We start from the raw sequence: 56,005 nt of genomic DNA on the forward strand, positions 1-56,005 counted from the left end.
CGTTCAACACCGCCTGAAAGATGCGCAGCAGGTCCCGGGCGGTGGTCACCTGGCCTTGCCGGAGCGAAGCCAGACCGTGGGGGTCGACGAAGTGGGTGTGCAGGCATCCCATCTCCCACGCCCTCCGGTTCATCTGGTGGACGAAAGCCGGAACCGATCCGCAGGTCGACCGGGCGAGGGCGAGGGCGGCATCGTTGCAGGAGCCGACGAGCAGATCCTGGACGAGCTCGGAGACGGAGATCCGCTGTCCGATCCGTAACGGGACGTGCGAGGGTTCGACCGCGGTATCCGGGGGCAGAACGGTCACGAAGCCTTGCAGCCCGGTCAGTTCGTAAACCAGGAGAGCGGTCATGAGCTTGGTCGTGCTGGCGGGGGCCAGCGGCATGTCGAGGTTGCGCGCAAAGAGGATGCGGTTGGCGACCGGATCGAAGAGGAGCGCGGCGGTGGCCTCCACCAACCGGTCGGCCTCCCATGCGGTGGGCACGGCCGTGTACAGGGAAGCTGCTCTCGGGTGGCGATGATGGCGGGCCGCCTGGAGGTCGTGCCCGCCGAGGAGCCAAGGCACCATTGCGCAACAAGCAAGGAGCCCCAGCGCGCGCCGGATGCGCGCTGCGGCGTTCGGACGATCGCCTCTAGGTCGGGAAAATAACCCGCGCATTCCGGCCTCGCTGCGTCCCACGGCTCTCCGGAGAGCTGGGTTCGGACGTCCCACATGCTGCTGGGTCGATTCGGGTCTGTCGAGGAAATTCTCCAATAGGCCTGTCATCCTCCGGGCTATGCGATCCTCCTGCGGACGCTCGTCGCCGGGCTTCGCTTCCCGCTCAGCCGACCTTGTAACGCAGCCTCTTCTTGTGGCGATGCTGGCGCCTGCGCTTGCGGCGCTTGTGCTTGTTCATCTTCGCCTTGCGGCGTTTTTTGAGGGAACCCATTCCGGCAATCCTTCTTCGCGCTTCCCGCTGGTCAATAAATGACCTTGTTGAGCGGGTATTCGATAATCCCCTCCGCGCCCAGCTCCTTCAATCTCGGGATCAGGTCGCGGACCTGGCTTTCGTCGAGGATGGTTTCCACGGCGAGCCACTCCCCATCGGCCAGAGGAGAGACCGTCGGCCTCCGGAGGGCGGGCAAGACCTTCAGCACCGGCTCGATGCGGTCCTTGGCTACGTTCATCTTGAGGCCAACCTTTTCTTCGGCGCGCAGGGCGGCTAAGAGGAGCAAGGCCAGAGACTCGATCTGTTTCCGCCGTTCCGCGTCCGCCCAGACGGAGTGGGAGCAGAGAAACTGCGGATAGCTCTGCAGGACGGTGTCGATGACCCGCAAATTGTTGGCTTGGAGAGAGGAGCCCGTCTCCGTAATGTCGACGATGGCGTCGACCAGCTCGGGGACCTTGACTTCCGTAGCTCCCCAGGAGAACTCCACCTCCGCCTTGACACCGTGCCGCTCCAGGTAATGGCTTACCAAGCGAACCGCCTCGGTGGCGATTCGTTTGCCTTCCAGGTCTTTCACATTCCGGATGGGCGAGCTCTCGTGGACGGCGAGCACCCAGCGCACGGGAAGCCGGGTGGAGCGATTATACGGCAGCTCGCATACGAGCTGGACGGAGGCCTCGTTTTCCAGGATCCAATCCATTCCGGTGATTCCGCAATCGAGGAATCCCTGCGAGACGTAGCGGGCCAGTTCTTGAGGCCGGACGAGGCGGACTTCCATTCCCGGATGATCGATATAGGGCCGGTAGCCGCGGGAGGAGCGGCTGATGACGTAGCCGGCGCGACGGAAAAGCTCGACGGTCGCTTCCTCCAAGCTGCCCTTGGGGAGTCCAATGCGGAGCTTTTTGTCACTCATCGGAAAAGAGGGGCGATGCTACGAAGGATAGTGCAGCTCTGTAAAGAGATTTTCTTCACGGCGGTGACCCGGAAGAACGGGAGGATTCCGGCGCGGGAAATGCGGGGTCTTCCGGATGGAGAGCTTCATAAAGCAACCGGTAGACGGTCTCCAGATCCGACGGATGGACCCGGGTCCCGGCGGTGGTCGTCATGAAGTTCGCATCGTGGCTCCAACGGGGAACCAGGTGCCAGTGGAGGTGTCCTTCGATGCCCGCTCCGGCGGCCGCTCCTTGATTGAGCCCGACGTTGAAGCCGTGCGGGGCCAATACCCGCTCGATGGCGACCAGGAGCTTCCGGAGCATCGCCATCGCTTCGAGCAGCTCGGTTTCCGTCAGCGCATCGAGGCGGGCGACGGAGCGGTAGGGAACCACCATCGAATGGCCGACGTTGTAGGGGAAGCGGTTGAGCAGGCCGAAGGTCGTGCGGCCGCGCAAAAGGACGAGGTTCTCACGATCTCTGGATTCCCTGGCGATCTCCTCGAAGAGGGTCCCCCTCGGCGGCGTCGGCTCATCGAGATAAGCCTTGCGCCACGGTGCCCACAAGTGTTCCATTGCCTCGAATGATCTTATTGCAATGACGCCTCTTGCCGGCAAGAGTAAAGCGATTCATTTCTTCGGCGGGGAAGACGAATACGAAGCCAAGCGCCTGGCCCGGCTCTTCCTGGAAGAGGAAGGGTTGCTCGAGGATCCTTCCTTTGAAAGCGTCCCGGGGGACGGGCAGACCGCAGCCGAGGCGTGCGCGCAGATCGGCCGTCTGCAGGAGAGCCTGCAATCCGGGTCTCTTTTCGGGGGGCGGAAGGTGGTGTTTTGGAAGGATGTCCATTGCCTCGGCTCGACGGGAGCCGGCCGGGACCAGAAGGTGTCCGCTTCGCTGGCGAGCCTGCTCGCGGTGCTGCGCAACCTGGTTCCCGAAGAAGTGATCCTGGTGATTCAAGCGGGTGCGGTCGATGAGCGGAGGCAATTCCTGCGGGCGCTGCGCGAAATCGCTTCGGTTCATCTCTTCGCCCCTCTGGGGGCGGATCGGAACGAAGACAAGGCCTTGGGCGAGATCGCCGAGCGGTTGCGGAGCCGCGGCCTGACCCCCACGGGCGAGCTTTGCGAGCGGCTGCTCGCCGCGTGCGGAGGGGATCGCCAACGGCTCGATTCCCAAATCGAGAAGCTGGCCCTCTATCTGGCCGATGGAGGACCCATCGCCCCGGAGGATCTCCGGTTGCTTTTGGGCGGCGGGGACGCCGGAGGGGTCTGGGACTTCTGCGATGCCGTCGTGGCGGGAAGAGCCGCCGAGGCGTTGCAGGATCTGCGCGCGCTTCTGCGCCAGGGAGAGAGCGAAATGGGCCTCCTCTTGGCGCTGGCGCAGAAGATTCGCTTGGCGGCTTTGGGCCTCCTCTTGTGGGAAAAGGGCCGGGTGCGCTTGGGCGGCTCCGGGCGCTTCGCCAAGGCGGAGGTCGCTCCGGAGGCCCTGGATTACTTTCCGAAAAAGAAGAGCGGTGGCTCCGTAAGCGCCTGGCAACTGGGCATGACGGTCTGCGCCGCGAAAAAGCGGAGCGTGCGGTTCTGGGTAAAGGCTCTCCTCCTCCTTTCGGAGGCCAACCGGCGGATGCTGCGCGTAGGCGGAAAGCAGATCGGCCTCGAGCTGGCCCTCCTCCATCTTTTCGGAGAGCAGCCCTCCTTGCCATGAAAGACGACCCGGGGAACGCCGGGGCGCCCGAATTTTCCGTGGTGGTCCCCTTTTACAACGAATCGGAAAATCTGCCGCAGCTCCTTTCGGAGATCGATCGCGCGCTGGAGAAGCTTGGCTGGAGGGCCGAGATCCTCCTCGTCAACGATGGCAGCACCGATCGCTTCGACCGCCCGTCGGCCAGCCCGCACTTCTCGGTGCGCTGGCTCGATCTGACGGTCCGATCCGGCCAGAGCGCGGCGATCTACTACGGGATGCAGGAAGCCGCGGGACGATGGATCATCCTCATGGACGCCGATCTCCAAAACGATCCGGCCGACATCCCGGCGCTTTGGGCGCATCTGGAGAGAGAAAAGCTCGACCTGGTAACCGGTTTTCGCGTGAGAAGGCAGGACAGCTGGCAGCGGCGGTGGATGAGCTGGGTCGGCAATCAAGTGCGCGCGCGGCTCCTCGCCGACTGCACGCGGGACTCGGGCTGCTCGCTCAAGATCCTCCGCAGGGAGCTGGCGCGGCGGTTGCCGGGATGGAATGGAATGCACCGGTTCATCCCCGCCCTGGCGCAGGCCATGGGATATCGGACCGGGGAAGCACCCGTGCACCATCGGCCTCGGCATGCCGGCGTCAGCAAGGTTCGTCCCTGGCGGCGGGCTGTCGCGGCGACGATCGACCTTCTTGGTATGATCTGGCTCGTCCGGCGCCAATTCCGCGGGCGGCTCCGGGGACCGGATTCCGGGTGATCCCGCGGCGGTCCGAAGCCGCCGGACCGGCTACGGCAAATGGATGAGAATCTGCCGGAGCACCTGGTAGGGCAGCTGGTCGGCATTGATGTCATGGATCCGGTCCGGGGGGATCTTCTCCAGCAGCGGCCTCGTCTCCGTCTCGTAGACGGCGATCCTCTCCAAGATCACCTTGGGATCGAGGTCGTCGGCCCGGTTCGCCTGCCGGGCTCGTCCCGCGACGCGCTGCACCAGGATTTCCCGATTCGGACAGCTGAGATGGAAGACGTGGATGATGTCGATCAGGGAGGAAAGCCTCGCGAGCTGGTTCACGTTGCGGGGGATGCCGTCGAGGACGAGGAAATCCGCCGAGGGACGGAAACGGCCGGAGGCGACCAGCCATTCGACATGGTCCTGCCAGATGCGGATCGTCAAGTCGTCGGGAACGAGCTGCCCGCGATCGGAATACGCGCGAAAGAGCCTGCCGGGCTCCGAATGCGGATCGAGGGATCGGAAGAGATCGCCGGAGGATACGTGAACGAAGCCGGGGATTCTCGCGAGGATCTGACCTTGTGTCCCTTTGCCGGAACCGGGAGCTCCCAGGAGGAGCAGAGAACGAAATTTCATGGGCTAGCCGATACGTATCGAATTCCTGCGGATTTGTCCCGCATAAGCCGCGGCTTTGCGGCAAGACTTCGCCGGGACCGGAAGGCCCGGCACGGGAGAAGCCGTTCCTCCGCCTCCCGGGATCGCAAGACGACTTGGCAAGGGTGGCGCAAGTTCAGTAAGTTTGGGGTGTTTCATTTTTTCCATACACCGTTTCTTTCTTTATGAACCACCTCCTATTCGCCATGCACACGGTCCTTCTCTTCTCCGCGGCGGCCTCTCCTGCGCAGCCGCCCGCGTTGACGGTCTGGGGGCTGCTCCAGTCTGGCGGATGGGTGATGCTCCCGCTGCTGCTCGCTTCGGTCATCGCCCTCTGGCTCATCTTCTACTGCCTGGCTTCGATCCGGCAGGGCGTCGTCTGGAGCCGGGATCTGGAACGCAGGCTCGAGGCCGTCTTCCGCCGCGGGGACCTCGTCCTTCTCGGCGAGCTGGTCCGGAAGAGAAATGAAGGGGTCGCCCGCGTCCTGCGGGAGGCGATCGGAATCTATCAGCGCCATCCCGCCGCGGACGCAGAGGCCGTACGTTCCGTGGCCCAAGTGGTCGGCAGCGGGATCGCCGCCGGGCTCAACCAGAGGATCCTCTATCTATTGGACGTCGGGGTCATCGCGCCGATGCTCGGGCTTTTCGGCACGGTGGTGGGAATTCTGCGTTCCTTCGGCTCGATTGCGGCCGATCCCTCCCCGATGCGGACGATGTTGCTGGCCGGGGGGGTCTCGCAAGCTCTGATCGCCACGGCGGTCGGCCTCATCGTCGGCATCTGCTCGATGATGTTCTATTCGTTCTTCCGCGGGCGGCTGCAAGGGTTGCTGACGGTATTCGAGGAGCGATCGGCGATCTGGATCCAGGAGTTGATCCTCCTTCAGAGCTCCCGGGGCGTCGAGGGCGGGGCGAAGGAGCCCGAAAGCGGAGTCGTCGAATCGGCATGAACTTCCGGAGGCGCGTATCCAACGAGCAGATCGGGCTCCAATTGGCGCCAATGATCGACGTGATCCTCTTTCTGCTCTCTTTTTTCCTGCTTACTTGGAACTTGGCGCGGTACGAGGCGGATCTCGACGTGCGGGTCCCCAAGGCCAAGCATGGGGAGGTCCCCAAACGGCTTCCCGGCGAGGTGGTGTTGAACATCACCAAGGACGGCAGGATCACCTTGAATCGGAGAACGGTTTCGGCTTCGGAGCTGGAGGAAATCCTTCACGGCGTGATCCAGCAGTATCCGGATCAGGCGGTCGTGATCCGAGCCGACGAGAAGACCAGCTATGAGCACGTCGTCCGTGCCCTGGATGTTTGCCGTGCCGCCAATGTCTGGAATATCGCCTTCGCGACGGTCGGGCCTGACCTTGCGGCTCCGCCGGCCCCGTGACGAGGCAGGGCCCGGGAAGGGTGCAGCCGAGCTCGTGCGGGCCGTCGATCCGCCATGGCGGGGGCTTGCAGGAAAGCCGAGCTTGAACGAAAGAGAAGAGAAGCGATTCGGTCGGCGGGCGGCGGAGGAAAGGCGCAGAGGGATGGCTTCGAGTGGTCGGCACCCTGTGAGAACATCCTTCGGATTGCTTGGGATGGGCCGTTTGCTCGCTGTTTGGGGCTTATGCCTCTGCCTGTTCGGGCCAAGCCAGACGGCCCGGCCGGCGGCTGCGGCGCGGAACCCGGGAGAGGGGCTCGAGCTGCTCCCGCAAGCGGAGGCGCAGTTCGAGCAGGCAGTGGACCTCTATCGCGAGCATCAATACCGGGCGGCTTTGCGCCTCCTTTCCGAAGTGTTGCCTTCCCTCCCTCCGCTGAAAAAAGAAGAAGCCCTCTTCGACATCGGCGAGTGCTATCGACTCCTGGGCCGCCCGAAAGACGCCCTCTCCGTCTACCGGACGCTCACGGAGAACAACCCGAAGAGCCTCTATGCTCCGGCCGCCTGGTTCTGGCAGGGCAAGATCCTGATGGAGCAGGAGCACTATGGCGAGGCGCTCCCCGTTCTGCAGCTGGCGATCGACCAGGGGACCGGGGAGACGTCCGAGGCCGCTCGCTACCTTGCCGCCCTCTGCGAGTTTCACGTGGGGAATGAAACATCCGGGGCGGAACGGCTCCGGTTGCTCGCCTCCGGTTCCTCGCCGTATCGCGGGGAGGCGACCCGGCTGCTTGCGATCTACATGGAGAAGAAGCGGGATTGGGCCGGCGCGCTCCGCTACTGGCGGGCCCTGGCGGATCAGGCGAAGGATCCCTCCCAGAAATGGCAGGCGACTGCCCGGGCGGGTTGGGCGGCGCTCCGGGGCGGGGATGCGAAGACCGCGGAAGACCTCTTTCGCCGCTGCCTGGCTCCCGATGTCCCCGCCCAATGGCGAAATCTGGCCTCCGAAGGTCAATTCCAAGAGGCGCTTTCCCAGAAGCGGTTCGAAGACGCCTTGACGCTCCTCCAGGCCCGTTCGGCGAGCTTCCCTGTGGAACGCAAGATCGCGCTGCTTTTGCAGCTAGGCGATCTCTCCCTCCAAGGGGAGCAGCCGGGGATCGCCTTCGAGGCGTTCGAACAGTGCCTCTCGCTCAACCCGCCCGCAGCCGCGGCCGCCGAAGCGGCGTACGGTAGGCTGGTCGCCCAGGCGGCGCTCAACCAGAAGGGAGTTCTCGAGGAGGCAAACGCCTATTTGGATCAGTTCGGCCCGTCCAGCCCGTACGCGGCCCGCGTCCGCTTCATTCAGGCCCAGGCGCTTTCGGCGCGGGGCCGCTTCGCCGACGCGCTCCCGATCTGGGAAGGGCTCGTATCGCAAAAGCCCTCCGGGGTCTCCCGCTCCACAGCGTTGCTGGGCCTGGGACGCGCGTATTTGGAGTGCGGGAGGTGGAAGGATGCGGCCGAAACCTTGGAGCGCCTCGGAGCGGAATGCCCGGATGCCCCCGACCTGTTGACCGCGCGGATGACGGAAGGAGCGGCTTGGGACAAAGCAGGAAACGTCTCCAAGGCGCTCGAAGCCTGGAAGCAGGCGCTTGCCCTTGCGCCCCGCGGCAGCCCCGAGCGGGAAGCTGCGTTGGGCCAGGTGGCGCTGCTCGCCCGGCAGATGAAGCAGCCCAAGGAGATGGAGCAGGCCTTGCGGGCCATGGTCGAGGAGTATCCGAAGGCGAAGCTCCGTCCGCTCGGCTGCCTGCTGCTCGGCAAGGCGGAGCTTGAGGAGAAGAAATACGCCGAGGCGGAAAAGCATCTTTTGGAGGCGAGGGAAGGCGAGCCGGCGCAGTTCTTCGGCCCGGCGACCACGATGCTGGTCTGGGTCGCCTACAGCGAAAAAAATCTGGAAAAAACGAGCCGGTATTTGGGAGAGCTCGAAGAGAAGGCTCCGGATGCCGCCGCTCAGATCCCGGCTGCGCTCTACTACTGGGTCGGGGTCTCCTGGGCCAAGGAGAACCGGTTGCTTCTGGCGAAGAACGCGCTCCAGAAGGTTTGCTCGCGAAAGGACGCGGGCCGCTATCTGGCGTCGGCGTATTGGGAATTGGCCGAAGTCGAACGGAAGCTCCACGAATGGTCCGATGCCGTGGCCTGCTACCGGGAATTCCGAAAGCTCGATCCCGGGGCTGCGGATAACAGCCCGGTTCTTCTGGGAATTGCGGAGGCCGAGACCGGAGTGGGTGACTATGCGGAGGCGCAAAAACACCTGGAGCAGGTGCTCCTGCAAGAACCCGAGGGGCGCAGGAACGCCGAAGCGCGGATGCTGCTCGGAAACCTCTATTGGGCCCAGAAAAACTACGCGGAAGCCGCCAAGACCTACAGCACGCTAAGCCTCATCTACCAGGACAACGAGATCACGCCGCGCGCCATGGACAAAGCCGCGTCGAGCTTCGCCCGCTGCGGAAACGAGGAGCAAGCGGCCGATTGGCGGAGGCGGCTGAAGGAAAAATACCCGGACTTTAAGCCCGATGCCTGAATCCACTCTCGACTCCCGGGAGCGGCGGGGGAAGATCGCCCTCGCCGCGCTTCTCCTTTCCCTGTTCGTTCATGCCGCCGTCCTGGGTGTCGTGGGTCCGCTTCCGGTGAGGGGGCGGATGGTGCTCGCCTCCCAAGTCAAAGAGATGTCGCGCACCTTCCATCTGCGCCGGGCGGAGTTGCCGAGCTCCCTTTTCCAGGCGCGTGCCCAATCGAGCACGCCCACGACGGCTCCGGTCCCCGACTTGGAGGTTCCCAAGGAGGTCAAGGGGGAGGAAGCTATCGTGCAAAAGCTGGCCCAGCAAAATCCGGTCCGGGTGCCGCTCTCCGACACGATTCCCGGAGGGGCTCCCGAGGTGGCGGTACTGGCTCCGACCCCGCCGAGCGAGACGAGCCCTTATGCGCCGGACCTGCAGGCGGAGGTGGAAAATGCGACCTCGCGGACCAACGTCGGTCCTGCGGTCCTGGGCACGCCGAGCGACGCCATTGTGCTCCCTTCGGGGATCGGGCCGGATCCGCGATCCGGCGCAAGTGCGGCGGGGCAGGCGGGCACCCATCCGGAAGAAGCCGCCGGCGGGGAGGGCCTGCCGGGAGCCGATGAGATCCAGAGCCAATTTCGCGCGGCCGGCAACTTCGATCCGCGCATTCCCCAGCCGATCATGGTGCGGCTTCCCAGCGATATCCTCTTCGATTTCGACTCCTACCAGCTCCGTCCGGACGCGGAGCCGCTTCTGGTGCAGGTAGCCGACATTTTGAAGCGCTTCGGTCGCGCCGATGTCGAAATCGGAGGCCACACCGACACGTTCGGCGATGATCAGTACAACCAGAGATTGAGCCAGCTTCGGGCCGAAGCCGTCCAGCGCTGGTTCGAGCAGCGCCTACCGGGAGACCATCTCTCCTTCCATGCTACCGGCTACGGACGCAGCAAGCCGATCGTCAATCCGCGCGGATCGATCGAGGAGCAGGCAAAGAACCGGCGGGTCGAAATCGTGATCCGCGCCCTCTCTCAGTAAACGGCGGTCCCCCTCCTCCGCCCCGGCAACGGGAGCGGCGCATATCCGGCGAAGGTCAACGAAGTCAACGGCCATTTCTCACAAATTTCGTAGCCGAGGCGCCGCAAACGGGCTTGGGTGCGAGGCGGGCGCAGGTTTTCCACCGGAGCTGTATGAAGACATACTGCGAGGATGGAAAACCAAGCGGGAGCGAAGCAGACGAGCCCGTTTTGCAAGCCGTAGGAGAAAGCTTGTGAGAAATGGCCGTCAAGCTCGCGAAGCCGCCTCCAGCTGCGCGTGGATGGCTTTCGTCAGCGGAGCGTTCACGCGCCACCCCCCCGGCACATGGATGATGGCGCCGTCGTAGCTCTGCTGAAAGATCCGGCCGTTTTGAAACCGGACCGTCACCGTGACGTGGACCCCCGCTTCCTCTTGATTGGTCCAAGGATTGATCGTGGGCATCTCCACCTCGTTGACGGTGACCTGGTCCTGGACGATCCGATATTTCCTCTTGGCTTCCGGCGAGAAGACGTCCTGTTCGAAGGCCTTCAGGGCGTTTTTCTTTCCCGGTCCGGTCAACGAGCCGTACTGCCAGAGGTAGACCGCCTGGTCGCATCCCGCGAAGAAGGGGACGAGCAAGAGAAGAAAGAGGTTGCGTCGCATACAACCTTCTATTCTGCCGGAAATTCGGAAAAAAGGCGAGCCTCTTGGGCCGCTAGGAGCGGGAACGGCGCGGGCTGCCGATTCGGCCCGAACGCGCAGGCTTAGCCGCTCGACCGGCCGGGCAGGCGCCCGCTGGCAGCCAACAGGGAGCGGATCGAGGAGAGCAGCTCGGCGAACGGAGATCGGCTCCGACAATCCGCCAGGGAGAGCGGAAGGCGGGCGATCCAGTTGCGATCGGCGCCGGGCTGGTTGAAGCGGGTTTCGATGCCGAGGAGATCGCTGACCAAGATCGATGCCATCCAGCTCGGCGCCTCCAGCAGGACCTGGAGCATGCGCAGGTGGAGATCCCGGGAAAACTCCCGCGGAGGGGTTTCCGGATTCCAAGAGAGGAAGCGCATGAGCCGTTGCAGCTCGAGCCAGGCGTCATGGCCGTCCGGGCCCTGCCAGCGCTCGAGCAGGTCTCGATAAAGGCAGGCGATCGGCGGGTGGTCGTGGGTCGCGTAGGTCGCGACGCTCAGGTGGGGATAGGAGGAAGCGGGCAAGTAGGACTGGTCGGCGGCCCGTTCGAACATGGGAATCTTGAAGCCGGGAAGGCCAAGCTTGCTCAAGGCCGGGCGCACGTACGGAGGAACGAACCCGAGGTCCTCCGCCACCACCGCGGCATCCCCGGTCTCGCTGAGGAGCCGGCTCAGCAGCCAGACCCCGCGCGCCTCGTTGCGGGCGGCATCCTCGGGGTTCTCGTCGGATGCCGGGATGAAATGCGGCAACCGCCCGCCGGTCCGCGTCCGGGCCTCTTCCGGGGTGAGCGGGAGAAAGTCCGCGTTTTCCTCCGGTTTCCACGGAAAGGCGTAGATCCGGAAAAATCCGAGCACATGGTCGATGCGGAAGCCGTGAAAGATCTCCAGCGTCCGCGCAATCCGATGCCTCCACCAAGCGAAGTTCTCCGCTTCGTGCCTCTCCCAGACGTAGAGAGGAATTCCCCAGTTCTGGCCCCACTTTTGGATGAACGGATCGGACTGAAAGAACTTTTCCGGAGGCGCCCCTCCGCACCAGCTCGTGTCGAAGAGCGGCGGGTTGGTCCAGACGTCCGAGCCGTAGCGGCTGATCCCGAAGGGGATGTCTCCCATCAGCCGCACCCCGCGGCTGTCCGCGTAGGACCGGACCGCCTTCCATTGCCGGTGGCCGACCCACTGGACGAAGGAATAAAAGGCGCGTCTCCGTAAAAGCTGGCGCGGCCGTGTCTTGCGCAGCCAGGCGAGGCTGCTCCGATAGTGGACGAGTTCCGCCGGCCACCGATCCCAGCGCGGATCTCCTCCCTGCTGCTCCAACAGGGCCCGGAAGAGAGAATACCCCTTGAGCCAAGGGGCGTGTCGCCGGCAAAAGACCTGAAACTCCTTCCAAGCGGGGGACCGCCGATCGGAGAAGCGCGCATAGGCTTGTTCCAGGAGCATCCGCTTCCGCTCCTTGACTCGCGGATAGTCGATGAGCTCCTGGCTCGATCCCTCTTCCGACCACTCCTTCGGGATATCTTCGCGTTCCAAGCCGGGCACCTCTTCGGGCTCCAAGGTGAGGAGGGACGGCTCGAGGGCGATCGAGCTGATCGCGTTGTAGGGGCTGTTATCGCCGCTCGTCTCGTTGATGGGAAGGAGCTGGAGCCAGCGGATGCCGAGCTCCGCGCAAAAGTCGATCGCATCCCGCACCGCCCGAGTGTCCCCGATGCCGAGATCCCCCGGTCGCCGCAGAGCGGAGACGGGGGTCAGCAGGCCGGCGACTCGTTCCGAAGGGTTGATGCGCACGCCCTATTGGTAGCCGCCGATCGGGCCGGAGCACAAGAACCAAGCGCGGCCGACCCGATCCCGGCAAAGCGCAGGCAGGAGAGAGCGGAAGCGTCCTCGATTCCCTTGCTCTGGACGAGCACGCGATGGGTCCTTCCGAGAAACTCCGGATGGGCGAGGGTCTGAAATCCTCCGGCGCTCAACCCTTCGGGCATCCCGCCTCCGGATTGTTCGGCCAGGGCGGAAAGAATCCCGACGAAGAAATGGTGCTGATCGATCAGCGCCCAATTGCGCAATCCGACTTCGCAGCCGCACTGCGCCAGCATTCCGAAGTCGACGTGGGCGGTGAGATCCTGCTCGCCGGGACGGGCGAGGAGTGCTTCCTCGCGTCGGTGGCGCCGGTAAGCGCGCAGCGTGCCGCCGGCCCTCTCGGGAGAAAAGCGCTCCTCGGGAGTCAAGCCATAGTCGAAGGTGAAGACCATGCCGCGGTCGAGCAGGTCGGCCACTCGCCGCAGCCAAGGTCCGACAGCGGGGCTCCACTCGAAGACCCAGCCTTCCGGAAGATCGAGCATCGGCCGCGCGAGCGGGTCGGCCGGCCGGTTTCCGTCGCTCAAGGGCCGCTCCACAAGGCGGAAGCGCCCCTCCGCATCCAGGCATACATAGCTTTCCGTCCAGCCGGCCCCCCGGCGCACGAGCCGGCGGACGGGGAAGCTGTCGACTAGCTCATTGGAAAAGAAGATGCCGGTGATTCTTTCGGTTTCCCCCCAGGATTGGAGCCAGCGGAACCGATCCGCGAATCCGGCCCGGCGCACGCGCTCCTGCTGCTCTTGGCGCGAACGAACCTGCGGCTCGACGATCGTATAGCGGATCCGGCGGGCCAGCTCCGGGTTTTGGTGCCGCAGCCAATCGAAGAGATCGCAGGCGAGCCAACCCGAGCCCGCCCCCTGCTCCCAGATCTCCATCGCTTCCGGCCTTCCCAGCAAGGACCAAACCTCCGCGACCGTCTGGGCAAAGAGCCGGCCGAAGGCGGGCCCGGAGCTTGGACCGGTGTAGTAGTCTCCGCCTTTCCCGATCCGCCGGGAAGGGGCCTGCGCATAATAGCCGTGCTGCGGGTGATAGAGGGCGATTTCCATGAAGCGGTCAAACGGCATGGGGCCCTCGCGCGCCAGGAGCTCGCGGAGCAGCAGGGCAAGCGGAGTCCCGCCTTCGGGAGTCGGCCGGTCCTTCATGCTTCCGGCGGGCGCAAGGCCCGGGAGAGAAGCCGGAGAGCTCTCAGGGAGAGGCCGTAATCCCTTCGGAGCTGCTCGAGCCGCTTGAGCAGGTAGAGCGCGTCATCATCGAACCGGGGGCCCTCCGCTTCTTCCTCCAGCGCGCGAAGCAGACCGAGCCTCCAGTAGCAGAGAACCATCTCCGGATGCACCTTGGCCAGCTCCGCCATCGAGAAGGCGGAATATGTCGGGCGGGAGCTGGTGTAGAGAACGAGTTCGAACGACCGTGCGGGATCCCTTTCGGACGACACCATGGCCCATTCTCCCTATTGCGCGGTTTTTAGCGGCCCTTGTTCGCCTCCGGGCGAGAGGCCCGAGCCAGCCTTTCCCAAAGTTCCTTCTCTTCGGCCGTGGACGCTTTCGGCATGCGGATCGTCAGCGTCACGTAGAGATCTCCCCGGCCACCCTGCTCTCGCGGCATGCCGAGCCCGGCCAATCGGAACTTTTGCCCCGAGCTCGATCCAGGGGGGATCCGCAGCCGAACCTTGCCCGTCAGCGTCGGAATTTCGACCTGCGTGCCGAGGGCGGCCGACCAGGGAGGTAGCTCGAGATCGTAGAAAAGGTCGCTCCCCTCGACGCGGAAATAGGGATGGCGGGCGTACCGGATCCGGAGGAAAAGGTCGCCCGGGCGCCCGCCGGGAGGACCCGGTTGCCCCTGGCCGGCCAGCCGAATCCGCTGTCCCTCGCGGACTCCGGCCGGAATCGATACCTGGTAGGTCTGCGTCCGGTAGCCCGGCAGGCCCGGCTCCTGCCGCCGGACAGTGATCTCCTTGGTTGTGCCTTGCAACGCCTCCTCGAGCGTGATGGCCAAATCGGCTTCGACGTCGGCGCCCGTGCGCGGGGCGCCCATGCCCGAGGTGCGGCGGCGTCCGAAGAGAGAGCCCAGGCCGCCTCCGTCCGAAAAGAAGGCTTCGAAGAAGTCGCTGAAGCCCGTCCCTCCGACGTGGAACGCGAACTCTTCGGGGGTTTCGGCCCAGCGATCGGTCCTCCATTGCGGCGGCGGTCGGAATTCCTGACCCTCCTGCCATGCGGTGCCGAGCTGGTCGTAGCGTTTCCTCTTCTCGGGGTCGCCCAGAACCTCGTAGGCTTCGTTGATCTCCCGGAATTTGGCCTCGGCTTGCTTCTTATCCTTGGCCACATCCGGGTGGTATTGACGGGCCAGCTTGCGAAACGCGGAACGGATTTCGTCGGCCGAAGCGCTCCGCGGCACGCCCAGGATCTTGTAATAATCGCGAAACTCCATCATTTCCCCTTACGTTCGGATCGATAACAATAAGCCTAAAAACCGGCTTGCGCCCAATCGAGAAAACATCGGCGGCTCCCGGCTGGAGGGACCTCGGGACGATCTCCCGCTCCGAGATCGATTGCGAGCGCTCCCTGTCCTGCGGGCAGACGTTTTCCTGGGGCCGGTTGCGCGACGGCTCGTGGATCGGGGTGGTCGGCTCCGCCGCCTATCGCATCACTCCCGTAGGCGGGGGCTACGCGATCGCAGGCCTCCGCGGCAGCCGGCGGGCCCTCCTCGACTATCTCTCGCTCTCCCTCGACTGGGGCGCGGTCGTCCGCAGCCTTCCCGCCGACCCGGCGATGGCCGCCGCCCGGGACGCGGGCGAGGGGATCCGCATCTTCGCCCAGGATCCCTGGGAAACGCTGGCGAGCTTTCTCTGCTCGCCGGTCAAGCCGATCCCGGAGATCCGCCGGATCGCCTGGGCGCTCCGGGCGGAGTGGGGGAGCCCTATAGCCGGTAGCCCGCTTCGGACCTTCCCGTCGCCCGAAGCGCTCGCTTCCGCCCCGCGGGAAAAGCTTCTGGCCTGCCGCCTGGGCTTCCGCGCCGGACCGCTCCAGGCGACCGCCCGGCTTCTCGCCAAAGACCCGGGCTTCTTCGCTCGCCTCCGGACCCGGCCGACCTCCGAAGCCCGCGCCCGTCTCTGCGAGCTTCCCGGCGTGGGGCGGAAGATCGCCGACTGCGTTCTCCTCTTCGGCCTCGGCAGGCACGAGTCGTTTCCGATCGACGTCTGGATGGAGAGGCTTCTCCGGAAGCTCTACTTCGGCGGCCGGAGGCGGGTTCCGGCCCGCGAGATCGCCGAATTCGCCTCCGCGCATTTCGGCCCGTGGGCGGGCTACGCGCAGCAGCTTCTCTATTTCTGGTATCGGCGGGCGTCGGGCCGAAACCCCGCGCGCGAGCTCGATCTGCGTCCCGAAGAAGAGGCGCGGCTCGGCCTTTAGCCGGCCTCCCGTTCCGGGATTTCGGGCCCGAGGCGGAGCGTTCAAACGGAGAGCGGCTGTTCCGCGCCGTTGCGCATCGCCTTGACGAAGTTGGTCCCCAAGTCCCACAGCGGACCCGGGAATTTGCGCAGGTCCGCTAGCACCGAGTCGAGGGAGCTCAGGAAGTAGTCGACCTCCTTGGGGCCGACGATCAAGGGCGGGAGGGCCTTGATCACGTCCGCGTTGTTGGCGGCGACCTGCGTGAGGATGCGGTGCTTGGCCATGAGCTGCGAGACCACAAGCTGCGGAAAGAGCCCGGGGTCGAGCGCATGGACGGTTTTCCAAGCCATCTTAAGCCGCAAGGATCGCGGCTCGCCGAATTCCACGGCCACCATGAGCCCCTTGACCCGGACCTCCTTGATGATCTCATGCTGCTTCTGCAGCTCGAGCAGCCCCTCTTCGAGCCGTTCTCCCATCCGGGCCGCGTTCTCCACGAGCTTTTCCTCTTCCAGCACGGAAAGGGCGGCCAGCCCGCAGGCGCAAGCCAGGTTGTTGCGCCCGAAGGTCGACGAGTGGACGACGCACCGGTCGAGCCGGTTGAAGACCTTCTGGTAGATCGACCGCCGGGTAAGGATGGCCCCGCACGGCACATATCCCGCGGAGAGCGCTTTGGCCAGCGTGACGATGTCCGGCTCCAGGCCCCAATGCTCGAAGGCGAACCATTTTCCGGTTCTTCCGAGCCCTGTCTGCACCTCGTCGCAAACCAGAAGCGTCCCGTGCCGGCGGCAGAGCGCTTGCGCCTGCACGAAGAAGTCGTCCCGGGGAAACTGCACTCCTTTCCCTTGCACCGGCTCGATGACCAGCGCGGCCACGTCCCCTTTCTGCAGCTCGCGCTCGAGCGCGGCCAAGTCGCCGAGCCGGACGGTCGAGCAGCCCGGGAGGAAAGGCGCAAAGCCGTCGTGAAAGAACGGGTTCCCGGTCAAGGAGAGCGAGCCCATCGAGAGCCCGTGAAAGGAGTTCTCCAGCGAGAGGATCCGCGGCCTGCCCGTGCCCGCCCGGGCGAACTTGATCGCGCCCTCGACCGCCTCGGTGCCGCTGTTGCAAAGGAAGACCGAGTCGAGATGGGAAGCCCCTTGGGCGGCGAACCGCTTGACCAGCGCTTCGGCCAAAAGTCCGCTCAGCAGCGCGGAATCCATCTGGACCATGTTCGGCAGGTCCATCGCAAGAACGTCCCGGATGGCCTTCTGGGGCACCGGATGGTTGCGGCCGATGGCGAAGACGCCGAAGCCCCCCAGAAAATCAAGGTATTCGTTGTCTTCCCGGTCGTAGAGATAGGCGCCCTTCGCCCGGACGTAGACCTTGTCGAACCCGATGATCTGCTGCACCCGAACCAGCGTGCGGTTGAGGTATTTCTGGTGGAGGGAGTAGTTTTCCCCCATGCGGGAACGGAGGATTCCCGGAAGATCGAAAGGCATAAGAAACCAGGCTCCTTAATACGAGGCTCAGAAACGTTTCACCGGCTCCGTCCGCGGTTTGCGGGACAGGATGTTTGTGATTACTCCTCCGGATCATTCCCGACAAGGGAAAACGTCTTGTGCGGCCGGCCTTCCTTCCGCTCGCCCCGACAACAACGCCTCGATCGGGAGGCCGGGGGTTTGGCCATGGCCGCGATGCGGTGTAGATTGCCGCATTGGGAGGATATGACATGCCGATCAACGAAGGGAAGATAGAGCGTATTGTGCGCGTATGCGCAGGCCTGGTACTCCTTGTCGGGCTGCCGGCCGTGCTCTCCGGTCCCGCCAAGTGGTGGGGGCTAGTGGGCCTGCTTCCGCTGCTCACCGGCTTGGCCGGCTACTGTCCGGTCTGGTCCCTCTTGGGGATCAACACCTGCTCGGTGAAGAAGGATCGTCCGGCGCCGCATCACGGGTAAGGATCGCGGCGGGTCGACCCGCACGTCTTTGGCGAATCCTTCGTCGGAAGGCCACGGAGCCGAGGCCCGTGGCCGTTCGTGGCGTCTCGTCGAGGGGGAACGCGACGTCCGCCGACGTCTCTTGCTTGGCAATGGTGGCAAAACTAACTAAGAATGCGGGCCATGAACTTCTGGCAGCGGAAGCTCCTGGCCTCCCTCCACGACCCGCCGAGCAAGCCCTTCAACCTCCGCGAGCATGAGGAGATCGCCCGATCGCTGCTCAACAGCGCGGGCTTCGATCCGGAACGGGACCGCTGGTTCTTCGACCGGATCTGTGACCATGTAGCGGCCGCCGCCGACCGGGTCCTCTTTCCCAAGCCCGCTCTCCTCCGCAGCCAGTTCCGGGGAGATCTCGACTCCCCCTTCCGCCACCCGCTGGGCGGGGGGGAGATGGTCTTCGAGAACCCGATCTCCCCCGATGCGGCCGAAGCGAAGATCGCGGAATGCCAGCCGGCCCACTACGACCTTTCGCGCGTTGCGGACCGCTCCTTTCCCGGTTTCCCGGACCGGGTCGGTAGGCACAAAGGCGGCGATGTCCTTCCTGCCGAGCGGCCTGACCGCTCCTTTCCCGGTTTCCCGGACCGGGTCGGTAGGGACTGGGCCAACTTCTTCCTCCACTGGCGCCTCTGGCCGCTGCTTGCGGCCCGCCGGGATCCCCGCCTGGCCTTCCTTCCCGCGGACACCCGGATTCCCGACCACACCGTCTGGACCCACTGCGCGGTCACCAGCAGCCTGCAGGGCTGCGTGGAAGTCACCGCCGAGGACCCCGGCGCCGAGATCCCCTCCTTTGCGCCGGCTTTCCTCTTGGTGCAGGTCGGCCCGGTCCAGGAGTTTATCGCCCAGGCGCGCTCCACGCGGGACTTGTGGAGCGGGAGCTACCTCCTCTCCTTTCTGGTGGCCCACGGGATCAAAGCGGTCACCGACCGCATCGGGCCCGATGCGGTCCTCTATCCGGCCCTCCGCGGCCAGCCGCTTTTCGACCGACTCCACAAAGAAGAGCTCTACGACCCGGTGGGCGCGGGGCTCTGGAAAGAGCTGGCGATCGACCTGGACGAAATCCTGGTCCCCAACCTCCCCAACCGCTTTCTGGCGGTCGTTCCGGCCTGCTTGGTCCCCCCCCTGGCCCAGGCGGCGGTCGAGGCGATCCAAGATTGCCTGACCGAGATTTCCCGAGCCTGCCTCGAATGGTTCCGGCAAAAGCATGGCCTGAAGCCCGAGGCCGAAGCGCGGTGGCAGGAGCAGGTCGCGCAGTTTCTCTCCCTCCACTGGCAGGTCTGGCCCTGGACCGAGCCGCTGGAGATGGCCATTGCGGCCTACGAGGCCCTTCCCGCGGCCGGCGAGGGAGCCGCCGCCCTGCGCGCGGCCTTGGACGCCGCGCGCAGGGGGATTCCTTCGGCGCATCGGGATCCGCGGAACTATCGCCGCCGGAGCCCCTCGGGAGGAGAGATTGTTTGCGACGCGGAAGGCTTGCCGATCCTGGATAACCAGGGATTCGGCTGGTCGGCCCACTATGCGATGGTCGACTTCCTCCTGGCCGCCCGCCGGAGGACCCGTGACTTCGCTTTCTGGGGAAACCCCAAGGACCTCCAATTCCGCCGGGGAGCGACCCGCGATGTCCTCTCCGGCAAGGAGGAGTCGATCGGGGACGAAGAGTGGGTCGAAGGGCTGTCGAAGCTGCCCGGGCGCCTCTTTCGAAAGGGGGAGCGCCTCGGCGCCATGAACCTCATCAAGCGGGTCTGGCACCGGGCCTATCTTCCCGGGAAGTTGGCTGTGGCCGAGGAGGAGCTTCTGCGCACGCTCCGCTACGAGTCGGTGCCCGAGGTGGCGGCCGCCGACTGGGTGCGCGATCGGGGCCGGGAGCTCGACTCCCCGGGAAAGGGGGCGGAGGAGCTCGACGCGGGCCTCAAGGACTTTCGGGCGGCGCTCGAGCGGGCGGCGGAGGCCCGGGAGGTCGAGCTGCCCGGCTCCTGCCGCGCAGTGGGCGACGACTCGAAGTGGCTCCGGAGCGTCCCGGGCTGGGTCTTTCAGGAGCCGGAGCTGCGGCGGGAGATCCGGGAGAATTCGGAGGCGGGCCGACCGTCGGCGTCCCTCCAAAGCTCTTGCCGATACCTGAAAAGGCTGGTGAAGGCCGCGGGCGGAGCCCCGTGCCGCTACGCGGCGGTCCTCGCGCTCGACGGCGATGAGATGGGCCGGTGGCTGAGCGGCGGGAACGGGCCCGAGCTTTCGGAGCAGCTTTCGGCGGAAGCCCGCGCCTACTTCGGTCAGCGCCATCCGGAAGGCGAGGATCCCGAGGTCCTTTGCCGGCTTCTCCACAGCAAAAGATTGCTTACCCCGAGCTTCCATCTCGAGCTGAGCACAGCACTGGCCGGCTTCTCCCTCTATCTGGCCCGCGGGATCGTCAGCTTCTGCGCGGGCCAGCTGATCTACGCCGGAGGAGACGACCTTCTGGCGATGCTGCCTGCGCGCGAGGCCCTCCGGTGCGCGGAGCTCCTGCGGATGGGCTTTCGGGGCGACCCCAACCTCGCCGGGAGGTTCGAAGGGGTTCTCCCCGCCCCCGAAGGGGGCAAGTCTTGGGGCTTTGTCGCGCTCAACGGGGAGTGGGAGGGGTGGAAGGGGAAACGGCATGCGATTCCCCGCGGCTACCACATCCTGGTTCCCGGAAAACGTGCCGACCTCTCTGCCGGGATCGCGATCGGCCACATCCACAGCCCGCTGCAAAGCCTGGTCGAAGGGGCCCGCGCGGCCCTCCGGAAGGCCAAGGCCCAGGGCCCGTCGGGCTACGGCAAGTCGGCCTTTGCGGTTCAGCTCCTCAAGCGGTCGGGCGAGATCCTCGAGTGGGGAGCAAAGTGGGATTCCTCGGCGATCCCGCTCTACCACCGCTACGTGCAGCTGGTGAGGGTGAGGGACAAGGACAAGAAGCTCTCGGGCCGCTTCCCCTACGTGCTCGCCGGCCTCTTGCGGCGCTATGCGCCGGCGGGGGATATTCTGGATGCGGCGACCGCCCGACTTTGCCGCGAGGACCTCAAGTATGTGGCGATCCGCCAGTCGGCGCCCGGGTGGAGCGCGGAGGAGCGGGAGGAGTTCCTTAAGCTGGCCTGCCAGTTTCTCGGGGAGATCCAGGACAAGCACCGTCCGGACGACTTCCTGGGGCCGTTTCTGACGGCAGCCTTCCTGGAGGAGAGAGAGGGCTAAGGAGGAAAAATGGAGAGCTTCGAGCTGATCCCGATCGACACGCTCTTCGTCCGGGACGGACGTCCCCTGGCGGCCGGCGGCTTCTACGGCCGCGGGGCCCGCTGGCCTTCCCCTCCGACCCTCTTCGGGGCCCTGCGGACCGCACTGCTGGAGCGCGCGGGGACGCTCCCGGCGGGACGCTCCCTGCCGGGGGCCCGGCGGGGCGGGGTGCCGCGCGGGAGGATCGGGACGGCGGCCTTCCAGTGGCTGCGCATCCAAGGCCCGTTTCCGGTCCTCGGGGAAAAGGTCTACTTCCCCCGGCCGGCGGACCTAGTGGCCGACCTCGACGCGGGCTTCCTCGAGCCCCTGCGGCCCTTCCCGGTCCCGGTAATTTGGCGCCAAAGCAACCTGCCGAGCCCGCTCAGCAACCTGCCGAGCCCGCTCACCTACGCCGTGGGTGTCGGCGGGAGGCCCGGTAAGGAGGAGCAGCCGGTCCGCTGGGTGGAACGGGCCTTCTTGGAAAAATATCTGGCCGGGGCCGAGAAGCTCCGGCGGCCGGAGCACGTCGAGATTTGGGATGCCGAGCCGAGGATCGGGGTCGCCATCGAGGCGTTGACCCAGGCGGCCAAGGAGGGCCAGCTCTACCTTGCCGAGCATCTGCGGCTGCGCGAAGGGGTCCGGCTCCGGTTTGCCGCCGGAGACCGGCCGACCCACAAGGCGCCCGATCCGCAGGAAGCCGGGCTGGGGGTCGGCAGCCTCCTAGGGGGAGACGATCCGGCTGGGGAGAGGGGCGCTTCGTCCGGATGACCGCCGCTTCCTCCCCCTCCGCCTCCCCGCCCCATGCTGCCGGGGGTGTGGGTGAAGTGGGTGCTCTTGACCCCGGCTGTCTTTTTCCACGGCTGGCGGCCGGGCTGGATCGACCCCGACGGGCAGGTCCGGCTGCGGGTGATCGAGAAGGAAGAGCACCGGGAGCGGCGCCGCCGGCGCCGCGAGGAGGCCCGCTGCCCGGAGGCGGTGGATGCGGCTTCGATCAGGGCCTGGCTCCGGGCCGCCTGCTTGGAGAAGCCCGAGCCGCTGACCGGCTGGTCGGTCTTGTCCGGCGCGGGAGGGGAAGGAGCCGGGCGCAACGGCTCGGGCGGCTCGAAGCCCACCCTGCTGGCGGTTCCCGCAGGCTCGGTCTACTACTTCGAGGCCGAGAGCGAGCCGGAGGCGCAGAAGCTCCTCAGGGCCCTGCACGGCCGCTGGCGATCGGATTTCCAGGGGGAAAAGGGCTTGGGCCTCGGGGTGTGCGGCATCTGGCAGCCCGGCCGGCACCCCGGGATGCCGCACGACGTCGGGGGACGTCCGGGAGGGGGTCCCGGCGGCGCGGAGCCGGTACGCTAACACCAACAGAGGATACGATGCGATGAGCCAAGCAAGCCAGACGGAGCAGAACGGAGTGAGCGGGACGGCGGGCGAGAGCAGCCTCTGCTTCCCGCTCTACATCTTTACGCGGACGCCCCTGCACGTGGGAGCGGGGGCCTCGGTGGGCGCGATCGACCTGCCGATCCAGCGGGAGCGCCACACCGGCTTTCCGGTCATCCCGGGGAGCACCCTCAAAGGGGTCTTCGCCGACGGCTGGAACCAGGAGAGCGCGGAAGAGAACGGGCCGAAGCTCAGCCGCAGCAAGGAGGGCTGCTGGCTCTTCGGATCGGAGGACCCCGACAGCGGATCGGCGGGAGCCCTCCAATTTTCCGAGGCGAAGCTTCTCGCCTTTCCGATCCGGTCGGCCAAGTGCTGCTTCGCCTGGATCAGCTCCCCGCTGATCCTCCAGCGCTATGCCCGCGACGTCGCCTCCCTCGGGGAGATCCCGCGAATGCCTGGGGATGCCGAGGCTCTCTACAAGAAAGACCTGCTGGATTGGGGAGAGAAGGCGATTCTGGAGGAGTACACCTTCCGCTGGGCCGGCGATCCCCCTTCCGGCCTGGGGGAGAATCTCGCCGCCCTTCTGCCCGGGGATCCGATTTGGGAGACGGTCTCCCGGCGGATCGTGATCCTTTCCGACGCCTCCTTGAGCTTCTTCGTCCGCTCCGCCTGCGAGGTGGCCCAGCATGTGCGGATCAGCGATGAGACGGGGGCGGCGGAGGAGCAGGGGCTCTTCAACCAGGAGAACGTCCCGTCGGAGACGATGTTCTATGCCCTGGTGCGGGCGAGCCGCGGCCGAGGGCGGGACGGCGCGCGCCAGAAAACGGCGAAGGAGGCGGCAGAGGCCTTTGGCGGGATGGTGGAGAAGGAGAAGGGGGTCTTTCAGTTCGGAGCCGATGCGGGAACCGGATTGGGCTTCTGCACGGTCAAGATCAAGATGGATTGGAAGCAGTAGATCGGGAGGAAACCCCATGGAAAACCTAGAGCAGCAGCGGGCGCGCCATGCGCTCGAGAAGGGGAAGAAGCTCAAGCGGCAGGATGTCAACCGGCTTCCCGCGCTGATCATCGGAAACGGGTTGCTCGCCACTGCGGCCTTCGCCCGCAGCCGAGACAGAAAGGGGGGGCTTACGGTGGCGATGGATGCGATCGCCGACCACTTGGCCGCACGGGGTCTGATCAGGAAGCCCGACTCCGACCGGAGGGCGCCCAACACCGAGGATATGCTCCAGGAACTCTCGAATGCGGATTCGCTCCGCTTGCGGCTGGCGACCGAGGAGGCGCTCGCCTACCTGGTCTACCTCAAGCGCTTCGCGAGCCCGGAGGAATGAGGCGATGGAGGAAATCTGGCGCACACTGCCGCAAGACACCCGGGAGGTCCTCTCATCCTCCAAGACCGAATGCGGCTCCCGGTCGCTTCTCCTGGAGCGCTTTGCCGATCCCCGATGGGAGGGGGACAAGCGAAAAGAGCACTGGAAGCGGGTGATCGAGAAGTCGAAGCCGTGTATGGCCGAAGAGAGGCGGATGGCCTGGCTGGACTTTGTCCTTTCGGCTTGCGGGCCCGACGATCTGCTCTTCGGCCGGCTCCGGTCCCGGCTTATGGTCAATATGGCCGGGGGGGTTATGGAAAACGCCGGCCTCTGCCTCGACCGCTTTGGCCTGCCCTACATTCCTGGGAGCGCGGTCAAAGGGTGCGCGCGCAGGGCGGCGATCCGGGAGCTCCGGGATCTACAGGCCGCACCCGCGGAAAAAGCGGCCGTTTTGGAATTGATCGCCCTGGTTTTCGGGTGGACCGGGGACGATTGGGAAAAGGAGAATTCGGATTTCTGCTACGGGTGTGGGCCGGAATCGCCCGTAATCCGGCAGATCGCGGCACAGCGGCTCTGCGAGAAGCTGGGTATCGAGCCGGATCCCGGGAAGCCCTGCTGGCGATCCCTCCCCAATTTCGCCGGGAGGGTCCGTTTCCTGCCGGCCCACCCCCATGATCCTGCAGAGCCGAGGCTCGCACTCGAGGTCGTCACGTCGCATCACCGGGACTACTATCAAGGAAAGCGGGACGCGGCATTCGACGACGAAGATCCCAACCCCGTTCTATTTCCCGCGGTAGCTCCCGGATCGGTCTTCCTCTTTGCTCTGCCGCCGGCTCCCCGAGGCTCCAAAGAGCTGCAGGGGAAAGCGAAGAAGTGGCTCCGCATGGGCCTGGAAAAGGAGGGCATCGGGGCCAAGACGGCGGCGGGCTACGGCTGGTTTGATTGTTCCGAGGAGTTGCAGGAGCAGTATCGAGCGAAGCTCGAGGAGGATCGGAGAGAGCAGGAGCGTGCGAAAGCGCGTGCCGGGCTGGAACCCGATCCGGCCTGGCTCCAGTGCTTTTCGGAGGAGAAGGAGGACAGGCTGCGCGGGCGGATCAAAAAGTTTAAGGAAGAAGAGAAACATTGGAGCGAGGCCGATCGGGACGAGAGGTATCAGCTTTCCCTTTTTCACTTTCTGACGGTCGTCGACACCAAGATCTACAAAGAAGAACAGGCCAAGGCGAAGAGCGATGTGTTGAAGGCCTTAAAGAATCTCGCTCAAAAATTCGGGAGGAAGCTGCCGTGACGGCCGAGCTTTACGAGTTTGAGTTTCTGACTCCCTGCTTTTGCGGCGGAGCCGATCCGGCCCGTGCGGAGCTGCGAGCCCCCTCCATCCGGGGCCGGCTGCGCTGGTGGTTCCGCGCTCTGGGAGGGTCCAGAGAAGACGAGGAGAAGGTCTTTGGAAGCGTCGGAGGAGGCCGAACCTCACCGGGTGCTTCTTCCCTTGCGGTTCGCGTCGTGAAGCCTCCGGAGGGTGGGGATTCCGAGTGGACGCGGCTCCTTGGACGGCCCAAGGCGGGTTATGTCTGGTATTTTCTTCGAAGCAGTTCCCCAGACCGATGGACAGCCCTCGGAGCGCTGCACCCGGGGAGCCGAGCTATGGTGGAAATCCTTTTCCGCCGCTCCCTAAACGGGGATCTCCAGAAGCGATGGGAGCAGACATGGGAAGCTTTCTGCCGTTTCGGGGCGATCGGCTACCGGGCCAGCCGTTGCGCCGGGGCTTTCCGCGTGCAGGGGCTGGCCGGGGAACAGAAGGATTATGAGAGCGCTGTAGAAAAAATCCTCAAGCCTGCCGGCTTCGAGGTCCGCTACTTCTGGGGGGAGAAGCGGAATTCCTGGCTGGGCATCGTCGAGCTGGCGGAAGAGGAGCTCAAGAAGCTCCGCAGGGAGTTCCCCGCCAGGGAACCCAGCCCGCTGGGGCAGGCAGGGCACAAGCAGAAAAAAGAGCCGCGGCAGGCCAGCGCCGTCTACTTTCGGCCGCTGAAGCTCGCCGAAAAGAAAGTTGCAAAGGAATATTATTCCCTCCTGCTCTTCGAGGCGCCGCACCTCCGGGTCGTCGGCGAAGAGAGCCGGCTCAAAAACGTCAAAAACGGAACCTCGATCCTCAAACGCATGTATCCTCACTAATTCGGATCCCGATGCGCCCCTTGCCTTCCGATCCGGTACTCTTCACCCTTGCCAGCCGCCAGATTTGGCCCCAGGTGCTCGGCGTCCTGCACCTCCGCCCCGCGCGCCTCGTCCTGCTCCATAGCGCAGACCGGCTCGAGTCGAAAGGTCCCGCCCAGAGGTTGAAGAGGTTCTTCGACAAGAACGACCTCCTGCCCAAAGGCGGAACAACGATGGAGGAAATCCCCTACGATGACTTCGAAGGCATCCTGCGGCGGCTCGATTCGCTGGAGGCGGATCCCGCGAGAAGCCTTCTCCACTTCACCGGCGGCAACAAGCTCATGGCGATGGCCGCCTTCCGGTGGGCGATCCGAAGGGCGATCCCTTGCTTCTACTGGGAGCGGGGGAATCGGCTGACCTGGTTTTTCGGACGGGGCGAGGAGGTGGAGACCGACTCGGCGGGGGTCGATGTCGGGATTGCCGATGCGCTGGATCCTCTGGATCTGCTCCGCTGCCAAATCGATGCCTCCGAAGTCGAGCGCAACGGAGAGCTCCTCCGGCTCAATACGCAAGGAGCGCGGATCCCCCTGGAGGAGCTTTCCGCCCGCTGCGCCAGGGGAGAGGATTTGCGGGGCCTGCTGTCGATTGCGGAGCGAAGCGAAGGCGATCGGCAGGAGAAGGAGGGGAATCGGCTCGAGTACAACGCAGCCGTGGTGCTGCTCCGGCTCGGGGTCCGCTGCGTGCGGCGGAGCCTCCGGCTCAAGGTGAAAAGCGGCACCGGGATCTCCACCTCTCGGCCTCATGAGGAGATCGACCTGCTCTTCAACCACGGCGGACGGCTTTGGCAGGTGGACTGCAAGGATAGGAAGCCCCCCGAACAGCTGGCAGAGGAGTTGGAGGCCCGTCTGCGGAGAAAGAATGTTCTTCCCTGTCCGGACATCGCGTCGCTCCTGGAACGGATTCGGAGCGAGCTCACCATTCAGCAGGTCAAGGCGCTGAAGCTCGATCTTTTGTCGGTTCAGGATTCCGGAGGATTGCTCGGCCGGACCGTGTGCGTCCGGAGGGTCCCGATGGCAGAAGAAGTGGAGCAGTACGCCAGGCAGAAAGGGATCGATGTCGTGCTCGCTTCCGAGCTGGTCGACGGCCTTCGCGCGCTACTCGATCCGGGCCGCTCCGCGACCCCCGGGGAACTGTCCGATCTGCAAAGGAGGTTTGCGCGGCCCTGATCGACCGGGTTTCGGCGTCGGCTGGCCGCGGAGCGCCTCGCCCGCCTATCCATCTCTCCTATGAAAAATCTCTCCTTGTCGCTGCTGACGCCGCCGGAGGCGTTTCAAATCCTTTTGATCCGGATCACCGGAAACGGGATCCTCGACCCCGGAGAGTTAGCCGAAGTCAACCTCCCTGCGGAAGTCGACCGGCAAAAAGGGCTGGTCCTCTACGGAAAAGCCCCGATCTGGCTCTACGCCTATCTATCGCACCTAGGGCATGCCTCGCGGTGGGTCGCCGTCTACGATCCGCGTTGCGGTGGGATCGTCGTCCAGGCCCACCATCCTTCGGCCCCTCCGGTGGCTTCGATCCTGCCGCGCGAAGTGATCGAACCGTACGTCCGGGCCGTGGCGCCGGCGGAGGAAGAGCCGCGGACGAGGAACGAGCCGGAACGCTGCCGCCACCGTGCGGTCGCGATCGTCGGACCGCGGCACAGCGGCAAGTCGGTATTTCTCTACTGGTTGCGGGAGGCCCTGCGGAGGCGGATGAGTCCCGAGGCGTTCCACAGCCGTCTTTTTATTCTCCGGGCATGCCCGGATGGAGAAGGGGACTGGTTTTTCGAAGCGCCCGAATCAGCCCGGACCTTGCGCTACAAGAACCGCTGGGATGCGGGCTTCGTCGCCACGATGGTGAGCCACATTCAGGAGCTGTCGCGCACCAAGGCGCTCCTCTTTGTGGATTGCGGAGGGATAATCGACCGGTTCAATCGGGACATCCTGAGCTGCTGCACCGACATGGTGATTGTCTCCCGGGATGCCGAAGCGACGGCGGAGTGGCGCGGGGTCGGCCAGGCTTGCGGGTTGCAGGTCGTTGCCGAGGTGGAGTCGGTGGTGGAACCGGGGAGCTTGCTCCTTTCTGCAAACCCTCTTCGCGTTCGCGTCGGAGGCTTGATGCGGGGAGCACCGGCTTCCGATCTTCCCGAGGCACTGGTCTCCCAATTCCTTCCTGTTGCGTAGGCCCGATCGCCTCCCTGCACGGCTTCCGCTCCAGCCGCGAAATGGGTGCGCGCCCCGCCCCATGTTTGGGGGAAGGTCTTGTAAGTCGTTGCGAGACAGTACCCGTCATTTCCAATTGGCACTACAGGGGCTATTTTTGCCCTTTGCGGTCGGCTACGGCTCCCGGGCAGAGATGCGTAAGGCGGAGAGGATTTGCCGGGCCTGATGATTCCCGGCGGTGACCCCGCGACGTTTTTCGCTTCCGAAGGAGAAATCCACCAGATGGATGGTTCGGAGGGCAGCCCAAGCTTGCTCGCTGGAGAAGGGTAGATTGGCCGCCTTGAGCTTCTTCTCCAGGAGCCGGTCGAGCAGGAAGGCCAAGGCGGCGACGAAGACGTGCGCCCGCACCCGTTTGGGATTGTGGTGGTAGATCGGACGAAGCTCCAGGACGTCCTTGAGCTTCCGGAAGGCTCTTTCCACCTCGGAGAGCTCCTTGTAGGCCCGGACCGCCTCAAGCGGGGAGATCCTTTTCCTCGGTGAGGATCACGTACTTCCCCTCCAGAAGCTTTTCGGTCTCCACCGGCTCTTCGGACACTTGGAGCTTGCCTGCCCGCAGACTCCAGCGGAAGTAGCGGTGGCCGCGATGGAGAGAGAGGATTCGGGCGACGGAGCTGCCGATCTCTTCCCGATTCCGAAGCTCTCCTTTTTCGATACGCTTGGCGAGTTTGCCCAACTCTTCCCGGGTCTTCGTGACATCCCTCTCCCGCATGGCCTGCTCGTAGGCCAGCCGCTCGGCGCTTTCGACCACGAAGATCCGCTGCCCGGGAAGCGCTCCCTCGACTTCGCAGACCCGATCCTTTTCCTCCGGAGAGCAGGGCTGCCAGGAACCGCTCTGGGCCTTGCGGACATACTCCAAGACCTCCGGGCTCCTTCGTCGGCGTAAGCCGACCAAAAACCCATGCCCCTGGCTCCACAGGAAGCCCAAGTTGGCCGTGCTCACCATCCCCCGGTCCCCGACGAAGACGATCCGACGCAACCCGAAGCGTTTCTCCAAATCGGCGACGATCGGCAGAACTGTTTCCGAATCGTGCCGATTGCCCCGGAAGACATGGTGGGCAATCGGCCAGCCATTGGCCATGACGACCCCCAAGAGGATCTGCCGGTTTCCCTCCCGCTGATCCCGGCTGTAGCCGTATTGAGCCAAACCCTCGGGGCCTTCCCCTTCGAAATAGGAGGAAGTCAAATCATAGAAGACCATCTCGGGCTTAAGAGAAAAGAGATCCCGCAGCCGGGCAAAGAGCCCTTCCTAGGGTCCGCTCCTTCCGCCCTATGAGCTCGTCAAGGGTCCGGTACCACGGCCAAAGGAAGCGGTGGTCGACCCGAACTCGGCCATTCTGCTTCCAGACCGGCCGGATCCGCTCTCCTCTCCCGTCGGGAACGTAGTCGGTCTCCAGCCACTGGGCCAAGGCGTGTTCGCTCCCCGGGACAAGAGCCGGTTGACCACAAGGACGAACGCCCGTTCCGCAAGGGACAGTCCTTTGCCTTTCCCCCTCTTCTCCTCCAAGAGCTCTTCCATACCCAGCTCCTTCCAGAGATGTCTGGCGACAAGCGTTGGACCCCAAACTGTGGATTCCTGAGGCTCAAGCGCTCTTCGAGAAGCCGGCGCGCTCCGCCCGAGCAACTCCGCGAGCCGATCCAAGTGGGGTGCCAAGAGATCCTTGCGGCCAAGAGTCGCGACAATCCGCTGCTTGACCTTTCCCTTTTCCCGGTAGCTTTCCACCAAGCGGACATACTCCGCCTCGCTCCCGTCCTTCCGACGCAACCGCAGGGTGCGCAGAAACATGAAATAGCATTACCGGTCGTCACCGTGAATCGCAAGCACAAAAGGCCACTTTCATGCGGCCAAGTTGTTCACAGTGTGGCACTACATTTTTGCAAAATTTCCTTCCCCAACCCTGGAGCCGTCGTCAAAAAGGCCGCTTTTCACCAAACATGGGCCGCAGGCGGGGGTACCTCTGCGCCGGTCGCTATCCGCCCCTACTCACGGGGAGGCGGCGGCCGATTTCTTCTGTGCGCGGGTGACGAATGGACAGGTCTCCATTGCCTTTCGGCATCTCATCCTTTCCCGACCCATGTTTGGGGGAAGGTCTTGTAAGTCGTTGCGAGACAGTACCCGTCATTTCCAATTGGCACTACAGGGGCTATTTTTGCCCTTTGCGGTCGGCTACGGCTCCCGGGCAGAGATGCGTAAGGCGGAGAGGATTTGCCGGGCCTGATGATTCCCGGCGGTGACCCCGCGACGTTTTTCGCTTCCGAAGGAGAAATCCACCAGATGGATGGTTCGGAGGGCAACCCAAGCTTGCTCGCTGGAGAAGGGTAGATTGGCCGCCTTGAGTTTCTTCTCCAGGAGCCGGTCGAGCAGGAAGGCCAAGGCGGCGACGAAGACGTGCGCCCGCACCCGTTTGGGATTGTGGTGGTAGATCGGACGAAGCTCCAGGACGTCCTTGAGCTTCCGGAAGGCTCTTTCCACCTCGGAGAGCTCCTTGTAGGCCCGGACCGCCTCGAGCGGGGAGAGATCCTTTTCCTCGGTGAGGATCACGTACTTCCCCTCCAGAAGCTTTTCGGTCTCCACCGGCTCTTCGGACACTTGGAGCTTGCCTGCCCGCAGACTCCAGCGGAAGTAGCGGTGGCCGCGATGGAGAGAGAGGATTCGGGCGACGGAGCTGCCGATCTCTTCCCGATTCCGAAGCTCTCCTTTTTCGATACGCTTGGCGAGTTTGCCCAACTCTTCCCGGGTCTTCGTGACATCCCTCTCCCGCATGGCCTGCTCGTAGGCCAGCCGCTCGGCGCTTTCGACCACGAAGATCCGCTGCCCGGGAAGCGCTCCTCGACTTCGCAGACCCGATCCTTTTCCTCCGGAGAGCAGGGCTGCCAGGAACCGCTCTGGGCCTTGCGGACATACTCCAAGACCTCCGGGCTCCTTCGTCGGCGTAAGCCGACCAAAAAACCCATGCCCCTGGCTCCACAGGAAGCCCAAGTTGGCCGTGCTCACCATCCCCCGGTCCCCGACGAAGACGATCCGACGCAACCCGAAGCGTTTCTCCAAATCGGCGACGATCGGCAGAACTGTTTCCGAATCGTGCCGATTGCCCCGGAAGACATGGTGGGCAATCGGCCAGCCATTGGCCATGACGACCCCCAAGAGGATCTGCCGGTTTCCCTCCCGCTGATCCCGGCTGTAGCCGTATTGAGCCAAACCCTCGGGGCCTTCCCCTTCGAAATAGGAGGAAGTCAAATCATAGAAGACCATCTCGGGCTTAAGAGAAAAGAGATCCCGCAGCCGGGCAAAGAGCCCTTCCTCGATCCGCTCCTTCCGCCCTATGAGCTCGTCAAGGGTCCGGTACCACGGCCAAAGGAAGCGGTGGTCGACCCGAACTCGGCCATTCTGCTTCCAGACCGGCCGGATCCGCTCTCCTCTCCCGTCGGGAACGTAGTCGGTCTCCAGCCACTGGGCCAAGGCGTGTTCGCTCCCCGGGGACAAGAGCCGGTTGACCACAAGGACGAACGCCCGTTCCGCAAGGGACAGTCCTTTGCCTTTCCCCCTCTTCTCCTCCAAGAGCTCTTCCAGACCCAGCTCCTTCCAGAGATGTCTGGCGACAAGCGTTGGACCCCAAACTGTGGATTCCTGAGGCTCAAGCGCTCTCCGAGAAGCCGGCGCGCTCCGCCCGAGCAACTCCGCGAGCCGATCCAAGTGGGGTGCCAAGAGATCCTTGCGGCCAAGAGTCGCGACAATCCGCTGCTTGACCTTTCCCTTTTCCCGGTAGCTTTCCACCAAGCGGACATACTCCGCCTCGCTCCCGTCCTTCCGACGCAACCGCAGGGTGCGCAGAAACAGGAAATAGCATTACCGGTCGTCACCGTGAATCGCAAGCACAAAAGGCCACTTTCATGCGGCCAAGTTGTTCACAGTGTGGCACTACATTTTTGCAAAATTTCCTTCCCCAACCCTGGAGCCGTCGTCAAAAAGGCCGCTTTTCACCAAACACGGGCCGACAGGCGGAGGAAGCGCAGGCCTACCTGGCCGACGGGCAGCCCGTCTCCATTGCCTTTCGGCATCTCATCCTTTCCCGACAGGGATAAGAACATGGAAACCACAATAACAATATTGGCGTCTCCATTGCCTTTCGGCATCTCATCCTTTCCCGACCAACTCGATTGAGGTGCCAAAAGTATTCGGCGAAAACGGCGGTCTCCATTGCCTTTCGGCATCTCATCCTTTCCCGACTTTGTACCTCTGCCATGGGAATCCGATAGGAGGAAACATGAAGTCTCCATTGCCTTTCGGCATCTCATCCTTTCCCGACCTGTGGGTCTTGACGGCATGCGGGCGAATGGAACGCCCGCATGTCTCCATTGCCTTTCGGCATCTCATCCTTTCCCGACCCGATTAGTTTAGACGGATACGCCGGTGCCACCACGAGTCTCCATTGCCTTTCGGCATCTCATCCTTTCCCGACCCTGGGCCGCTGCCTACCTGGGGGCAGCGGTTGAGAGAATCCGTCTCCATTGCCTTTCGGCATCTCATCCTTTCCCGACGGATCGCTATGATTAGGGAGCGTATGGAGCATACCGAGCAGGTCTCCATTGCCTTTCGGCATCTCATCCTTTCCCGACCGTGCCTCGGTGGGCGGAGGACGTGCTCCACCAGCGGGGGTCTCCATTGCCTTTCGGCATCTCATCCTTTCCCGACCACCCATTTCTGTCCCGCCACGATACGCGGAGGGTACCGTCTCCATTGCCTTTCGGCATCTCATCCTTTCCCGACTCCGTCTGCGTCCCCTGGACGCGTTGCTCCATGTATTGTCTCCATTGCCTTTCGGCATCTCATCCTTTCCCGACAAATTCCCCGGCTTCCGGAAGGGTGGGAACAAGGGATTCCGTCTCCATTGCCTTTCGGCATCTCATCCTTTCCCGACGGACATACCGATAAACCCACACCCGTTATCCCGGATTCTGTCTCCATTGCCTTTCGGCATCTCATCCTTTCCCGACACCGGCCTTTCCGGTCATTGCCTCGCCTATGGATATCCGTCTCCATTGCCTTTCGGCATCTCATCCTTTCCCGACTAGTTCATCACACCGTTAAGTCCAAAGCTCTATACTCTTGCGGTCTCCATTGCCTTTCGGCATCTCATCCTTTCCCGACACAGCTAACACCCATTCGTGCCCTGCGCCGATACATGGAGGTCTCCATTGCCTTTCGGCATCTCATCCTTTCCCGACTGTGGGCCGCCCGCAAGTATGCGAAGCAAGCCCGCAGGTGGTCTCCATTGCCTTTCGGCATCTCATCCTTTCCCGACAAGCCACCGATCCCGCCTTTATCGCCGAAAAATGGCGGGAGTCTCCATTGCCTTTCGGCATCTCATCCTTTCCCGACACGCCGCCTTGGAGTACTTGCACTGGCGGCAGGCATTAGGTCTCCATTGCCTTTCGGCATCTCATCCTTTCCCGACTCCAGGTATTGGCGCTCATGGGCGACTCCGGGCTGTTAATGTCTCCATTGCCTTTCGGCATCTCATCCTTTCCCGACCGTGGGATGGCCGCGTGTAAGGCGGTAGGGGTCTCACAAGTCTCCATTGCCTTTCGGCATCTCATCCTTTCCCGACCTGAAAGCTATTGCCAGGATTCAAGCCGCGAATTGCCATGGTCTCCATTGCCTTTCGGCATCTCATCCTTTCCCGACCATGCGTCCGCGCCGATCCGGTTGCCGTCGAGTGGCTCAGTCTCCATTGCCTTTCGGCATCTCATCCTTTCCCGACCCAGGGCGCGGGAGGTCATGAAATGGCAGGCGAGGACGCGGTCTCCATTGCCTTTCGGCATCTCATCCTTTCCCGACGCACTTCCGGAGTGTGCTAAACAAACTCTCATGAACGAGTACGTCTCCATTGCCTTTCGGCATCTCATCCTTTCCCGACTCGCCGAAAAGTGGCGGGAGGTGAACTCCCACTTTGTGCGGTCTCCATTGCCTTTCGGCATCTCATCCTTTCCCGACTTGCAAGACGGCAACTGGAAGAGGCCGAACAGATCGGGGAGTCTCCATTGCCTTTCGGCATCTCATCCTTTCCCGACCAGTAGCCGTCGGGCGCGAAGGGAAGGCGGCGGGCTTCCGCGTCTCCATTGCCTTTCGGCATCTCATCCTTTCCCGACCGCGGCTGGAGAAGTGCTTGATTGCCAAGCCCTGAAATCCCCGGCAGGTCGGGAGAGCGACGATCGGCAGATAGCTTCGTCGAAAAAGGAGCGCGCGGCAACGGGAAATCATGCAGAGCCCATTGATGCCGAGCTGGAAACGTTTCCGGTCGGCAGGTGCCCGCGGATGGGCGGGGTCGGGTCGCGACCTGGGAGAAGAAGATTCATACGAGGTAGCAGACGACCCGTTCGGAGCATACCATCGCGCCCGCGGTGCGGGTCTTCTTTGCGGATTTGGCATCGATTAGATAGGCGACGAGCCGATCTTCCTCCGGATTCAGCTCGTCTTCCAGCTTGGACCAGAGCTCGTCGAGCTGCTCCGATTCCAGAAAACACTCAAAGACGCTGTATTGGACGCGCATGCCGTAATCCTCGCAAATACGGGAGACCCGGGCGAGCCGCCGAGGATCGGCGATGTCGTAGGCGATCACGGTGAGCATCTTCTTTTCTCCGGGAGGCGAACGCCGGTAGGGGAGCGGCGCGAAGGCTTCGTCCCACCATCCGGTCTCCATGGCGCCTCTTCGCGCCGGATCCGGCGACTCCTCTTCCATCCCTATCCCCTTAATTCATGACAAAGGGCTCGAAGGTTTCCGGGGCGTCCAGGGCCGCCTTGTAGTGGCCGGCCTGCCGTTCGAGCTCCGTTCGGAGCGTGGTGCGGCATCCGACGGCTTCCGATAGGAATTGCCGCTCCATGCGCCGCTCGTATTGCAGCAGGAATTTTTTCTTTCCTTCGGTCGCCAGGAAGACCCCGCCGTTGCGCTCCTCGAAGTGGTGCGCGTTGAGAATCTGGTGGCTGAAGAGATCGAGGGCCAGGGCCTCGACGAGCACCGGACGGAAGGGCTCGATCAGGTCGAGGGCCAGCGACCAGCGACCGTCCTCGGTGACATGGAGGAGTCCCAGGGCGGGATCCAGGCCGTGAGCGTGAAGAAAGCTCGCCATTTCGGCGTAGAGCAGGACCGCGCCGTAGGAAATGCACGCGTTGACCGGATTCTCCGGAGGCCGGGTCGATCTTCGTTCAAAGGGGAACTCGGGAGGCAAGAACTTCGCCCACGCTTCGAAGTAGCGCGCCGTGGAGGCTCCCTCCAAGCCGCGGAGCTCGGCGATGGTCGTGGCTCGGCCCGCCTGGACGAGAAGGCCCTCGAGCAGATGCAGCGCCGGGGCCGCATCGGAGCCGCGGTTGGCCGCCAATCGCTGGATCAAGCGGCGCTGGTTGTAAATCTTGGCGCTGATCAGGCGCCGGGCGATGGCCAGGGCGAAGGCGGAATCGAGGGTCCGGGCATACTGCCGAAGCCGCCATTGGCCGTGGTCGTTCTGCGCCGGAAGAAAGCTCCCCAGAAATCGGCCGTTTGCGCCGAGGATGTTGATGGGGATCCCACGGCGGAGAAGCTCGGCCAGGGCGGGGGAGCTAATCGACACGGTCTCCTCGATGGTGAGCCTATCCAGATCCATGATCGGGATTTCGCGCAAGACCTCGACCTTGCCGTCGCCCGCCGGGGAGGCGGACACCACGAGCCGTTCGGAAAGGAGGCCCACCTTGGCATGGCTCTGAACCACACAGGCGCTCGGCATGGGCACCGGATCGCTGGCTGCTTGCTCGGGAAGGCGGGGAGGATTCCCGGCGCCGCCCGGATCCAACCTACCGCATCGGGGGGGCCTGTCTCCGCTTCCGGAACGTCCCCGGACGTCGGAGCCGCCTTGCGCGGTCGGGCCGTCACCGGGCGCCCGGCGGCCTCTGCTTGTTGGGAGAGCAAACGTCGATGCCGAAAGCGCCGCGCCGGGGGAGAAGATGGCTGAGCTCCGCGACGAGGCCGGCTGCCATCAGCTTGCCTTTGATGCTGCTTAGCAGCTTGCGCAGGTCCTCTTCGGTCGGCTCCCGCCATTCCTCCGCCGCACGGTGCTGAAAGGACTCGGGCGGCCACCGCTCGGCCCATCGGCGCAGGAACGCGTCCAGATCTTCCAAGGCGTTCTTTTGGGCGGGGAAGGGCGGCTTTTGCTGCCGGTGGCGTTCGAGGAGGAAGCTATAGAGGGCGTGCTCCCGGCCGGAAAGCGGAACGGAGATCCCGTTGACCAGAAGGATAGGGGCCTCCTCCCCGAGGGAGACAGAGGGTTTTTGCGCCAGAGAGCGAACCTCTTCCGAGCAAGATCGGACCAAGCTCGTGAAGCGGCCGGGGAAAGAGCCGATTTGCCGGGGAAACAGGAGGCGGAGGGGAACAAAAGGGATGTCCGCCAGCGCGATGCGCGCCGCATCCGAGGAGACTGTCCGGGCTTTGCGCGATCCGCGGCCCGGGCAATGGTGCCGGAGCGCGGGCCGGGTCGGGAAATAGAATCGGGGAGAGAGGCACGGATCATCGAAAGGCGGGTTCACCAGCACGTGGGTCACCCGGTCCTGCGGCCTCCCGAGGAGGGAAAGGCAGGCATAGAGCAGGACGCTCATCGTCTTCCTCCCGCCGGCGATCGAGGCGATCAGGACGGTGTCGGGATTTTCGGTGAACTGCCGGACCTCCTCGAGCAGCGCATCGGCGATGTGCTCGTTGGCCGCGGCGGTGCGGATGTCGTCCAGCGGCCGGCGCCTCCCTTCCGAGGGGGCCGGCGAGCCGAGGATGCGGATCGGCTCGAGCATCAACCGGCAATCCGATGGCGCGCGATCGCCAAGGAGGCTTTCCCGGAGCGCTTCCCAGACCGTCCGACCGCCCAGCGCCGGAGAGGGAGAGAGAAGCTCCTCCTCCGCGCTGCGCTTTCCGGCGGTAGTGGTGAGCAGGCAGATCCGGTCGGGAACCACGGGCGGTCGTTCCTGCGCCAAGGCCCAGAGGGTTTCGGTTACGACCGCGGGAGAGATGCCGGTTACCGCGAGCAGCACGGTCTCCTTTCGGGAGGGGGGCGGCGGCAGCTCCTTCGATTCGGTCCGGAGCGACGCGGCAACTTTGCCGGCGGGCGGTGTCATTGGGGGCAAGAGCCGGCGGGTTCCTCCGCCGGCGGATTTCGGGGGCGGGGTTGGGCGGGCAACGAAGATCGTCGGTCAGTCGCTCCTCGGTTCCTTTCGACCGCCAGGGTCTCTGCCCGTTTCCGGAGACGGGCCGGTCCCGGGCGCGGTGCGGTAGCTTACGCCCCGGCGCCTTGAGGCGGCAAGCCTTAGGAAAGCGGAAGCGCTAATCCTCCCCGACCCGGACCGCGATTGCGGTGTAGTTGTCGTCGTCGCGCAGGGAGCGCGCGTTTTCCCGGCGGAGAGTTTCCATCCGCCCGAGCCATTCCGAGGCGCCCGCCGTCCGGGCGAGCTCCCGCTCCATGTCGGCTTCGGTGAGCGACCTCCAGAACCCGTCGGTGCAAAGCAGGAGGGCGTCGCCCGCCCTCAGCTCGCCTTCCGGGGAGACGGTCGGCTCCGGAGTCTGCGAACCGCCCAGGCCGAGCAGGAGAATGTCGCGGTGGGGATGGGAACGGATCTCTTCCGGGCCGATGATTCCGGCCTCGCAGAGGGACTGCGGGACGCTGTGATCCTTCGAATGGAGCAGGACTTTGTTGTCTCGGAACCAGTAGAATCGGGAATCGCCGAGGTGGACGGATCGGAGCCAGCGCCCGTGGGAGACGGCGGCGACGATTGTCGATCCCATCCGCAAGGCGGTCCGCTGCTCCGCCTGCCACTCCTTGAGGTCTCCGTCCGCTCGGGCGACGTACTCGCGGAGGTCTTCGGCGGCAAGGGAAGGCCCGTGCCAAAAGGCGAAAATAAAGGACTGGACGGCGAGCCGCGAGGCGATCTCCCCGGCCCATTGCTCCCCCAGGCCGTCCGCCACGACCCAGGCGGTCAGACCGCCGACGGCCGTCCAGCCGCACGCGTCTTCGTTCTTCGCTCTTCCTCCCCGAGCGGTCAGGGAAGCGGTCTCCAGGTTCATCCTAAGTCACTCCGAGAAAGCCGCATCCGAACCGCCAGCCCAAAGGCCGGAGGCGGACATGGAGCATCCCGGCTTCCTCAAGGCGCTGGAGGTATTCCTCGGTCCGGTGGATGTCGGCGATCAGAAGCCGCCCGCCCGGCTTGAGGACCCGCACGGCTTCCCCGATTGCCTGTTTGCGGCCGTCCCAGTCGGGGATGTTATGGATGGCAAGCTTGCGGACGACCAGATCGAAGGAAGCGTCCGGAAAGGGCAGCGCCCGGATGTCCCCCGTGTGGAGCTCGCAACGATCCGCCACCCCTTCCGCGACCAGGTTGTCCCGGGCCGATTCGAGGGAGTTTCCGGTCTGGTCTTCGGTTCGCCAGAGCTCGATGCCGACCGCGCGCCCCTCGGGCAGCCGCTTGCCCAGCATGGCGAGCACGGCGCCGCGGCCGCATCCCATTTCCAGGGCCCGCTCCTTGCCGCGCAACGGGAGGGCGGAGAGAAGCTTCGCCCAGAAGAAAAACTTGCCCCGCATCGTCGAGTAGAAGAAGCGCAGAGGCATCTGCAGCAACGCCGCTCCGCCGACCAGCTCGAGGAGGCGCTGGAAGAGGGGCTTGGCGACGCCGGGCAAGAGGGAGAGGCCGAGGAGCAGGATTCCGGCTCCCGCCGGCAGGAGAAGGCCGCGGACGCTACCCCATCCCCCGTCGATCCCGTAACGGCCGCGATGGGAAGCGAGCCGGGCGCGAAGCCCTTCCGGCGATTCCGCATTCATTTCCGTCAGGGGATATCCTAACCGCTTCCCCGCTTTTTCTCCATGGTTTCCGATGATCCCTCCCGCCCTCGCATTGACTCATAAAAAATGACACCGAAAAACCACGGAGGTCATGAAGATGAGTCAAGAGGTTGCGGAAGAGGTGCTTGGGCGGATGCGTGAGCGATACGCCCGGCGGGGGAGGAAGGAGCGGATGCTTGATGAGTTCTGCGAGCAGTGGGGCTACTCGCGCAAGCATCCGATCAAGCTTTTGCCCGGCAAGCGGGCACCGAAGGCCGAGGAAGAAAGCAGAGGGAGGCCCGCTCGGTACGGAGAAGAGGTCCTGGAGCCGCTCAAAGACGATCCGGCAGGCGGGAGAGCAGATGTGCGGGAAGCGCTTAGCGGCGGCGATGCCCCTGTGGCTTCCCTACTATCGGTAGCGCTTTGGGAGGCTGCCCAAGCGGGTGGAGCGGGACCTTTGCGAGATGACTCTTGCGACCATCGACCGGCTTTTGGCTCCCATCCGCTGCGTGATTCCCAAGCGCCTTTGCGGGACCAAACCGGGCAGTCTGCTCAAGATTTCCGGTGCGAACCGACCGTTGGGATGCCCCCGAGCCCGGTTATCTGGAAGCGGACACCGTGGCCCATTGCGGGCAGAGCTTGGCTGGGGACTTCCTCTGGACGGTCAGCTACACCGATATCTTATCTATTCGGGCTGGACCGCTTCCCGAGCCGTCCGGAACAAGGGAGCGACCGAGATCGTCGAGAAGACACGCCGGATCGAAGGCGAGCTGCCTTTCCCGATCCCGGGCTTTGATTGCGACAACGGGAGGGAGTTTTTGAACCATCATCTGCTCCGCTCCTTCTCCCAGCGGCGCAGGCCTGCGGGCTTCACTCCCTCCCGGCCCTATCCCCCATTTCTCACCAGTACGAGCTTTCGGGCGAGAGAGGTGCCGGTTGAGTCGCTTGCGAGCAGTTCCGCCCGCGCAGAGCTCTTCGTGAGGCGGGATCGAGCAAGATTTTCATTCGATTTGCCTTAAGGCGAGCACTGCAAAGCGCAAAAAGCCGGTTGTGGAGCAAGGCTCCGCCTGGTCGTAGGCTTTGCCGAAGGAACAGATCTGCGGTTTTGGCAGATGCTCAGCAACGCAGCACTCGGAAGACGTGGGTAAAGAGGCTCTTCCAAGGATAGGCGCTGCTCATCCAGAGGAAGACGCGGCGGACGCTGACGCTGACCAGCGTGCCGATCTTAAAGAGCTTGATCCGGAGGGTGTCGACCTGGGCCTCGGCCCAGTCCGTTCCTCGCAGACCGAGCCGTCGCAGCGCTTCCACCAGCGTGTAAGCGAGAGCCGAGAAGTAGAGGCGAAGTTGGTTGCTGGCCATTTGCGCGGTCGAGAGCCGGTCGGCAAAGAGGTAGAGTTGTTCCTTAATCCGATTCTCCATGTCGCCACGAGCACAGTAGAGCTTTTCGTAAAGGTTTTGGGCGGGCCACTCCTCGGTGGAGAGAGAGGTCACGACAAAGCGCGGATTCTCCCCTCTTTCCAGGTACTCGGCTTTGGCGACCACCCGGCGCTCCCTCGACCAGCTGCTCAAGGTGCGGTAGGCAAACTCGGTAAAGAAGCGGGCCGGCTTGCCACTCGACTCGTGCAGACGACGGGCTTGCTCCATCGACCCCTGAATGGTCCGGCACAAGCGCTCGTTGCGGGCCAAGCCGAAGAGGTAGTCGACTTGATTGGCTTCGCACCAAGCCATGATCTCTTCCCGGCAGAAGCCCGAATCGGCCCGGAGCACGATCCGGACTCCGGGCCAACGGGTACGGAGTTGTTCCACGATCCGGCTCACCTCCGTAAGGGAGCCCGCCGACGCATCCTGGTTCGATGGCCGAAGCCGGACGCCAAGGAGTTGATCGCCAGCAAAGATGTAGAGCGGCAAATAGCAGTAGGAGTCGTAGTAACCATGGAAGAAGCGCTCCGGCTGATGTCCGTAAAGGGGGATGTCGGTCGCATCCAGATCGAGCACCACCTCCTCAGGGGGCTGGGGATGCGATTGGAGGTAGAGATCGACCAGAAGACGGTCAATCGCTTCGGCCGAGCAGTCGATCTTGTGGTAGCGCTCGCTTCGACCCACCAGTTCCAGCCGGTTGAGCGTGCTCTTGCCCGCCAGATCCTCTTCCAGATCGCTTTTCCCGCTCAGGAGAGCAAAACCAACGGATCGGTCCGCAACTGCTCATGGTCGTTGAGGTCTTCGTAGCCCATCGCAATCCCGAAGATGCGCTGGGCAAGCATCTCCCGTACCCGATGCACAATGCGTTTCGGATGGCGTCGATCCACGAAGCAACCCTCTAACCGTCGTAACAAACCGATCTTCCGATCCGCTTCCCGCAACAGAATTGCGCCCCCATCGCTGGAGATCCGACCCGCGGTAAATCCCGCTTCCACCCCTCGCGAAAAATGATCTGTAAACGCAAAAGTCTCTTGGCTACACTCTGTCATGGAAGGCCGTTTCTTTTTTCTGGTTGTAGTAACGTCTTCTTAACGCACTTATACCAGGGAAAGACGGCCTTTCCTATGCCCTTTTGCCAACTTTTTTGCCCTCCGCTATGCCCGCTATCGGTGAGATATGGCGGCTAATCCTCCCCGACCCGGACCGCGATTGCGGTGTAGTTGTCGTCGTCGCGCAGGGAGCGCGCGTTTTCCCGGCGGAGAGTTTCCATCCGCCCGAGCCATTCCGAGGCGCCCGCTGTCCGGGCGAGCTCCCGCTCCATGTCGGCTTCGGTGAGCGGCCTCCAGAACCCGTCGGTGCAAAGCAGGAGGGCGTCGCCCGCCCTCAGCTCGCCTTCCGGGGAAACGGTCGGCTCCGGAGTCTGCGGAGCGCCCAGGCTGAGCAGGAGGATGCCGCGGTAGGGATGGGAACGGATCTCTTCCGGGCCGATGATTCCGGCCTCGCAGAGGGACTGCGGGACGCTGTGATCCTTCGAATGGAGCAGGACCTTGTTGTCTCGGAACCAATAGAATCGAGAGTCGCCGAGGTGGACGGATCGGAGCCGGCGCCCGTCGGAGACGGCGGCGACGATCGTCGATCCCATCCGCAAGGAGGTCCGCTGCTCCGCCTGCCACTCCTTGAGGGCTCCGTCCGCTCGGGCGACGTACCCGCGGAGGTCTTCGGCGGCAAGGGAAGGCCGGGACCGGAAGGCGGCAAGAAAGCCCTCGACGGCGAGCCGGGAGGCGATCTCCCCGGCCTCTTGCCCCCCCAGGCCGTCCGCCACGACCCAGGCGGTCAGGCCGCCGGCAGCCGTCCAGCCGCACGCGTCTTCGTTCTTCGCTCGTCCTCCCCGACCGGTCAGGGAAGCGGTCTCCAGGTTCATCCCAAGCCCGCAGGGCCGCTTTCGGACGGAGGCTCCCCCTCGGCCGGCTTCTCCGCCGCAACCAGCCGCGGCGTCACCCCGAGGAAGCCGTATGCGAACCGCCAGCCCAAGGGCCGGAGGCGGACATGGAGCATCCCGGCTTCCTCAAGGCACTGGACGTATTCCTCGGTCCGGTGGATGTCGGCGATCAGAAGCCGCCCGCCCGGCTTGAGGACCCGCACGGCTTCCCCGATCGCCTGTTTGCGGCCGTCCCAGTCGGGGATGTTGTGGATGGCGAGGTTGCTGACGACCAGATCGAAGGAAGCGTCCGGAAAGGGCAGCGCCCGGATGTCCCCCGTGTGGAGCTCGCAACGATCCGCCACCCCTTCCGCGACCAGGTTGGCCCGGGCCGATTCGAGGGAGTTTCCGCTCTGGTCTTCGGTTCGCCAGAGATCGATGCCGACCGCGCGCCCCTCGGGCAGCCGCTTGCCCAGCATGGCGAGCACGGCGCCGCGGCCGCATCCCATTTCCAGGGCCCGCTCGTTGCCGCGCAACGGGAGGGCGGAGAGAAGCTCCGCCCAGACGAAAAACTTGCCCCGCATCGTCGAGTAGAAGAAGCTCAGAGGCATCTGCAGCAACGCCGCTCCGCCGACCAGCTCGAGGAGGCGTTGGAAGAGGGGCTTGGCGACGCCGGGCAAGAGGGAGAGGCCGAGGAGCAGGATTCCGGCTCCCGCCGGCAGGAGAAGGCCGCGGACGCTACCCCATCCCCCGTCGATCCCGTAACGGCCGCGATGGGAAGCGAGCCGGGCGCGAAGCCCTTCCGGCGATTCCGCATTCATTTCCGTGAGGGGATATCGTAACCGCTTCCCCGCTTTTTCTCCATGGTTTCCGATGATCCCTCCCGCCCTCGCCGGGGTTACCAGGCTCTTCTTCTCCATGCTTAAGAGGGGAAGAGCGTGCTATAAGTTTGCCGGCACCCCTCTGTGAAGCGGATCCTGATTTTTACGGCCGGATTCGGAGAAAGCCACAACACGGCCGCGCGCAACATTCAAAGAGGCCATCGAGTCGATCGCTTCCGAGGAAGCGCACGTCGAGATCGTCGATCTCTTCGAATCCTGCTACGGGCGGTTCCACGGGGTGCTCCGGCAGGCGTATCTGGCTGCCATCAACCGAACACCCCTCCTGTGGAAGGGGATCTACTCTTTCTTCGATCGAACGACGGTCCTCGAAGACGGCATCTCGGCCCTCGCCCGGATGCAACGGTCCCTCGACTGGCTCCTGCGCGAGGTGCAGCCCGACGCGGTCCTCTGGACGGCGGTGACGCTGCGCGCCGCCGGAGTGGAGGAATCGCGCATCCAGGTGTCCGGGTTCCCGGTGCATCTCGATTTCCCGGAAGGCCAGGAGATCGGCTTGGCCGACGAGCTCGAGGGGGATCCGCGGATCCTCTACATCATCAACTCGGGAAAGAAGAAGGCTACCAAGATCATCCGGCTCCTGCTCCACCATCCCCGATGGCGCGCCACGGTGGTCGTCGGCCGCGACCTGGGGCTCTCCTCGACCTTTGTGCAAAGGGGAACTCGGGAGGCAAGAAGTTCGCCCACGCTTCGAAGTAGCGCGCCGTGGAGGCTCCCTCCAAGCCGCGGAGTTCGGCGATGGTCGTGGCTCGGCCCGCCTGGACGAGAAGGCCCTCGAGCAGATGCAGCGCCGGGGCCGCATCGGAGCCGCGGTTGGCCGCCAATCGCTGGATCAAGCGGCGCTGGTTGTAAATCTTGGCGCTGATCAGGCGCCGGGCGATGGCCAGGGCGAAGGCGGAATCGAGGGTCCGGGCATACTGCCGGAGCCGCCATTGGCCGTGGTCGTTCTGCGCCGGAAGAAAGCTCCCCAGAAATCGGCCGTTTGCGCCGAGGATGTTGATGGGGATCCCGCGGCGGAGAGGCTCGGCCAGAGCGGCGGAGCTGATCGACACGCTCTCCTCGATGGTGAGCCTATCCAGATCCATGATCGGGATTTCGCGCAAGACCGCGACCTTGCCGTCGCCCGCCGGGGAGGCGGACACCACGAGCCGTTCGGAAAGGAGGCCCACCTTGGCATGGCTCTGAACCCACAGGCGCTCGGCATGAGCACCGGATCGCTGGCTGCTTGCTCGGGAAGGAGGCTTTCCCGGAGCGCTTCCCAGACCGTCCGACCGCCCAGCGCCGGAGAGGGAGAGAGAAGCTCTTCCTCCGCGCTGCGCTCTCCGGCGGTAGTGATGAGCAGGCAGATCCGGTCGGGAACCACGGGCGGTCGTTCCAGCGCCAAGGCCCAGAGGGTTTCGGTTACGACCGCGGCAGAGATGCCGGTTACCGCGAGCAGCACGGTCTCCTTTCGGGAGCGGGGCGGCGGCAGCTCCTTCGATTCGGTCCGGAGCGACGCGGCAACTTTGCCGGCGGGCGGTGTCATTGGGGCCAAGAAGCCGGCGGATTTCGGGGGCGGGTTAGGAGGGCAAAGAAGATCGTCGGTCGGCCGCTCCTCGATTCCTTTCGACCGCCAGGGTCTCTGCCCGTTTCCAGAGACGGGCCGGTCCCAGGCGCGGTGCGGTAGCTTATGCCCCGGCGCCTTGAGGCGGCAAGCCTTGGGAAAGCGGAAGCGCTAATCCTCCCCGACCCGGACCGCGATTGCGGTGTAGTTGTCGTCGTCGCGTAGGGAGCGCGCGTTTTCCCGGCGGAGAGTTTCCATCCGCCCGAGCCATTCCGAGGCGCCCGCCGTCCGGGTGAGCTCCCGCTCCATGTCGGCTTCGGTGAGCGACCTCCAGAACCCGTCGGTGCAAAGCAGGAGGGCGTCGCCCGCCCTCAGCTCGCCTTCCGGGGAGACGGTCGGCTCCGGAGTCTGCGAACCGCCCAGGCCGAGCAGGAGAATGTCGCGGTGGGGATGGGAACGGATCTCTTCCGGGCCGATGATTCCGGCCTCGCAGAGGGACTGCGGGACGCTGTGATCCTTCGAATGGAGCAGGACCTTGTTGTCTCGGAACCAGTAGAATCGGGAATCGCCGAGGTGGACGGATCGGAGCCGGCGCCCGTCGGAGACAGCGGCAACGATCGTGGATCCCATCCGGACGACGTTCCACCGTTTCTCCTGCCACTCCTTGAGGGCTCCGTCCGTTCCGGCGACGTACTCGCGGAGAGCATTGGCGGCAAGGGAAGGCCGGTGCCAAAAGGCGACAATAAAGTACTCGACGGCGAGCCGCGAGGCGATCTCCCCGGCCCATTGCTCCCCCAGGCCGTCCGCCACGACCCAGGCGGCCAGGCCGCGGGCGGCCGTCCAGCTGCACGCGTCTTCGTTCTTCGCTCTTCCTCCCCGAGCGGTCAGGGAAGCGGTCTCCAGGTTCATCCTTAAGTCACTCCGAGAAAGCCGCATCCGAACCGCCAGCCCAAAGGCCGGAGGCGGACATGGAGCATCCCGGCTTCCTCAAGGCGCTGGAGGTATTCCTCGGTCCGGTGGATGTCGGCGATCAGAAGCCGCCCGCCCGGCTTGAGGACCCGCACGGCTTCCCCGATCGCCTGTTTGCGGCCGTCCCAGTCGGGGATGTTGTGGATGGCAAGCTTGCGGACGACCAGATCGAAGGAAGCATCCGGAGAGGGCAGCGCCCGGATGTCCCCCGTGTGGAGCTCGCAACGATCCGCCACCCCTTCCGCGACCAGGTTGGCCCGGGCCGATTCGAAGGAGTTTTCGCTCTGGTCTTCGGTTCGCCAGAGTTCGATGCCGACCGCGCGCCCCTCGGGCAGCCGCTTGCCCAGCATGGCGAGCACGGCGGCTCGGCCGCATCCCATTTCCAGGGCCCGCTCCTTGCCGCGCAACGGGAGGGTGGAGAGAAGCTCCGCCCAGACGAAAAACTTGCCCCGCATCGTCGAGTAGAAGAAGCGCAGAGGCATCTGCAGCAACGCCGCTCCGCCGACCAGCTCGAGGAGGCGCTGGAAGAGGGGCTTGGCGACGCCGGGCAAGAGGGAGAGGCCGAGGAGCAGGATTCCGGCTCCCGCCGGCAGGAGAAGGCCGCGGACGCTACCCCATCCCCCGTCGATCCCGTAACGGCCGCGATGGGAAGGGAGCCGGGCGCGAAGCCCTTCCGGCGATTCCGCATTCATTTCCGTCAGGGGATATCCTAACCGCTTCCCCGCTTTTTCTCCATGCTTTCCGATGATCCCTCCCGCCCTCGCCGGGGTTACCAGGCGCTTCTTCTCCATGGTCAAGAGGAAAAGAGCGTGCTATAAGTTTGCCGGCAAACCTCTGTGAAGCGGATCCTGATTTTCACGGCCGGATTCGGAGAAGGCCACAACACGGCCGCGCGCAACATTCAAGAGGCCATCGAGTCGATCGCTCCCGAGGAAGCGCACGTCGAGATCGTCGATCTCTTCGAATCCTGCTACGGCCGGTTCAACGGGATGCTCCGGCAGGCGTATCTGGCTGCCATCAACCGAACACCCCTCCTGTGGAAGGGGATCTACTCTTTCTTCGATCGAACGACGGTCCTCGAAGACGGCATCTCGGCCCTCGCCCGGATGCAACGGTCCCTCGACTGGCTCCTGCGCGAGGTGCAGCCCGACGCGGTCGTCTGCACCTATCCCATCTACAACTATTTGATCGACGAGATCTTCCGGGACGGCAGGCGCAAGAACTTCTTTCACATCACGGTCGTCACCGATTCGATCACCATCAACTCGTTCTGGTACCGGGGCCCGAGCGATGTCTTTGTGGTCCCCAACGAGGAGACGGCGGTGACGCTGCGCGCCGCCGGAGTGGAGGAGTCGCGCATCCAGGTGTTCGGTTTCCCGGTGCATCTCGATTTCCTGGAAGCCCAGGAGATCGGCTTGGCCGACGAGCTCGAGGGGGATCCGCGGATCCTCTACATCATCAACTCGGGAAAGAAGAAGGCCACCAAGATCATCCGGCTCCTGCTCCACCATCCCCGATGGTGCGCCACGGTGGTCGTCGGCCGCGACCTGGCTCTCCTCGAGGAGGTTCGCAGGCTGGTCAAGGGGGCCGAGGAGAAGATCCGGGTCCTCGGCTGGACCGACAAGATTCCGGAGCTGCTTCTGACGCATCATGTCCTCATCAGCAAGGCGGGAGGAGCGACCGTCCAGGAAGCGGTGGCGGCGCGCTGCCCGATGGTGGTCACGCAGGTCGTCCCGGGACAGGAGGAAGGCAATTTCGACCTGCTCCGCCGGCGGGGAGCCGCCCTCTACGCAGAAAAGCCCCGCCAGATCCTGCAAGCCCTCGAGGAGCTCTTCGCCGATCAGGGAAGGCTCTGGAAGCGGATTCGGTCGGCGCTCGGCGGCATCAGCCGACCGGATGCCTCGATCCAGATCGCACGGTTCGTCCTGGAACGGGCGGCCATCGAGAACGTCGCGCCGGCCAACCTGCCCGGGTTTTCGCGCACGCTGCGCGATCTGGGGGTTGCGGCCGACGGAGTCCCGGACTCGGGCAAAGCGGCTCAGGTGCTTCTTTGCGATTTCCACATCCACACCACCTATTCGGACGGCCGCCTCTCCGTAGGAGAGATCGTCGATTTCTACGGGCAGCGGGGCTTCGATTGCATCTGCATCACCGACCATATCGTCGACCGGACCCGGTTCCTCGGGCGGGTCTGCCAGCTCACGGGCCTGGTGCTCTCTCCCGATCGAGTCGAAGAATATTTCGACGTCCTCCGAAGGGAAAGGGAGAGGGCGTGGCGCAAGTACCGGATGATTCTCTTCGCGGGCCTCGAGTTCAACAAGGACGGATACCGGGCGAAGAGCTCGGCCCATCTCCTGGGCGTCGATCTCCGGGGCCCGATCGATCCGAGCCTGCCCTTGCCGGAGATCATCGCGGAGATCCGCGCGCAGGGAGGCCTTTCCGTGGCTTCCCATCCCCATAAGTTCCAGAGCGTGTGGGGTCCGAACACCCTCTATCTTTGGGAGAACCAGAAGCAGTTCGCTCCGCTGCTCGACGCGTGGGAGATCGCCAATCGGGACGACCTCTTCGCTCCGATCGGACTCAAGAGGCTCCCCTTTATTGCCAACAGCGACTTCCACAAGCCCAAGCATATCGATTCCTGGAAGACCGTGCTCTTTTGCGAAAAGGATCCCGAGGCGATCAAGGAGTGCGTGCGGATCAACCGGAACGTCGCGCTCACCTTGTACCGCCGCCACCGGTTCGGCTCGCTCCTCCGCTGCCCGGAGGAGGAGCTCGTGCGGGTCTAGCCGCCGTTTTCCGGCGGGAAGCCTCGATGCGATGTCCTCCGACCGGCTCGATCTGCGCGCGCGTCTGCTGCGGGCCTTCTTGCTCTCCCCCGGGCGTGCCCGCTCCGGCCAGGCGCTGGCCTCGGAGAGCGGCCTGAGTCCCGCCCAGGTGGAGGAGGCGGTTTCTTCCCTCCGGAAGATCGGTTTCCCCCTGGAGGCCGCGGAAGAGGGCCGGTGGCGGCTTGCATTGCCGCTTCCCGACCTCTTGTCCGCCGAGGAGCTGTTGGCGCGAGCCAACGAGGGCGGTGCCCGGATCGCCTGGTCCCCCGTGGTGCACGACCGGGTCGAGTCGACCAACGATATCCTCTTGCGCCAAGAGGCGGCCGGTGCTCCCGAGGGGCTGGTCGTCGCGGCGAACCGGCAGAGCCGCGGCCGGGGCCGCCTGGGCCGGCGTTGGGAGTCGGATTCGACAGGCGGGATTTACGCAAGCCTCCTGCTCCGGCCCGCTCTCCGTTTCCCGCAAGTGCACCGGCTGACGATTCTCACGACCCTGGCCGCCGTGGAGGCCGTCGAGGAGGTCGCCGGCTTCTCCCTGAAGATCAAGTGGCCCAACGACCTGATGGGGTCTCGGGGCAAGCTTGGTGGCATCTTGACCGAGGTGGCGGCCGAAGGAGGGCGGGTGCGGGGAGGAGTCATCGGCATCGGGCTCAACGTGGCCCAGGAGCCCGAGAGCTTTTCCGAAGAGATCCGCTCCCGGGCCTCCTCCCTCTGGATCGAGATGGGGCACCGCTTCCGCCGGGTCGAGATCCTGGCGGCCATTCTCCGGCGGATCGCGGCCCGATACCAGGGGGATTTCGCGGAGATCCGGCGGCTCTGGGAGTGGCGGTGCGAAAGCCTGGGAAAGATCGTGCGGGTCCGCCAGGGGGAGAAGATCCTCGAAGGCCATGCCCTGGGGTTGGACGAGGACGGGCTCCTACTGTTGCGGACCGAGAGTGGGGCGGTGGTGCCGCTGCTGGCCGGGGAACTGCTGGGAGCGGGCCGCTAGCGGCGGACGCGCGGCACCTTGCGGCCGGAGTGCGGTTCGGTTTAAATGGGGCAGTGATCCCCTTGGAAGACGGATTTGCCGATGTGATCGGGAAGGCCGCGCGCGGGCTCGGCTTTACGGACCAGGCGCTCTCCCAGGCGGCGGGAGTCTCCCTGGACGCCGTGCGCCGGGCCAAGAGCGGGGAGTGCGACGAGGAGGTGATTCGCCGGCTGGCCCGTGTCTTGCGCCTGGGGGAGAATTCCCTGGTCGCCTTGGCGAGGGGGGAGTACCGGCCGCGCGAGCGGGAGCCGATTCCGGGCTTTTCGGCCTTTCACACTTCCTGGTCGGATATGATGGTCAACGCGTATCTGGTTTGGGATCGGCAAAGCCGGGAGGCGGCGGCGTTCGACACCGGGGGCGACTGCCAGGAGATGCTCGATACGATCCGGAAGCAGGGGTTGCGGGTTCGGGCGATTTTCCTGACGCATACCCATCCGGACCACATCGCCGCCTTGGACCGGCTCAAGAAGGAGACGGGAGCGCGGGCCTACGTGGGCGATCGGGAGCCGATCCCGGGAGCGGAGCCCTTTGCGGCGGGGGCGGAGTTCCGGGTCGGGTCGCTTTCGATTCGGACTCTGCTGACAAGCGGCCACTCCCCGGGAGGCATCACCTACTTGATCGACGGAGCGGCGGTGCCCTTGGCGATCGTCGGTGATTCGCTCTTCGCCGGCTCGATGGGCGGGGGGAATCTTTCCTATGCCGATGCCTTGCGGAACAACAAGGAGAAGATCCTCACCCTCCCGCCGGATACCGTGATCTGCCCGGGCCACGGCCCGCTGACCAGCGTCGGCGAGGAGCGGGAGCACAATCCCTTCTTCGCTCCGTAGCGCCGGATTTCGCGGCCGTTGGCCCGTGGGGGGGAGGCGGCGGCCGGTGAGGGGGCCACGCCAGAGTGGCGACGGCTGCGTTTGTTCTTGTCAGCCGGTTCGCTCCGGTTATGGTAGGCCTTGCCCGGCTCGGTGAGGAGCGCGGGGGCGGGAGAGCGAGAGACGCTGAAAGGCGACGGCAGCGGCCTTCGGCGTGGGCTTCGTCATCCCCCGGTGGAAGCAAAAGGCTCGAAAAGAGCCCGCTGGGAAATCTAGCAACAAGGAGATAAGTCGCTAATGAAACTAGTACCGTTGATCAGTTCGGGCGTGGCGGGTCCGCTCGGAGTCCTCCATCTGCCCCGGTTTTGGCTGAAAGTCGTTCTCGCGGCCAAAGGAATGCTGGCGGACGGATATCCCGACTGCGGAAAGGGCTTCGACAAGATGACCCTCGATGCGTTGGGCTTGGACGAGACAGAGACCCTCAACTATCTGCGCAGCGAGTGTCCGAGCTACACGCAGTTCGAGGCCTGGATCCTGAAGAAGAAGGGCGGGAAGATCGAGAAGGCGACCATCATCAAGCATAACTGCGCTGTTCTCGGCTACATCCATGATGCGGAGACCCGGCGTTCGATCCTGTCGGCGGCGGGGCTTCCCGACGACGGATCGATTCCGGACGCGGTCAATTTGAACAACCTAGACGATTGGACCGAGTTCCATCGTTGGCTGAAGAACCAGTAGTTTTCCTCTTCCGGAACTGATCCGGAAGAGAGGGGCCGTTCCCGGAGAGGCGATCCGCCTCTTCGGGAAGCGGCGATGGTAGGGGCCGCAGCGAGAAAGGCCCCTTTTTTTTTACCTTTCGGCTGGCATCGCTTCGAAGGCGCGGCATCTTGGAGACAATGAAGAGTCGATATCAACCTGGGGGAGCCAAGCCGGCTTTCGTCGTGCTTCTCGCCTGGAGCCTGACCGCCTTTCTTGGCTGGTCGAGTCCGGCTCCGCCGGTCCGGCCGCTGCGGGTGGTCACCACAATCGCCCCGCTCTACTGCTTTGTGCAGAACATCGCCGGCGAGGCGGTGGAGCTGTCCAACCTGCTGCCGCCTAATGTCGAGCCCCACGACTATGTGCTGAGCCCGGGGGACATGCGGCGTCTTCTCGACGCCGACGTCGTCATACGAAACGGGCTCGGTCTGGAGAGCTTCTTGGAAGCGGCGCTGTCCAAGGTGGAGCGGTCGAAGGTGATCGACGCCGCTGCGGGGATCCTTCCGCTGCCCGAGTGGGTGCCCCCGGGCGCATCCGCCGGTTGGGAGCGGCCCGGAGGAGCTCCCGCCAATCCCCACGTCTGGCTCGACCCGCGGCGCGCGCAGACCGAGGTGGAAACGATCGCGCAGGAGCTCTGCCGCCGCAACCCGCCGAAGGCTTCCGAGTATCAAGCGGGCGCCGAAAGGCTGCTGGCGGCGCTGCGGCGGATCGACGACCGATACCGGCGCTCGCTGGAGCCTCTGCCCGGAAAGAAGATGGTGTGCGATCACCAGGCGTTCGCCTACCTCGCGGACCGCTACGGAATCGAGGTGATCGCCTTCCTCGACGCGCGCGGGCACGCGGGCCTTTCTCCCAAGCTTCTTGCGTGGACCATGGCGGCGATCGTCCGTGAACGGGTGCCCGCTCTTTTCAGCGAAGTCAACCGGGTCAGCCCGGAGCTTCGGAGCCTTTCGCGGGACACGGGGATCCCGATCGTCCCCCTCGATTCGATGGAAAGCGGCGCCTTGCGCGCCGATCTCTACGAGCGCGCGGCGGAGAGCAACCGGTTGAGCCTGGTGCGTGCTTTCCAAGCGGGGTCCCGCCCGCTGCCGCAGGAGGATCATGGAAAGGGATCGGGGAACCGAGCGGGAGGCTGACCGAACCGGGGCGCCGAGGCGGCATTCCGCGGGCCGGCCGCTCCTGCTGCGGACGCGCGGCCTGTCCGCCGGATACGGAGACGAGGCCGCTTTCGAAGGGGTTTCTCTCGAGGTGTTCGGCCGGGAGATCGTGTCGCTTATCGGGCCCAACGGGGCGGGGAAGACCGCTTTGCTGCGTTGCCTGGCCGGCATCCTGCCCCCGCGCGCAGGGAGCTTGGAAAAGGCCCCCGGCCTCCGCCTCGGCTATCTGCCGCAGAAGCTGGCGTTCGACCGGCTCCTACCGATTACCGTCGGTGAATTCTTCTCGCTGCGGCTCGGCCGCCCGCTCTTCGGTTCCGGCGGCTGGGGAGGGGAGCGGATCGAAGGTCTGGACGAACTGGGAGTCTTTGGCCTGCTCGGCCGACGCCTCGGGGAACTTTCCGGAGGAGAGCTGCAACGGGTGCTGGTGGCGGCGGCGCTGGCCAAGAGGCCGCAGCTCCTTCTTCTGGATGAGCCGGCGACCGGAGTCGACCTGTTGGGGGCGGCGGCGTTCGATGCGCTGCTGCACCGGCTTCGGGATCGCGACGGGCTGGGCATCCTGCTGGTTTCCCATGATCTGCAACTGGTTCACCACATTGCGGATTGGGTCTATTTTCTCAATCGGAGGATCCTCGCGGAGGGCCCGCCGCAGGAAGTCTTGCGCGCGGAGCGGCTGGCGGACGCCTACCGGCGCTTCCCCCACCCCGGTTGGGGCTGACCGAAGAAGAAGAAAAGGAAGCGGATGGGGCCGCTTGATTTTCTCTCCTATGATTTCCTGCGCCGGTCGCTGGCCGCGGCCGCGCTGGCCGGACCGGTCTGCGGTTTCCTGGGCGTCTTCTTGACGGCCCGCGGGATGGCCTTTTTCAGCGACGCGCTGGCTCACATGGCGATCATCGGTGTCGCCTTTGGGCTGCTCGGCGCGGGCGCGGCCGAGCTCTGGCTCGGGCTCAAGCTGCCCCTCGGCCTCTCCTCCGGGCTCCTAGTCCTCTGGTGCCTGGCTGCGGCTTGGATGATGAATGCGCTTTTTGAAAGCGCGCGCTGGCGTCCCGACACCGTGATGGCGTTCTGCTTCACGGGGAGCGTGGCTTTCGGGGTGCTGGTCCTGGGGAAGCTCGGCCGCTACGGCTTTCTCGAGCAGACCCTCTTCGGCGACATCAATGCGAACTCGTGGAGCGACGTGGCGGTGCTCGGCGCGGTGGCCGGCAGCGGGGCGTGGATCATTCGGAGGCGGCTGCGGGAGCTTCTCCTGATTCTTGTGGACGAGGATCTCGCCGCGGCCGACGGAATCCCGGTCCGCCGGCTCAACCGGACCTTGGTCTTCTTGGTCGCCGCGGTGGTCGCCGTCGCCCTCAAGCTGCTGGGAGCGCTCCTGGTAAGCGCGCTGCTCGTCGTGCCGGCGGCGGCGGCCCGGCTGGTCGCCCCCAATCTCCGGCTCCTGCTCTTGCTCGCGACGGCCGTCGGGTTCCTCGGATCGGTGGGCGGAGTCATCCTCTCCTTCTATCTCGATCTGGCTACGGGACCCACGATCGTGCTGACCCACCTGGTCTTCCTGCTCGCCGCCATGGGAGCGCAGCCCCTCTTCCGGGGCCGGCGTCCCGCCGGCTAGCAGCCTGTCGGACTTTCCTTTTCCTTCTGGAATATGGTAAAAGCGGGCATGGCTGAACGATTTGTGACGGTGGATCGGATGACGCCGATGCTTTTGCCCGAGGACCTGCGGGATTGGGTGGAGGAGAACGACTTGGTGCATTTTGTCATCGAGGCGGTGGAGAGGATGGATCTGCGGGGCTTTCGGGTGAACGTACGCGGGACTGGGGACGCACAGTATCCGCCGTCGATGATGCTCTCGCTTTTGATTTATTGCTACGCCAACGGAATCTTTTCGAGTCGGAGGATTGAGGCGGCGACGCGGCGGGACGTGGCGGTGCGTTATCTTTGTGCGAAGACCCATCCGGATCACGACACGATGTGCCGGTTTCGGCGGGAGAACTTTGCTGCGGTGGCGGACTGCTTTTTGAAGGTCTTGGAGTTGGCCCGGGAGATGAAGCTTTTGAAGGTCGGGGTGGTGAGTGTCGACGGGACCAAGATTCGGGCCAACGCGAGCAAGCATCGGAATGTGACCTACGAGCGGGCCGGAGAACTGGTGGAGCTTTTGCGGGCGGATGTGGCAGATCTCTTGAAGAAGGCGGAGGAAGCGGACCGGAGAGAGGAAGCGGATCGGGGCAAGCTACCTGAGGAGATTGGTCTGATCTTTCTTCGAAAACGTGGACGGGGCTTCGGAGGGTTTAGTTGTTTAGGTTAGCGAGATTATTTTCGAAGTCCAGCGGGGATTGGTAATGGAGGCCGCTATGAAGGCGGCGGCGGTTGTAGAAGCATTCGATGTAATCGAAGATCATGATCTTGGCCTCTTGTTTTGTTTTCGGGAGGAAGGAGCCGAAGCACTCGGTTTTGAGCGTGGCCCAGAAGGATTCCATTATGGCATTGTCATAACACTGTCCCTTGCGGCTCATGGAGGCGACGGCACCGCAGGAGTGCAGTAGCGCGTTGAACTCTCCGCTGGCATACTGGACGCCGCGATCGGAATGGTGCAAGAGCCCTGGGTCGGGGCGCCGGCTTTTCCAGGCCTTCTTCCAGGCTCTTGTCACCAAAGAGGTAGAGAGCGAGTCCTCGGCATGCCAGCCGACAGACCGGCGGGAACCACCATCGAGGATGGCGGAAAGAGAAAGCCAGCCCTCGGCGGTGAGGATGGAGGTGATGTCACCGATCCAGATCTGGTTGGGGCGATCCGGCGCGGGCATCCGGGCCAGCCAGTTGTCGGCGACCGGAAGGCGATGGGCGCTATCGGTGGTTTGGGGGCGGAAGCGGCGTTTTTGTTTCGCGCGCAGACCGAGCTCCCGCATTAAGCGGGCCACCCGATTTTTGCCGCAAGGCTCTCCGGCCTTACGCAGTGCCCAGGTGATGCGCGGGCTGCCATAGGTTCTCCGGCTTTCCAGGAAAACTGAATGGATGGCCGCAAGCAGTTGCTTGTCCCGTTGCCGACGGCTTCCCCGGTCCTTGTGCCGGTGAGCATGGAAGCCGCTCCGGGAAACCTCCAGAGCTTCGGCCAATTCGGTGAGGCAATAATCTTTGGTCATTTTTTGCATCACCGCATATCGCTGGCAGGCATCTCGGCCGACAAGATGCCCAATGCTTTTTGTAAAATGTCGCGCTGAGGGCGCAGATAGTCGTTTCCCTGGCGCAACCTCCGCAGCTCGCGCTGCTCGGGCGATTCGGCCGCCAACGTCTTGGGATCGCTGAAAGCCCGACCGCCTTGGGCTTCCTTGACCCACAGATTCAGCGACCAATGGGAAACGCCCAGATCGCGAGCTACCTCGTGAATCGAACGCCCCCCTCGCACCAGGGCCACCGCATTCTCTTTACACTCGCGGTCATAACGCCGCGCGAACTTGCTGCTGCTCTTTCCGTTGTTTATTTGGAGTTTTCCTTTCTAACCCCCAAAGCCCCTGTCCGCAAAATCGAAGAAACTTCAGGGTGAAGAGCTCGTAATCTTCTTTTAGTTCCCTGGCATTCTCCTCGTCGTATTGGCTTTCGGGCAGCTGTCGGGCACGAATCGCTTGCGCGTTCTGTAAATCCTGAAGCTCATAGGTGGCCTCCCGCTGCTCCGGAGTCAGATGCGCGAGCCACCAGGCGTCCCATGCGGTTTCCTCGGTATCGAGAATCTGCTCCCCTTCTTCCCCAGTGAGGTGGAGAAGTCCTTCCGGTGCAGGGGTTCCCCTGAGCCTCAAGAGCGCATCGAGGATCGGAATGGGAAGGGTGGCGAGCTTTCGCTCCAGCTTGCGGATCTCTGTGCGGACAACGAATTTCCCCTCTTCGGTATGCCTATCGGTGTGCGGAGTCG

50 protein-coding genes, 2 pseudogenes and 1 CRISPR repeat array (2 of these 53 only partly in view) are annotated in these 56,005 nt (G+C 64.4%); of the genes and pseudogenes, 24 read left to right on the forward strand and 28 right to left on the reverse strand.

The window, feature by feature from the left end; translation table 11 throughout:
• The 3 genes from MTHMO_RS03280 to MTHMO_RS03290 all read right to left on the reverse strand — a co-directional run.
• A protein-coding gene (locus MTHMO_RS03280) for a D-alanyl-D-alanine carboxypeptidase family protein (protein ID WP_237394736.1) crosses the window boundary here: on the reverse strand, positions 1–484 show its 5' portion. 305 nt of this gene lie to the left of the window's left edge; 484 of the gene's 789 nt are visible here — the first part of the coding sequence; it begins with the start codon at positions 482–484; its stop codon lies off the left edge, out of view.
• A 476-nt stretch (positions 485–960) separates the two neighbouring features.
• Positions 961–1,839 (reverse strand): ATP phosphoribosyltransferase, encoded by an 879-nt coding sequence (gene hisG, locus MTHMO_RS03285; protein ID WP_202213514.1) that lies wholly within the window; start codon positions 1,837–1,839, stop codon positions 961–963.
• 55 nt (positions 1,840–1,894) lie between these two features.
• On the reverse strand, positions 1,895–2,431 hold the full coding sequence (locus MTHMO_RS03290; protein WP_202213515.1) for an HIT domain-containing protein: 537 nt from the start codon (positions 2,429–2,431) through the stop codon (positions 1,895–1,897).
• A 22-nt stretch (positions 2,432–2,453) separates the two neighbouring features.
• Between MTHMO_RS03290 and holA the strand changes: the two genes are divergently transcribed.
• Positions 2,454–3,557, forward strand: a complete 1,104-nt coding sequence (gene holA / locus MTHMO_RS03295; RefSeq protein ID WP_202213516.1) for a DNA polymerase III subunit delta — start codon at positions 2,454–2,456, stop codon at positions 3,555–3,557.
• Complete coding sequence (locus MTHMO_RS03300) at positions 3,554–4,294, forward strand: glycosyltransferase family 2 protein (protein WP_202213517.1); 741 nt, start codon at positions 3,554–3,556, stop codon at positions 4,292–4,294. The genes holA and MTHMO_RS03300 overlap by 4 nt, the downstream gene beginning before the upstream one ends.
• Before the next feature lie 30 nt (positions 4,295–4,324).
• Here MTHMO_RS03300 and MTHMO_RS03305 read toward each other — a convergent pair whose 3' ends face one another.
• The gene (locus MTHMO_RS03305) at positions 4,325–4,900 is read right to left on the reverse strand and encodes a nucleoside monophosphate kinase (RefSeq protein ID WP_202213518.1); all 576 of its coding nucleotides are present in this window, start codon (positions 4,898–4,900) and stop codon (positions 4,325–4,327) included.
• 203 nt (positions 4,901–5,103) lie between these two features.
• Here MTHMO_RS03305 and MTHMO_RS03310 point away from each other — a divergent pair, with 203 nt between their 5' ends.
• The 4 genes from MTHMO_RS03310 (at position 5,104) to MTHMO_RS03325 (ending at position 9,835) form a co-directional block, all read left to right on the forward strand.
• Positions 5,104–5,865 carry a MotA/TolQ/ExbB proton channel family protein gene (locus MTHMO_RS03310; protein WP_202213519.1) on the forward strand — a complete coding sequence of 254 codons (762 nt, stop codon included), beginning with the start codon at positions 5,104–5,106 and terminating at the stop codon, positions 5,863–5,865.
• Entirely contained in the window at positions 5,862–6,296 is a 435-nt protein-coding gene (locus MTHMO_RS03315; protein ID WP_202213520.1) for a biopolymer transporter ExbD, read from the forward strand. Before MTHMO_RS03310 ends, MTHMO_RS03315 begins: the two co-directional genes overlap by 4 nt.
• A 142-nt stretch (positions 6,297–6,438) precedes the next feature.
• Entirely contained in the window at positions 6,439–8,823 is a 2,385-nt protein-coding gene (locus MTHMO_RS03320) for a tetratricopeptide repeat protein (RefSeq protein ID WP_202213521.1), read from the forward strand.
• Complete coding sequence (locus MTHMO_RS03325; protein WP_202213522.1) at positions 8,816–9,835, forward strand: OmpA family protein; 1,020 nt, start codon at positions 8,816–8,818, stop codon at positions 9,833–9,835. Before MTHMO_RS03320 ends, MTHMO_RS03325 begins: the two co-directional genes overlap by 8 nt.
• Before the next feature lie 246 nt (positions 9,836–10,081).
• Here MTHMO_RS03325 and MTHMO_RS03330 read toward each other — a convergent pair whose 3' ends face one another.
• The 5 genes from MTHMO_RS03330 to MTHMO_RS03350 form a co-directional block, all read right to left on the reverse strand.
• Positions 10,082–10,477 carry a hypothetical protein gene (locus tag MTHMO_RS03330; protein ID WP_202213523.1) on the reverse strand — a complete coding sequence of 132 codons (396 nt, stop codon included), beginning with the start codon at positions 10,475–10,477 and terminating at the stop codon, positions 10,082–10,084.
• Positions 10,478–10,578: 101 nt separating this feature from the next.
• Entirely contained in the window at positions 10,579–12,273 is a 1,695-nt protein-coding gene (locus tag MTHMO_RS03335; RefSeq protein WP_202213524.1) for a 4-alpha-glucanotransferase, read from the reverse strand.
• Positions 12,234–13,481 (reverse strand): class I SAM-dependent methyltransferase, encoded by a 1,248-nt coding sequence (locus tag MTHMO_RS03340; RefSeq protein WP_202213525.1) that lies wholly within the window; start codon positions 13,479–13,481, stop codon positions 12,234–12,236. Before MTHMO_RS03340 ends, MTHMO_RS03335 begins: the two co-directional genes overlap by 40 nt.
• Positions 13,478–13,774: a hypothetical protein gene (locus MTHMO_RS03345; RefSeq protein ID WP_202213526.1), complete on the reverse strand. Its 297-nt coding sequence runs from the start codon at positions 13,772–13,774 to the stop codon at positions 13,478–13,480. Before MTHMO_RS03345 ends, MTHMO_RS03340 begins: the two co-directional genes overlap by 4 nt.
• 26 nt (positions 13,775–13,800) lie before the next feature.
• Positions 13,801–14,763, reverse strand: a complete 963-nt coding sequence (locus MTHMO_RS03350) for a DnaJ C-terminal domain-containing protein (protein WP_202213527.1) — start codon at positions 14,761–14,763, stop codon at positions 13,801–13,803.
• A 47-nt stretch (positions 14,764–14,810) separates the two neighbouring features.
• On the opposite strand from MTHMO_RS03350, the gene MTHMO_RS03355 reads away from it, so the two are divergent.
• Positions 14,811–15,743, forward strand: coding sequence for a DNA-3-methyladenine glycosylase (locus tag MTHMO_RS03355; RefSeq protein ID WP_202213528.1), 933 nt, complete (start codon positions 14,811–14,813; stop codon positions 15,741–15,743).
• 41 nt (positions 15,744–15,784) lie between these two features.
• On the opposite strand, the gene MTHMO_RS03360 is transcribed toward MTHMO_RS03355, so the two are convergent.
• Positions 15,785–17,197 carry an aspartate aminotransferase family protein gene (locus MTHMO_RS03360; protein WP_202213529.1) on the reverse strand — a complete coding sequence of 471 codons (1,413 nt, stop codon included), beginning with the start codon at positions 17,195–17,197 and terminating at the stop codon, positions 15,785–15,787.
• A gap of 230 nt (positions 17,198–17,427) precedes the next feature.
• Here MTHMO_RS03360 and MTHMO_RS03365 point away from each other — a divergent pair, with 230 nt between their 5' ends.
• The 9 genes and pseudogenes from MTHMO_RS03365 to crn3 all read left to right on the forward strand — a co-directional run bounded on the left by MTHMO_RS03365 (position 17,428) and on the right by crn3 (position 27,940).
• On the forward strand, positions 17,428–17,652 hold the full coding sequence (locus tag MTHMO_RS03365; RefSeq protein ID WP_202213530.1) for a DUF2892 domain-containing protein: 225 nt from the start codon (positions 17,428–17,430) through the stop codon (positions 17,650–17,652).
• 162 nt (positions 17,653–17,814) lie between these two features.
• Complete coding sequence (gene cas10, locus MTHMO_RS03370; protein ID WP_202213531.1) at positions 17,815–20,883, forward strand: type III-B CRISPR-associated protein Cas10/Cmr2; 3,069 nt, start codon at positions 17,815–17,817, stop codon at positions 20,881–20,883.
• A 9-nt stretch (positions 20,884–20,892) separates the two neighbouring features.
• A pseudogene (locus MTHMO_RS10830) lies at positions 20,893–22,245 on the forward strand (type III-B CRISPR module-associated Cmr3 family protein).
• Positions 22,246–22,267: 22 nt separating this feature from the next.
• On the forward strand, positions 22,268–23,221 hold the full coding sequence (cmr4, locus tag MTHMO_RS03385; protein WP_202213534.1) for a type III-B CRISPR module RAMP protein Cmr4: 954 nt from the start codon (positions 22,268–22,270) through the stop codon (positions 23,219–23,221).
• A gap of 16 nt (positions 23,222–23,237) precedes the next feature.
• A complete protein-coding gene (gene cmr5, locus MTHMO_RS03390; RefSeq protein ID WP_202213535.1) occupies positions 23,238–23,594 on the forward strand; it encodes a type III-B CRISPR module-associated protein Cmr5 in 357 nt (118 codons plus the stop codon).
• A gap of 4 nt (positions 23,595–23,598) precedes the next feature.
• Complete coding sequence (gene cmr6, locus MTHMO_RS03395) at positions 23,599–24,858, forward strand: type III-B CRISPR module RAMP protein Cmr6 (protein ID WP_202213536.1); 1,260 nt, start codon at positions 23,599–23,601, stop codon at positions 24,856–24,858.
• Positions 24,855–25,739, forward strand: coding sequence for a type III-B CRISPR module RAMP protein Cmr1 (gene cmr1 / locus MTHMO_RS03400; RefSeq protein ID WP_237394738.1), 885 nt, complete (start codon positions 24,855–24,857; stop codon positions 25,737–25,739). Before cmr6 ends, cmr1 begins: the two co-directional genes overlap by 4 nt.
• Before the next feature lie 11 nt (positions 25,740–25,750).
• On the forward strand, positions 25,751–26,944 hold the full coding sequence (locus MTHMO_RS03405; RefSeq protein WP_202213537.1) for a hypothetical protein: 1,194 nt from the start codon (positions 25,751–25,753) through the stop codon (positions 26,942–26,944).
• A 60-nt stretch (positions 26,945–27,004) separates the two neighbouring features.
• A complete protein-coding gene (gene crn3, locus MTHMO_RS03410) occupies positions 27,005–27,940 on the forward strand; it encodes a CRISPR-associated ring nuclease Crn3/Csx3 (RefSeq protein WP_202213538.1) in 936 nt (311 codons plus the stop codon).
• Positions 27,941–28,093: 153 nt separating this feature from the next.
• Here crn3 and MTHMO_RS03415 read toward each other — a convergent pair whose 3' ends face one another.
• The 15 genes and pseudogenes from MTHMO_RS03415 to MTHMO_RS03480 all read right to left on the reverse strand — a co-directional run bounded on the left by MTHMO_RS03415 (position 28,094) and on the right by MTHMO_RS03480 (position 46,336).
• Positions 28,094–28,399 (reverse strand): hypothetical protein, encoded by a 306-nt coding sequence (locus MTHMO_RS03415; RefSeq protein WP_202214929.1) that lies wholly within the window; start codon positions 28,397–28,399, stop codon positions 28,094–28,096.
• 31 nt (positions 28,400–28,430) lie between these two features.
• Positions 28,431–29,177, reverse strand: coding sequence for an IS1634 family transposase (locus MTHMO_RS10835; protein WP_237394739.1), 747 nt, complete (start codon positions 29,175–29,177; stop codon positions 28,431–28,433).
• 69 nt (positions 29,178–29,246) lie between these two features.
• The gene (locus tag MTHMO_RS10840) at positions 29,247–29,762 is read right to left on the reverse strand and encodes a hypothetical protein (RefSeq protein WP_237394740.1); all 516 of its coding nucleotides are present in this window, start codon (positions 29,760–29,762) and stop codon (positions 29,247–29,249) included.
• A 381-nt stretch (positions 29,763–30,143) separates the two neighbouring features.
• Complete coding sequence (locus MTHMO_RS03425; protein ID WP_237394913.1) at positions 30,144–31,751, reverse strand: IS1634 family transposase; 1,608 nt, start codon at positions 31,749–31,751, stop codon at positions 30,144–30,146.
• Between the two features lie 263 nt (positions 31,752–32,014).
• Positions 32,015–34,126: a CRISPR direct-repeat array (repeat unit 37 nt; unit sequence GTCTCCATTGCCTTTCGGCATCTCATCCTTTCCCGAC).
• A gap of 203 nt (positions 34,127–34,329) precedes the next feature.
• Positions 34,330–34,677: a CRISPR-associated endonuclease Cas2 gene (gene cas2 / locus MTHMO_RS03430; protein ID WP_202213540.1), complete on the reverse strand. Its 348-nt coding sequence runs from the start codon at positions 34,675–34,677 to the stop codon at positions 34,330–34,332.
• A 49-nt stretch (positions 34,678–34,726) separates the two neighbouring features.
• A complete protein-coding gene (cas1, locus tag MTHMO_RS03435) occupies positions 34,727–35,734 on the reverse strand; it encodes a CRISPR-associated endonuclease Cas1 (RefSeq protein WP_202213541.1) in 1,008 nt (335 codons plus the stop codon).
• A 142-nt stretch (positions 35,735–35,876) separates the two neighbouring features.
• Entirely contained in the window at positions 35,877–37,106 is a 1,230-nt protein-coding gene (gene csm6 / locus MTHMO_RS03440; RefSeq protein WP_202213542.1) for a CRISPR-associated ring nuclease Csm6, read from the reverse strand.
• Between the two features lie 205 nt (positions 37,107–37,311).
• A complete protein-coding gene (locus MTHMO_RS03445; RefSeq protein ID WP_202213543.1) occupies positions 37,312–38,049 on the reverse strand; it encodes a PP2C family serine/threonine-protein phosphatase in 738 nt (245 codons plus the stop codon).
• Between the two features lies 1 nt (position 38,050).
• Complete coding sequence (locus tag MTHMO_RS03450) at positions 38,051–38,800, reverse strand: class I SAM-dependent methyltransferase (protein ID WP_202213544.1); 750 nt, start codon at positions 38,798–38,800, stop codon at positions 38,051–38,053.
• Positions 38,801–39,916: 1,116 nt separating this feature from the next.
• Positions 39,917–41,268: pseudogene (locus tag MTHMO_RS03455) on the reverse strand (IS1380 family transposase).
• Positions 41,269–41,402: 134 nt separating this feature from the next.
• Positions 41,403–42,140, reverse strand: coding sequence for a PP2C family serine/threonine-protein phosphatase (locus MTHMO_RS03460; protein WP_202213545.1), 738 nt, complete (start codon positions 42,138–42,140; stop codon positions 41,403–41,405).
• A complete protein-coding gene (locus tag MTHMO_RS03465; RefSeq protein WP_202213546.1) occupies positions 42,137–42,958 on the reverse strand; it encodes a class I SAM-dependent methyltransferase in 822 nt (273 codons plus the stop codon). Before MTHMO_RS03465 ends, MTHMO_RS03460 begins: the two co-directional genes overlap by 4 nt.
• Before the next feature lie 644 nt (positions 42,959–43,602).
• Positions 43,603–44,202, reverse strand: a complete 600-nt coding sequence (gene cas1, locus MTHMO_RS03470) for a CRISPR-associated endonuclease Cas1 (protein WP_202213547.1) — start codon at positions 44,200–44,202, stop codon at positions 43,603–43,605.
• 545 nt (positions 44,203–44,747) lie between these two features.
• On the reverse strand, positions 44,748–45,485 hold the full coding sequence (locus tag MTHMO_RS03475) for a PP2C family serine/threonine-protein phosphatase (RefSeq protein WP_202213548.1): 738 nt from the start codon (positions 45,483–45,485) through the stop codon (positions 44,748–44,750).
• Positions 45,486–45,487: 2 nt separating this feature from the next.
• A complete protein-coding gene (locus MTHMO_RS03480; protein ID WP_237394741.1) occupies positions 45,488–46,336 on the reverse strand; it encodes a class I SAM-dependent methyltransferase in 849 nt (282 codons plus the stop codon).
• Between the two features lie 45 nt (positions 46,337–46,381).
• On the opposite strand from MTHMO_RS03480, the gene MTHMO_RS03485 reads away from it, so the two are divergent.
• The 8 genes from MTHMO_RS03485 (at position 46,382) to MTHMO_RS03520 (ending at position 54,409) form a co-directional block, all read left to right on the forward strand.
• Positions 46,382–48,331, forward strand: coding sequence for a glycosyltransferase (locus MTHMO_RS03485; RefSeq protein WP_202213549.1), 1,950 nt, complete (start codon positions 46,382–46,384; stop codon positions 48,329–48,331).
• A gap of 31 nt (positions 48,332–48,362) precedes the next feature.
• Entirely contained in the window at positions 48,363–49,355 is a 993-nt protein-coding gene (locus MTHMO_RS03490; RefSeq protein ID WP_202213550.1) for a biotin--[acetyl-CoA-carboxylase] ligase, read from the forward strand.
• Between the two features lie 53 nt (positions 49,356–49,408).
• Positions 49,409–50,221, forward strand: a complete 813-nt coding sequence (locus tag MTHMO_RS03495; protein ID WP_202213551.1) for an MBL fold metallo-hydrolase — start codon at positions 49,409–49,411, stop codon at positions 50,219–50,221.
• 276 nt (positions 50,222–50,497) lie between these two features.
• Positions 50,498–50,938: a DUF5069 domain-containing protein gene (locus tag MTHMO_RS03500; RefSeq protein ID WP_202213552.1), complete on the forward strand. Its 441-nt coding sequence runs from the start codon at positions 50,498–50,500 to the stop codon at positions 50,936–50,938.
• 158 nt (positions 50,939–51,096) lie between these two features.
• Positions 51,097–52,092, forward strand: a complete 996-nt coding sequence (locus MTHMO_RS03505; protein ID WP_202213553.1) for a metal ABC transporter substrate-binding protein — start codon at positions 51,097–51,099, stop codon at positions 52,090–52,092.
• Positions 52,058–52,828, forward strand: a complete 771-nt coding sequence (locus tag MTHMO_RS03510) for a metal ABC transporter ATP-binding protein (RefSeq protein ID WP_202213554.1) — start codon at positions 52,058–52,060, stop codon at positions 52,826–52,828. The genes MTHMO_RS03505 and MTHMO_RS03510 overlap by 35 nt, the downstream gene beginning before the upstream one ends.
• A 24-nt stretch (positions 52,829–52,852) precedes the next feature.
• Positions 52,853–53,716 carry a metal ABC transporter permease gene (locus tag MTHMO_RS03515; protein WP_202213555.1) on the forward strand — a complete coding sequence of 288 codons (864 nt, stop codon included), beginning with the start codon at positions 52,853–52,855 and terminating at the stop codon, positions 53,714–53,716.
• Between the two features lie 48 nt (positions 53,717–53,764).
• Positions 53,765–54,409 carry a transposase gene (locus tag MTHMO_RS03520; RefSeq protein WP_237394742.1) on the forward strand — a complete coding sequence of 215 codons (645 nt, stop codon included), beginning with the start codon at positions 53,765–53,767 and terminating at the stop codon, positions 54,407–54,409.
• Here the strand turns inward: MTHMO_RS03520 and MTHMO_RS03525 are convergent.
• The 3 genes in view from MTHMO_RS03525 to MTHMO_RS03535 are tightly spaced (at most 22 nt apart) and all read right to left on the reverse strand, a layout consistent with a single transcriptional unit that may run on beyond the window.
• Complete coding sequence (locus tag MTHMO_RS03525; RefSeq protein WP_237394743.1) at positions 54,393–55,250, reverse strand: IS3 family transposase; 858 nt, start codon at positions 55,248–55,250, stop codon at positions 54,393–54,395. The two genes, MTHMO_RS03520 and MTHMO_RS03525, sit on opposite strands and share 17 nt — an antisense overlap.
• Entirely contained in the window at positions 55,250–55,513 is a 264-nt protein-coding gene (locus MTHMO_RS03530) for a transposase (RefSeq protein ID WP_202213556.1), read from the reverse strand. The genes MTHMO_RS03525 and MTHMO_RS03530 overlap by 1 nt, the downstream gene beginning before the upstream one ends.
• A gap of 22 nt (positions 55,514–55,535) precedes the next feature.
• Positions 55,536–56,005, reverse strand: partial view of a hypothetical protein gene (locus MTHMO_RS03535; protein WP_202213557.1) — the 3' portion only. 250 nt of this gene lie beyond the right edge of the window; only the last 470 of its 720 coding nucleotides appear in the window; its start codon lies beyond the right edge, outside the window; it ends in the stop codon at positions 55,536–55,538.

Origin of the sequence: Methylacidimicrobium sp. AP8, from assembly GCF_903064525.1 — a bacterium.
In the GTDB taxonomy this organism is placed as follows: Bacteria; Verrucomicrobiota; Verrucomicrobiia; order Methylacidiphilales; family Methylacidiphilaceae; genus Methylacidimicrobium.

What these genes read in the sequence shown, in the direction of transcription:
- MTHMO_RS03360 (WP_202213529.1), bottom strand. Translation starts at nt 17,197, where the DNA reads ATGCCTTTCGATCTTCCGGGAATCCTCCGTTCCCGCATGGGGGAAAAC.
- MTHMO_RS03290 (WP_202213515.1), bottom strand. Translation starts at nt 2,431, where the DNA reads ATGGAACACTTGTGGGCACCGTGGCGCAAGGCTTATCTCGATGAGCCG.
- MTHMO_RS03325 (WP_202213522.1), top strand. Translation starts at nt 8,816, where the DNA reads ATGCCTGAATCCACTCTCGACTCCCGGGAGCGGCGGGGGAAGATCGCC.
- cmr6 (WP_202213536.1), top strand. Translation starts at nt 23,599, where the DNA reads ATGGAGGAAATCTGGCGCACACTGCCGCAAGACACCCGGGAGGTCCTC.
- MTHMO_RS03460 (WP_202213545.1), bottom strand. Translation starts at nt 42,140, where the DNA reads ATGAACCTGGAGACCGCTTCCCTGACCGGTCGGGGAGGACGAGCGAAG.
- MTHMO_RS03350 (WP_202213527.1), bottom strand. Translation starts at nt 14,763, where the DNA reads ATGGAGTTTCGCGATTATTACAAGATCCTGGGCGTGCCGCGGAGCGCT.
- cas2 (WP_202213540.1), bottom strand. Translation starts at nt 34,677, where the DNA reads ATGGAGACCGGATGGTGGGACGAAGCCTTCGCGCCGCTCCCCTACCGG.
- MTHMO_RS03340 (WP_202213525.1), bottom strand. Translation starts at nt 13,481, where the DNA reads ATGAAGGACCGGCCGACTCCCGAAGGCGGGACTCCGCTTGCCCTGCTG.
- hisG (WP_202213514.1), bottom strand. Translation starts at nt 1,839, where the DNA reads ATGAGTGACAAAAAGCTCCGCATTGGACTCCCCAAGGGCAGCTTGGAG.
- MTHMO_RS03365 (WP_202213530.1), top strand. Translation starts at nt 17,428, where the DNA reads ATGCCGATCAACGAAGGGAAGATAGAGCGTATTGTGCGCGTATGCGCA.
- MTHMO_RS03315 (WP_202213520.1), top strand. Translation starts at nt 5,862, where the DNA reads ATGAACTTCCGGAGGCGCGTATCCAACGAGCAGATCGGGCTCCAATTG.
- MTHMO_RS03310 (WP_202213519.1), top strand. Translation starts at nt 5,104, where the DNA reads ATGAACCACCTCCTATTCGCCATGCACACGGTCCTTCTCTTCTCCGCG.
- MTHMO_RS10835 (WP_237394739.1), bottom strand. Translation starts at nt 29,177, where the DNA reads ATGGTCTTCTATGATTTGACTTCCTCCTATTTCGAAGGGGAAGGCCCC.
- crn3 (WP_202213538.1), top strand. Translation starts at nt 27,005, where the DNA reads ATGAAAAATCTCTCCTTGTCGCTGCTGACGCCGCCGGAGGCGTTTCAA.
- MTHMO_RS10840 (WP_237394740.1), bottom strand. Translation starts at nt 29,762, where the DNA reads ATGTTTCTGCGCACCCTGCGGTTGCGTCGGAAGGACGGGAGCGAGGCG.
- MTHMO_RS03300 (WP_202213517.1), top strand. Translation starts at nt 3,554, where the DNA reads ATGAAAGACGACCCGGGGAACGCCGGGGCGCCCGAATTTTCCGTGGTG.
- MTHMO_RS03475 (WP_202213548.1), bottom strand. Translation starts at nt 45,485, where the DNA reads ATGAACCTGGAGACCGCTTCCCTGACCGCTCGGGGAGGAAGAGCGAAG.
- MTHMO_RS03320 (WP_202213521.1), top strand. Translation starts at nt 6,439, where the DNA reads ATGGCTTCGAGTGGTCGGCACCCTGTGAGAACATCCTTCGGATTGCTT.
- cas10 (WP_202213531.1), top strand. Translation starts at nt 17,815, where the DNA reads ATGAACTTCTGGCAGCGGAAGCTCCTGGCCTCCCTCCACGACCCGCCG.
- MTHMO_RS03520 (WP_237394742.1), top strand. Translation starts at nt 53,765, where the DNA reads ATGGCTGAACGATTTGTGACGGTGGATCGGATGACGCCGATGCTTTTG.
- holA (WP_202213516.1), top strand. Translation starts at nt 2,454, where the DNA reads ATGACGCCTCTTGCCGGCAAGAGTAAAGCGATTCATTTCTTCGGCGGG.
- MTHMO_RS03500 (WP_202213552.1), top strand. Translation starts at nt 50,498, where the DNA reads ATGAAACTAGTACCGTTGATCAGTTCGGGCGTGGCGGGTCCGCTCGGA.
- cas1 (WP_202213541.1), bottom strand. Translation starts at nt 35,734, where the DNA reads ATGCCGAGCGCCTGTGTGGTTCAGAGCCATGCCAAGGTGGGCCTCCTT.
- MTHMO_RS03490 (WP_202213550.1), top strand. Translation starts at nt 48,363, where the DNA reads ATGTCCTCCGACCGGCTCGATCTGCGCGCGCGTCTGCTGCGGGCCTTC.
- MTHMO_RS03480 (WP_237394741.1), bottom strand. Translation starts at nt 46,336, where the DNA reads ATGGAGAAGAAGCGCCTGGTAACCCCGGCGAGGGCGGGAGGGATCATC.
- MTHMO_RS03345 (WP_202213526.1), bottom strand. Translation starts at nt 13,774, where the DNA reads ATGGTGTCGTCCGAAAGGGATCCCGCACGGTCGTTCGAACTCGTTCTC.
- MTHMO_RS03525 (WP_237394743.1), bottom strand. Translation starts at nt 55,250, where the DNA reads ATGCAAAAAATGACCAAAGATTATTGCCTCACCGAATTGGCCGAAGCT.
- MTHMO_RS03505 (WP_202213553.1), top strand. Translation starts at nt 51,097, where the DNA reads ATGAAGAGTCGATATCAACCTGGGGGAGCCAAGCCGGCTTTCGTCGTG.
- csm6 (WP_202213542.1), bottom strand. Translation starts at nt 37,106, where the DNA reads ATGACACCGCCCGCCGGCAAAGTTGCCGCGTCGCTCCGGACCGAATCG.
- MTHMO_RS03515 (WP_202213555.1), top strand. Translation starts at nt 52,853, where the DNA reads ATGGGGCCGCTTGATTTTCTCTCCTATGATTTCCTGCGCCGGTCGCTG.
- cmr5 (WP_202213535.1), top strand. Translation starts at nt 23,238, where the DNA reads ATGGAAAACCTAGAGCAGCAGCGGGCGCGCCATGCGCTCGAGAAGGGG.
- MTHMO_RS03405 (WP_202213537.1), top strand. Translation starts at nt 25,751, where the DNA reads ATGCGCCCCTTGCCTTCCGATCCGGTACTCTTCACCCTTGCCAGCCGC.
- cmr4 (WP_202213534.1), top strand. Translation starts at nt 22,268, where the DNA reads ATGAGCCAAGCAAGCCAGACGGAGCAGAACGGAGTGAGCGGGACGGCG.
- MTHMO_RS03465 (WP_202213546.1), bottom strand. Translation starts at nt 42,958, where the DNA reads ATGAATGCGGAATCGCCGGAAGGGCTTCGCGCCCGGCTCGCTTCCCAT.
- MTHMO_RS03330 (WP_202213523.1), bottom strand. Translation starts at nt 10,477, where the DNA reads ATGCGACGCAACCTCTTTCTTCTCTTGCTCGTCCCCTTCTTCGCGGGA.
- MTHMO_RS03450 (WP_202213544.1), bottom strand. Translation starts at nt 38,800, where the DNA reads ATGAATGCGGAATCGCCGGAAGGGCTTCGCGCCCGGCTCGCTTCCCAT.
- MTHMO_RS03445 (WP_202213543.1), bottom strand. Translation starts at nt 38,049, where the DNA reads ATGAACCTGGAGACCGCTTCCCTGACCGCTCGGGGAGGAAGAGCGAAG.
- MTHMO_RS03305 (WP_202213518.1), bottom strand. Translation starts at nt 4,900, where the DNA reads ATGAAATTTCGTTCTCTGCTCCTCCTGGGAGCTCCCGGTTCCGGCAAA.
- MTHMO_RS03510 (WP_202213554.1), top strand. Translation starts at nt 52,058, where the DNA reads ATGGAAAGGGATCGGGGAACCGAGCGGGAGGCTGACCGAACCGGGGCG.